The sequence below is a fragment of the Halalkalibacter oceani genome, assembly GCF_023715605.1.
Lineage (GTDB): Bacteria > Bacillota > Bacilli > Bacillales > Bacillaceae_D > Halalkalibacter > Halalkalibacter oceani.
This window is the reverse complement of sequence record NZ_JAMBOL010000019.1, coordinates 1-55,104: the sequence shown is the minus strand read 5'-3', so window position 1 is coordinate 55,104 and position 55,104 is coordinate 1. Positions and strand designations below refer to the sequence as shown.

The following is a 55,104-nucleotide window of genomic DNA, read 5'->3' as shown; positions in this document are numbered from 1 at the left end:
GAAGAGGTCACACCCGTTCCCATGCCGAACACGGTCGTTAAGCTCTTCAGCGCCGATGGTAGTTGGAGGCTTCCTCCTGCAAGAGTAGGACGTTGCCGGGCGATAAAGTACAATCCAAGCGGATTGTACTTTTTTATTTGCACAAAGGATAACGCACAAGGCGCGAAGAGCAATAGGGTTTAAAAAAGTGTCCATAGCTGTGACGCTTGCTATCGCTGCTTCAGGGGTGATTCAAAGTTCTTTTCGATTTATTGAGGGGGGGTTTTCTCCATGAAAAAGGTTTAGATAAAAGCTAGTTCGGTTAAAGTGATGATACGTGGAAACATCTTCAATTTTAAAGGAGGAGTAAAATGACATTGCAAAAGGAACTCCAACTGTTGAAAGAGCAAAGATGTGAAGAAGGTTGCTTGACGATTTATTTGAATACCGACCAATCAAACCAGGACCAGAAAAAAGGAGAATGGAAAATTCGTCTCAAAAATGGCTTGAAAAAACTTGAAGAATATATTCAAGTTAGTGACGACCGGTACCTGAATGACTATAGAAAAATAAAAAAACAGGTGACGAGCGCCGTGCATGATCTGCAAACAGAAATGCCAAGAAGTGTGGTTGTTATTGCTTCTGCTGATGGAAATTGGGTATTGAAAAAATTGAACGTCAATGTTGAAAATCAATTTCATTGGGAAAAGCACCCCGTCTTGGATCAGCTCTACCATATTCAAGAAACCTTCCCACGTTCAGGCGTAGTCCTGATTCAAAAGAAAGAGGTCACGATCATTGAGACAAGCCTAGCAGAAGTAGAAAGTGAAGTGAGCTATCAATGGGATGTCGAAGATGAAGATTGGAAACAATATGAGGGTCTTGCTTCCAGAGACAGAATGGCCTCTGGCGCGACGCATCGCGACCAAGTCGACCAACGCTTTGAAGCGAATCAGGCAAGGTGGTATAAGCAGCTGGCGGCGATCGTTCAAAAACAAGCAAAAAAACAGAGCTGGAGCAAATTATATTTAGTCGGGCCCCCGGAATTATTGCAGGAATTTGAACAGCATATTACTTATAAGCATATTGATAGAGTAAAGAAAAATTTCACCAATGTGAAGCCGCACGAAGTGGTCAGTGAAGTACTGGCTTCTTAACATAGGACAGCGTAGAGGATGACCCCCACTGTTTTTCAACGTGGCGTTATCCTCTATCGTCGTTAAAAAAGTCGATACATACACGAAACAACTGTTATCAATCGAAGAGGAATGGCTATACTAATAAAAAGCAGATAAGTTGCACTTTTTGGAAAGAACGATTATAATGTTTTTAAAGTCAAAGATAGTCAAAGTCAAAAATGGGAAGGGGGACACTCTATGAGGAATATATCCGATCTCATTGAAGAATATCTGAAAGCGACAATAAAAAAAAGTGGAGACGACTTGCTGGAAATTAAACGGAGCGAAATTGCCAAAAAGTTTCAATGTGTACCTTCACAAATCAATTATGTGATTCAAACACGATTTACTGTTGAAAAAGGATATTTAGTAGAAAGTAAACGAGGTGGTGGCGGATATATTCGGATCATTAAAATCAGTCCCCATGACCATGTTGATTTGTTTGATCAAATGATTGATATTATCGGTCAGAAGGTCGATCAAAATACGGCCGAGAATATTATTATCCGCTTATATGAGGAACAGGCTGTAACAAAGCGCGAAGCTACGTTGATGATCAGTGCCGTTGACCGGATGCATTATCAGGCGAATGTTTCTCATCGCGATGAGGTGCGTGCCAATATTTTAAAGGCGATGCTAAAAACGTTAAAGTATAAAGAAGCATAGCAGGGAGGGGGAAAAAATGCTTTGTCAGGAATGTAATCAACGAAAAGCGAGCCTTCATTTCACAAAAATTATCAATGGCGAGAAGACGGAGTTCCACATATGTGAGCAATGTGCGAAGGAAAAAGGAGAGCAGTTTCCTGGTACAAACAGCTTTTCCATCCATCAATTGTTATCAGGACTTTTGCATTTTGAGCAGCCGTTACAAACAGGGCAAGGCCAGGTCCAAAGTGTGCGGGAACTTGTATGCGACAAGTGTGAAATGACTTATGAGCAGTTCACCCGCGTTGGGCGTTTTGGCTGTGCCCATTGTTACAAGAGCTTTGAAGCGAAGCTTGATCCGATTTTAAAACGGGTCCACAGCGGAAATCAGGCTCATGCCGGCAAAATTCCGCAGCGAATTGGCGGCGGCATTCAATTACAGCGAAAAATTGACGCCCTGAAGCAGGAGCTTAAGCAATATATTGAAAAAGAAGAGTTTGAAAAAGCAGCTGAACTTCGTGATGAAATCCGTGCATTAGAACAACGAAATGATAAAAAGGAGGGATAGTAAGAGATGTCACTCCAAGATTTTATTTCCGAAGCGCTCAGCCCATGGACGAAGAAAGCCGGACCTGACTCAGATATCGTCTTAAGCAGCCGCATTAGACTTGCGAGAAATCTGGAGGAATATAAATTTCCTCTTCTTGCCTCGATGGAAGAATCCTATGCAGTTTCGAAGCATATCGGCGAGGCTCTGACTCAACAGGAGTTTCAGGAAGTCGGCCCGCTTGAACTCGTCCGGATGGATGAATTAAAGACGAATGAAAAACGTGTCCTCGTGGAGAAGCATTTAATCAGTCCGCATTTGGCCGACCAATCAAAGTATGGAGCCGTGTTGCTGGATAAAGAGGAAGCCGTCAGCATTATGGTCAATGAGGAAGATCACTTACGCATTCAATGCTTATGGCCGGGATTTCAGCTTGAGAAAGGGCTTCAGACGGCCAATGCGATTGATGATTGGATAGAAGGGTTATTGACATATGCTTTTGACGAGAAGCGCGGCTACTTGACAAGCTGCCCGACGAATGTCGGTACGGGATTACGGGCATCGGTGATGATGCATTTACCGGCGCTTGCGATGACGCAGCAATTAAACCGGATTTTGCCCGCTATTAATCAATTAGGGCTTGTTGTTAGAGGAATTTACGGTGAAGGTAGCGAAGCATTAGGTAATCTCTTTCAAATATCGAACCAGATTACGCTTGGAAAATCTGAAGAAGATATCGTCGAGGACTTGCGTGGAGTCGTGCTGCAATTAATTCAGCAGGAGCGAGCTGCGCGCAATATGCTGCTTGATCATTCCCGCCTGCAGCTGGAGGATCGGGTCAGCCGCTCGTACGGCATTCTGTGCCACAGCCGCTTAATCGAGTCAAAAGAGGCGACCCAGCGATTATCAGATGTTAGACTGGGAATTGACTTAGGGTTGATTCAAGGGCTGAGCGCGACGATTTTGAATGAGCTGATGATCTTAACCCAGCCGGGCTTTCTCCAGCAATATGCCGGGGATGTCCTATCTTCAAACCAGCGTGATGAAAGAAGAGCTACATTAATCAGAGAGAGAATGAAACTGGAACAGGAAAAACACGATTAATCCATGGAGGTGAACGTCAATGATGTTTGGACGTTTTACAGAACGAGCACAGAAGGTATTGGCATTAGCTCAAGAAGAGGCTGTTCGATTAGGCCATAATAATATTGGTACTGAGCATATTTTGTTAGGCTTGATCCGTGAAGGGGAAGGGATTGCCGCGAAGGCCCTTCAGGCGCTCAGTCTTGGTTCCGATAAGATTCAAAATGAAGTAGAATCGTTAATCGGCAAAGGCCAGGAAGGTTCAAAAACGATTCATTACACGCCACGGGCGAAAAAAGTGATTGAGCTTTCAATGGATGAAGCGAGAAAGCTTGGTCATTCGTATGTTGGAACAGAGCACATTCTTCTTGGATTAATTCGTGAAGGAGAAGGCGTTGCTGCCCGGGTGCTTAACAATCTCGGAGTCAGCCTTAATAAAGCTCGTCAGCAAGTCTTGCAGCTTTTAGGAAGCAATGAAGTTGGCAGCTCATCGCAACAGAGCGGGGGAAACAGCCATGCCAATACTCCTACATTGGATAGTCTGGCCCGTGATCTAACAGCGGTTGCTCGCGAAGAAGCGCTTGATCCCGTGATCGGACGAAGCAAGGAAATCGAACGTGTCATTCAAGTGTTAAGCCGACGGACGAAAAACAATCCGGTATTAATTGGTGAGCCGGGCGTCGGGAAAACGGCGATTGCCGAAGGGCTTGCATTGGCGATTATCGCCAACGAAGTACCGGAAACATTGCGCAACAAGCGCGTCATGACACTTGATATGGGAACGGTCGTTGCCGGTACTAAGTACCGCGGTGAATTCGAGGATCGGCTGAAAAAAGTCATGGATGAAATCCGTCAGGCCGGGAATGTCATCCTCTTTATTGACGAACTGCACACCTTAATTGGAGCAGGTGGAGCCGAGGGTGCGATTGATGCGTCAAATATTTTAAAGCCGTCGCTAGCCAGAGGTGAGCTGCAATGTATCGGGGCAACCACACTGGATGAATATCGTAAATATATTGAAAAAGATGCAGCACTTGAGCGCCGCTTCCAGCCGATTCAGGTAAATGAGCCGACGCTTGAGGAGTCGATTCAAATTTTAAAAGGGCTGCGTGACCGTTATGAAGCACATCACCGTGTCACGATTACCGATGATGCGATCGAAGAAGCGGTTAAACTGTCAGATCGCTATATCTCTGACCGCTTTCTCCCCGATAAAGCGATTGATTTAATTGATGAGGCGGGATCAAAAGTCCGGTTGCGGTCTTACACAGCGCCGCCGAATTTGAAAGAGCTTGAAGGACGCTTGGAAGAAACTCGCAAAGAAAAAGATGCGGCTGTCCAAAGTCAGGAATTTGAGAAGGCGGCATCGCTAAGGGATTCCGAACAGAGACTTCGCGAAGAACTGGAAGAAATGAAGAATGAATGGAAGAAGCAGCAGGGACAAGAGAATACAGAGGTTACGGTTGACGATATTGCCCAGGTTGTCGCCAGCTGGACTGGAATTCCGGTTTCAAAACTGGCTGAAGAAGAAACAGACCGTCTGTTGAAAATGGAAGAAATTCTTCATGAGCGCGTCGTCGGTCAGGAGGAAGCTGTTAAATCGATTTCCAAGGCGGTTCGTCGGGCTCGTGCTGGACTAAAGGATCCGAAACGTCCAATTGGCTCCTTTATTTTCCTCGGACCGACCGGGGTGGGGAAGACGGAATTGGCTCGTGCCGTTGCCGAGACGCTATTCGGTGATGAAGATTCCGTCATTCGGATTGATATGTCCGAGTATATGGAGAAGCATGCGACAAGCCGACTCGTCGGCTCCCCTCCTGGTTATGTCGGTCATGAGGAAGGCGGCCAGCTGACGGAAAAAGTCCGCCGTAAGCCGTACTCCGTCATTCTTTTAGATGAAATTGAAAAGGCGCACCCGGAAGTGTTTAATATTTTGCTACAGGTGCTTGAGGATGGCCGTTTGACTGATTCGAAAGGAAGAACCGTCGACTTCCGCAATACAGCGATTATTATGACGTCAAATGTCGGGGCCAGCACATTGCGTAAAAATAAATTCCTTGGCTTTACGACAGGAACGGATGGCCAGGAATACACCGATATGAAGGATAAAGTGATGGAAGAGTTAAAACGGAGCTTCCGTCCTGAGTTTCTAAACCGTATCGATGAAATTATCGTCTTCCATGCTTTAGAGAAGAAGCATGTCCGGGAAATTATTACGCTGATGGCCGAGCAGCTTAAAGTTCGCTTAGCTGAGCAGGGGATTGAGTTTGAGTTAACAGAAGCCGCCAAGGATAAAATTACCGACATTGGCTATGATCCGGAATATGGCGCGCGGCCATTACGCCGTGCCCTGCAGAAGCAGGTGGAGGACCGTCTTTCCGAAGAGCTCTTAAAAGGAACGATCGTTAAAGGGCAGAAAGCGTTAATTGACGTCAAAGACGGCGAGTTGACGGTTATCACCCGCGAGAATCTCCAAGTGTAAATATAGATTCGCTTATGACTCGAGATAAGGGCTAATAAGCAAGAAAAGCCGAGGGAGAGGCATAATCCCTTGGCTTTTCACCATACATATAGGAGAAACCCTCCCTTGGCTGATATTTCTGCTACAATGAAAGAAGGAAGCATCGTGTACTAGGAGGGCAAGAAGATGGCCAAACGAAAAACAAAATTTGTCTGCCAGGAATGCGGATATGAATCGGCTAAATGGATGGGCAAATGTCCCAGCTGTCAAAGCTGGAACACCATGGTGGAGGAATTTGAACAGTCGGCGCGCCAGGCAAGTCGAAGCTATGTGACTTCCACTGCAACAGGAAACACAAAGCCGCAATCGATCATCTCCATTAAGAGCGACATGGAGACGCGAATCGGGACGAAGATGAAGGAGCTTGACCGGGTACTCGGAGGCGGGGTCGTTCCAGGCTCACTCGTGCTCGTTGGCGGAGACCCGGGCATCGGGAAATCGACTTTGCTGCTTCAGCTTTCGGCAAAGCTGGCAGAAACGGGACAACGGGTGCTCTACATCTCGGGGGAAGAATCAGTGAAACAGACGAAGCTGCGCGCTGACCGGTTGAACTTATCATCGCAGGAGCTGTATGTGTTAGCAGAAACCGATATCGCGTTAATTGAGCGGGCGATTGACGAGGTACAGCCTGTTTTAGTCGTCATCGACTCCATTCAAACTGTCTATCAGGAGGAAATCACGTCAGCGCCGGGAAGTGTGGCCCAGGTGCGGGAATGTACGGCGGCTTTCATGAGAATGGCAAAGACGAGAGGGATCGCGATTTTTATCGTCGGCCATGTTACGAAGCAAGGCTCGATCGCCGGGCCGAAGCTGCTTGAGCATATGGTTGATTCCGTGCTTTACTTTGAAGGTGAACGCCATCACACGTATCGAATTTTGCGCGCTGTAAAAAATAGATTTGGGTCGACAAATGAAATGGGCATTTTTGAAATGAAGGAACTGGGACTGGCGGAAGTCGTCAATCCGTCGGAAATTTTCCTGGAGGAACGGTCCCAGGGGGCGGCCGGTTCGATCGTCGTTGCTTCGATGGAAGGCACGAGACCCGTTCTCGTCGAGCTGCAGGCACTAATTTCACCGACGAGCTTCGGAAATCCAAGAAGGATGGCGACAGGGATTGACCATAACCGGGTATCGCTGTTAATGGCTGTCCTTGAAAAGCGGGTCGGGCTTTTGTTGCAAAACCAGGATGCGTATTTAAACGTTGCCGGCGGGATTCGCCTCGATGAGCCGGCAATTGATTTAGCGATCGCGATCAGCATCGCCTCGAGCTTTCGAAATCAAATTACGAGTCCGACCGATGTCGTCATCGGCGAAATCGGGCTGACAGGGGAAATTAGACGGGTGTCGCGGATTGAACAGCGGGTGCATGAAGCAGCGAAGCTCGGTTTCCAGAGAGCGGTTATTCCAGCACGGAACCTTAGTGGCTGGACTTATCCTGAAGGGATGAAGGTCGTTGGTGTATCGACATTGGAAGAGGCACTACAGGTTGGAATAGGAGGATCATAAATGAGTGAGGAGCAGAGAAGAAATGAATTCATTCAAAGCGTATTAAAGCTGGTCGCGCCGGGAACGCCGCTGCGCGCCGGGATTGACAATGTCCTGAGGGCGAAGACGGGCGGCCTTATTGTCATTGGCTACCACAATGATATGCCGTCGATTGTCGACGGGGGCTTTTTTATCAATTGCGACTTTTCTCCGGCCTACCTTTATGAGCTGGCGAAAATGGATGGGGCGATTATTTTAAGCGATGACGGCAAGAAGATTTTATATGCGAATACGCAGTTAGTCCCGAATAATGGGATTCCATCAAATGAAACGGGCATCCGCCACCGTACCGCAGAGCGTGTCGCTAAGCAGACGGGGAATTTAGTCGTTTCGATTTCGCAGCGGCGTAATGTAATCACGTTGTATCAAGGTGATTACCGCTATTCTTTAAAGGATATCGGCGTGATTTTAACGAAGGCGAATCAGGCGATTCAAACATTGGAAAAATACCGTGCTGTGCTGGACCAGGGCATTACCAATTTAGGGGCGCTCGAATTTGAACAGCTCGTGACGTTTCATGAGGTTACCCAGGTCATCCACCGCGTACAGATGGTCCTGCGGATTAAGCGGGAGATTTTAAACTATGTGAATGAGCTCGGGGATGAAGGTCGGCTGATTACGATGCAATTAAGCGAGCTTGTCGCTGATACTGAAAAAGAAGCCGTTTGGCTCTTGAAGGATTATGTTAAGGACCGCAAGCAAGACGTCAACGAAATTCTGAAGGAACTGACGAAGCTGCAGGCGGAGGAACTGCTTGATGAACACGAGATCGTTAAGGCACTCGGTTACGGGAAAAACATTAATATTCAGGAACAGTCTGTTTCACCGCGTGGATACAGGATCCTTAATCGAATTCCGAGGCTCCCATCGGCCATCATTGAAAATCTGATCGAAAAGTATGACGACTTAACGAGCATTATGTTCGCCAGTACCGAAGAATTGGATGAAGTAGAAGGAATTGGAGAAGCGAGGGCGAAATTGATAAAGGACGGATTAACGCGGATTCAGGAGCAATTGTTCGTTGACCGCCATATTTAGCCGCACTCTTATTGGTTGACTTTTCATTTGAAAAAAAGTACAATAAAAAATTAAAAAAATCAAGAGAAAAAGCGGGTTAGGGCGTTTAAAAAGTATAGAATAATCTTGGAATTTTATGTGAAATCCAGTTTGATAGGTTTTGATATCGAGAACTTGTCTATAATAATAAAAGGAGGTGAATATGGATGTTAAAAGGGATTGTTCAACTTTTCTTCGTTCTTGTAGGAGGAACATTAGGTTTTCTATTCATCCCAGAACTTATCCATATCTTAAATATTGGTAATGTTCCTTCGTGGTTAGACAGTTCTTACGCAGGAGCAGTTATCGGAGCAGTTATCTTATTTATTTCCACTTTTTGGTTGGCTGATTATATTGTCAATGTGATGAAGCTGTTGGAGGAGACGATTGTCCGCGCACCGATTCCCGACGTTTTATTCGGCACAATGGGATTGATTATTGGACTTATTGTCGCCTATTTAATTGGGATCCCATTAAATGCGATTAACATCCCGGTTGTGAGCACGGTCCTCCCGATCTTCGTGACGATTTTTCTTGGCTATTTCGGCTTTCAAATCGGCTTTAAAAAGCGTGATGAGCTGATGAATTTGACGATGCTCACCCGCGGCCTCGGCAAAAAGAAGGAAGAAGAGGAAGCTGATCTGAAAAAGGGAAAACAGCTCAAAATCCTTGATACGAGCGTCATTATCGACGGTCGCATTGCCGATATTTGCAAAACAGGTTTCCTGGAGGGGACATTGGTTATTCCTGAATTTGTGCTGGAAGAACTTCAGCACATTGCAGACTCCTCTGATGTGCTGAAGCGTAACCGCGGTCGACGTGGATTGGATATTCTGAATAAAATTCAAAAAGAACTTCCGGTCAATGTTGAAATCTATGAAGGCGACTTTGAGGATATTTCCGAGGTTGACAGCAAGCTCGTGAAGCTTGCAAAAATCTCTTCGGGTATGGTTGTAACGAATGATTTTAACTTAAATAAAGTATGCGAGCTCCAAGGGGTAGCGGTTTTAAATATTAATGATTTGGCCAACGCGGTAAAGCCCGTTGTGCTTCCGGGCGAAGAACTTAATGTGCAAGTAATCAAGGACGGAAAAGAACAGCACCAGGGTGTTGCCTATTTAGACGACGGAACGATGATTGTTGTCGAAGGGGGACGTGATTATATCGGCAAGCATCTCGATGTAGTGGTAACGAGTGTTCTGCAAACGAGTGCGGGCCGGATGATCTTTGCAAAGCCAAAGCTGTTGGAAAAAGCATTATAATGACACCGTAGCGCTTGCCTTCTTTTTTATAAGAGGAGGGAGGCGCTTCTCTTTTGGCTTGTCAGGGATGTCCAAACCGGCTCTCCTTTTCTCGAAAGATCAGCAAGCATCCTAAATGTTCCGGTTGATTCGGGGGAGATACTTGCAGCGTTTTTCCTGCTTGATACGTTCCTTCTAAGAAAATATATGTAATCGGAAGAGGAACATGCTAAAATAAGAACGATTATGACAGGAGAGAAGAGCATGAAGTACAGTGTAATTATCCCGGCGGCTGGTCAGGGGAAACGAATGAAGGCCGGTAAGAACAAGCAATTTTTAAAGTTGCAGGGCGAGGAAATCATCGTTCATACCGTGCGCTTGTTTGAAAAGGACCCGAATTGCCGTCGCATTGTTGTCGTGGCCAATGCAGAGGAAGTGGCGTTGATGAGGACGATGATGGATAAGAGTCATTTTGAAAAAGTAACGGTCACAGCCGGCGGGGAGGAACGTCAGGATAGCGTCCGCAATGGATTGCAGAGCCTGCTGGAAGACGGGATTATTCTCGTCCATGACGGAGCCCGTCCGTTTGTTGAACAAAAGGTGATAGATGAACTTGTTGAGCAGGCCGGAGAGAGAGGGGCGGCTATCGCCGCCGTCCGGGTGAAGGATACAATAAAACGAGTCGAAGGCGACAGCGTCGTGGAAACGTTAAAGCGCGATGAGCTTTGGGCGGTGCAAACGCCACAGGCTTTCCAGGCAGCGCTGTTACGCGAAGCCCATGCAAAGGCCGAGCAGGCAGGGTTTACAGCTACCGATGATGCGAGTCTGATTGAATGGCTCGGCCAGACGGTCGTGATTGTAGAAGGGAGCTATCATAATCTCAAGCTGACAACGCCGGAGGATATGACAGTAGCTCAATTGATAAGCGAGGAAAGGGAGCGAAACAGATGACGGTAAGAGTTGGACAAGGGTTTGATGTGCACCGGTTAGTGGAGGGGCGCCCGCTCATTTTAGGCGGCGTGACGATCCCGTACGAGAAAGGATTGCTTGGCCATTCCGACGCTGATGTGCTATTACATACAATCTCCGATGCCGCCTTAGGGGCGATTGGCGAAGGGGATATTGGCAAGCATTTTCCTGATACGGATCCCCGCTTTAAGGATGCCGATTCAGCCAAACTGCTGGAGCACGTCTGGGTTCTTGTCAAGGAGCGCGGTTTTACACTGGGTAACCTTGACTGTACGATTATTGCCGAAAGACCAAAAATGGCGCCTCATATCGGAGTGATGCGGGAGCGGATCGCCGGTTTGCTGGAGGCGGAGATCAGCCAGATTAATGTCAAGGCGACGACGACGGAAAAGCTAGGCTTTACCGGCAGAGGTGAGGGAATTGCTGCCCAGGCGGTAATTTTGCTCGAGCGGCACGGAGAGAATTGAACGGCTATGACGATGATGCTAAAATAAAAAAACGAGCATGCAAATATGCTAGAAACGGAAGGTGTTACCAATGGAAAGGGAAGTTCGTGTCAGATTTGCACCAAGTCCAACAGGGCATTTACATATAGGAGGAGCCCGTTCAGCGCTTTTTAATTATTTGCTCGCTAAACGGGAGGGCGGGGCCTTCATTTTGCGAATTGAAGATACCGATCAGGCGCGTAATGTGGAGAGTGCCAAGGAAAAGCTGCTCGACAGCTTGAAGTGGCTTGGGCTTGAATGGGATGAAAGCATTGATGTCGGGGGAGAGTACGGTCCGTACAGCTGTATGGAGCGCATGGATATTTACGAGAGATACATTCAGCAATTGCTTGAAGAGGGAAAAGCATATTATTGCTATATGACGGAGGAAGAGCTTGAAGCGGAGCGCGAGGCGCAGAAGGCCCGTGGAGAAATGCCGAAATACAGCGGCCGCGACCGCGACCTTACGGAGGCCGAGCGTGCTGCTTATGAAGCGAAGGGGCTAAAGCCCGTTGTTCGCTTCCGTGTACCGGAAGGGCAGGTCATCCGGATCAATGATGCTGTGCGCGGTGAAGTATCATTTGAATCAGATGGAATTGGCGATTTTGTCATTGCCCGCAAGGACGGTATTCCGATGTATAATTTCGCCGTCGTGGTGGACGATCATTTGATGAGGATTTCACATGTCATTCGCGGTGAGGAGCATCTGTCAAATACGCCCCGTCAAGTGATGCTGTATCAGGCATTCGGCTGGGAGCCGCCGCAGTTTGCCCATGCGTCGCTCATTTTAAATCCAGATCGTCAGAAGATGAGCAAGCGCGATGAGTCGATCATTCAGTTTGTTGAGCAGTATAAGGAGCTCGGCTATTTGCCGGAAGCGCTCGTGAACTTCCTCGCATTGCTCGGTTGGTCACCGGTCGGAGAAGAGGAAATTTTCTCGATCGAAGAGCTTAGTGCCCAGTTTAGCTTGGAGCGTGTTTCGAAAGCGCCGGCTGTATTTGATACGGATAAGCTTGCCTGGATGAACAACCAGTATATGAAAAAGGCTGATCTTGATACCGTCGTTGCCTTAGCGTTGCCTCATTTGAAGAAAGCAGGCAGAGTTCCTGAGGATCTAAATGAAGAACGATATGAGTGGATCAAGCGCTTAATCGGCCTTTATCAGGAGCAGTTGCAGTACGGCGCTGAAATTGTTGATTTAACAGAGTTGTTCTTTAAGCCGGAAATTGAGTATAATGAGGAAGCAAAAGAAATTTTGGCTGAAGAGCAGGTTCCTGAGGTGCTGGAACATCTGGCCGGGGAACTGGATCAGCTTGACGACTTTGTCGCGGCGAACATCAAAGCGGCGATTAAAGCGACACAGAAGGCTACCGGTCATAAAGGGAAGAAGCTGTTTATGCCGATTCGCGTGGCTGTTACCGGCCAGACGCATGGTCCGGAGCTGCCGGATTCGATTGAAGTATTAGGGAAAGCGGTCGTAAGTGCGAGACTGAGACGTTTGCTAAATCAATAAATCAACGTGTTGAGAGGGAAAAGTAGAAGAGGCAGTGGTTATCCAGAGACAATCACCCTGGCTGAAAGTGATTGAAACCCGCTTCTTTGAAGATGCACCCTTGAGCCTTTTTCTGAAATTATGCGAGAGTAGGAAAAAGCGAGTGGCGTCGTTATCCGCTACAAAGAGCGCGGGGCAGGTATGCCTTGCGATAACAGAGTGGAACCGCGCGCTGCGCCTCTGTGCATGAAAATGCACAGAGGCTTTTTTGTATAAGGGCTCTCTCGTAATACAGCTTTTTTAGGAGAGAGGTCAGCTGAGGATCAGACGGACGGGGAGAGGCTTGTTAGTAGAGAGTAGCTATTGTAAAAGGGGGAAGGAGATCGTGAAAAAGGTTTTCCGCACATTGATGAATGATATTGATGTCGTGCTTGATCAAGACCCGGCGGCAAGAAATCGACTGGAGGTGATTTTCACCTATTCCGGTGTGCATGCCTTATGGGCGCACCGGCTTGCGCATTGGTTGTGGAAACGGTGCCGGATGTATTTTATCGCCCGGGTCATTTCGCAAGTGAGCCGTTTTTTTACAGGTATCGAGATTCATCCCGGAGCTGTCATCGGCCAGCGGCTGTTTATCGATCACGGCATGGGAGTTGTCATCGGGGAGACGTGTGAAATTGGCGACAATGTGACGATCTATCAAGGTGTGACTCTTGGCGGGACGGGAAAAGAAAAAGGCAAGCGCCATCCTACGGTAAAGGATAATGTCTTAATTGCTTCAGGCGCCAAAGTACTAGGATCGTTTACAATTGGAGAGAATGCTCGTATCGGAGCCGGCTCGGTCGTCTTAAAAGAGGTTCCTCCTAATTCCACGGTAGTCGGCATTCCAGGCAAAATTGTTATTCAAGACGGACAGCGGGTTGAACAGACGCTTGACCATCATAATCTTCCTGACCCGATTGCTGATAAATTAAAAGAGCTTGAGGAAGAAATTAAAGCATTGCGCTCGGAAAGAGAATTGCTGAACACTTCATCAAAGGAAAAGCCTTTCGCATAATGTATAGAAATTACAGTAAGAAGGAGTAGATGAGCAGGATGGCCATCCATATTTATAATAGTTTAACAAAGAAAAAAGAACCGTTCGTGCCGCTTGAAGAGGGAAAGGTAAAAATGTATGTATGCGGACCAACCGTCTACAATTACATCCACATCGGCAATGCGCGTCCGCCGATCGTTTACGATATGGTGCGCCGTTATTTGGAATACCGCGGCTATGAGGTAACCTTTATCTCTAATTTCACCGATGTTGATGATAAAATTATTCGCGCCGCCCATGAGCTTGGTGAAGATGTTTTTGCGGTCGCCAACCGCTTTATCGAGGCCTATCATCAGGACACCTGTGCGCTTGGCGTCCGGAAAGCGGATCTCCATCCGCGCGTCACGGAGACAATCCCGGAGATCATTACGTTTATCGCGACATTAATTGAAAAAGGCTACGCGTACGAAGCGGGGGGCGACGTATACTTCCGGACGAGAAAGTTTGACGGGTACGGCAAGCTTTCCTCGCAATCGATTGAGGATTTACGCTCGGGAGCGCGAATTGAAGTTGATGAGCGCAAAGAGGATCCGCTTGATTTTGTCCTCTGGAAGGCGGCAAAGGAAGGCGAAATTTCCTGGGAGAGCCCGTGGGGCGACGGACGTCCGGGCTGGCATATTGAATGCTCCGCCATGGTCAAAAAATATTTGGGAGATACGATCGACATTCATGCCGGCGGTCAGGATCTCGCTTTTCCTCATCACGAAAATGAAATTGCTCAATCGGAGGCGTTGACTGGAAAGCCGATGGCTCATTATTGGATGCATAACGGTTTTATTAATATTAACAACGAAAAAATGTCGAAATCGCTCGGAAATTTTGTCTTGGCTAATGAAATAATTCGACAGCATTCTGCAGAGGTTGTCCGCTTTTTCATGCTGACCGCTCATTACCGTAGTCCGATCAACTTCAGTGACGAGCTGCTCGAAGGGGCCAAGAGCGGTCTTGAGCGGTTGAAAACTGCCGTGACCAGCCTGGAGCACCGCCGCGAGGAGTCGGCTGATTTCGGAGAAATAGGCGATTGGCTTGAACGGATTGAGGCATTAAAGGAGCGCTTTATTATGGAGATGGACGATGATTTTAACAGCGCAAACGGAATTACCGTGTTGTTTGATTTAGCAAAAGAAGCCAACCGCTATCTCCGTGAGGATAAAACATCAATCAAGGTACTGACGGCCTTCCTTGATCAGTTCCAGGAGTTTGCCGATGTGCTCGGACTCACCTTGCATACCGATACGGAATTGCTTGATGACGAGATTGAAGCCTTGATCGAGCAACGCAATGAGGCGCGCAAGCAACGGAATTTCGCCTTGGCCGATCAAATCCGCGATCAGCTGAAGGAGCAGGGCATTGTATTGGAAGATACCGCTCAAGGTGTGCGCTGGAAGCGGGGGTAATGATGAAATTAATTGAAACAGCAACCGATTTTAAGCAACTGAACGCCCTGGCTCTCGCCTATATGGGGGATGCGGTTCTTGATATGTATATCCGCTATTATTTAATCGCGAAAGGGACCGTGCGCCCGCAGCGTCTTCACCTGGAGGCGACGCGCTTTGTCTCGGCGAAGGCGCAGGCCGTGGTCGTGCGCCGCCTGCTTGAGCAGGAGGAATTCTCGGAAGAGGAAGAAGCGGTCTTTAAGCGGGGCCGCAATGCAAAGTCAGGCTCGATTCCAAAGAATACCGACCTGAACACGTATCGCTATTCCACCGGGTTTGAGGCGCTGCTCGGCTATTTATATGTATGTGACAGACAGAGCCGGCTTGATGAACTGGTGAAAAAAGCAGTGGCGATCATTGAACAAGAATCAGAAGATGAGAAAGGAGCACCTCGATGACGCAAGAATTTATCATTGGAAAAAACCCCGTGATTGAGGCACTCAAGTCGGGCCATGCGATTAATAAAATTTGGCTGGCGGAAGGTTCGCAGAAGGGGCAGATGACAAAGGTGCTGCAGCTCGCTAAGGAGCGCGGCGTCCTCGTGCAGCATGCGCCAAAGAAAAAGCTGCAGCAGCTTGTGGACAGCGACAATCACCAGGGCGTTGTCGCCTCGGTTGCCGCCTATGAATACGCCGAAATTGATGACTTGTTTGCCGCGGCGGAGAAGAAAGGAGAAGAGCCGTTTTTTCTCTTATTGGATGAAGTCGAGGACCCTCACAATTTAGGGTCGATTCTCCGGACGGCGGATGCAGCCGGGGCTCATGGGGTAATCATCCCGAAGCGGCGGGCTGTGGGGTTGACGCAGGTTGTCGCCAAAGCTTCAACAGGAGCAATTGAATATGTGCCGGTTGCGCGCGTAACGAATTTGGCGCGGACGATGGAGGAGTTAAAGAAGCGGGGGTTATGGTTTGCAGGCACGGATGCCAAGGGAACCGAAGATTATCGCCAGGCGGCTTTCGATATGCCGATTGGACTTGTGATTGGAAGTGAGGGCAAAGGCATCAGCCGGCTGATCAAGGAAAAATGTGATTTTTTGATCAGGATTCCAATGGTCGGTCATGTAACATCTTTAAATGCTTCTGTGGCAGCAAGCCTGCTGATGTATGAAGTGTACCGGAGACGCAACCAAGTGGGTCGATCCTAGCATGAAAGACATTCTGCTCGTGGACGGCTACAACATGATCGGGGCATGGCCGGAGCTGCGCGCTTTGAAGGATAAGGATCTCGGTCTGGCGCGGGACCGCCTTGTGGAAATGCTGGCTGAATATCAGGCTTACACCGGCCACCAGGTGAAAGTCGTGTTTGATGCGCACATGGTGCAAGGGAGCGGGAAAAAGGAATATCATCACCGTATTGATGTGATCTACACAAGGAAAAATGAAACGGCAGATGAACGGATCGAAAAGCTCGTCCATGACTTGAAAAGAATTGATACACGAATTCATGTCGCCACCTCAGACTTCATGGAGCAGTCGTTGACATTTGGAAGCGGGGCTTTGCGGAAGTCGGCGAGAGAGCTGCTGATTGAGATGGAAGTCATTGAAAAAGGGATTGACAAGGAAGTCGAAAAAACGCGAAAAAAGCAGCGTTCGACAAAAATTCCGCTTTCGGATGAAATGGCTGAAATTTTTGAAAGATGGCGTCGAGAGCGCTGATGTGTGGTTGACCTGCTGGAAAACTGTGCTATATAATGTTCGTATAATGGAGACAACAGCAAAGGTCGGAGGGATTGTCGTGAGCATAGACCTTCAAGAAACCGTATTTAAGCCGAGTTATGACAAAGTGAATGACGACGATTTGGTCATGTTTGTAAGAAATGGGGACAGCGCCGCGCTTGAATTTTTAATTAACAAATACAAGAATTTCGTTCGTGCCAAAGCTAGGTCTTATTTTTTAATAGGGGCTGACCATGAAGATATTGTTCAAGAAGGAATGATCGGCCTGTATAAAGCTGTCCGTGATTTTAACGGGGATAAACTGTCTTCTTTTAAAGCATTTGCTGAATTGTGTATTACGCGGCAAATCATTACGGCCATTAAGACGGCGACGCGACAGAAGCATATTCCGTTAAACTCATATGTCTCATTGGACAAGCCATTGTATGATGAAGAGTCGGATCGGACCCTGCTAGATGTCATTTGCGGAACACGCGTCACCAATCCAGAAGAGCTGTTGATCAATCAGGAAGAATTTGAAGATATTGAATTGAAAATGGGTGAACTTCTTAGCGATCTGGAGCGACAAGTACTCACCTTATACCTCGATGGCCGGTCGTATCAGGAGATTTCGGTGGACTTGAATCGCCACGTCAAATCGATTGATAATGCCTTGCAGCGGGTAAAGCGGAAACTCGAGCGTTATGTAGAGCTTAAAGGGGTTTCCTTAACGTAACAAAAGCGGCGTCTAAAGATGATGATAGATGCCGCTTTTTCCTGTTTGCTGATTTTGGGACAATTGACACCCTTCTTCCCCTGTGATAGAGTGAAAGAGTGTGTGTATTTGATGAATCGTTGGAGGTGTATGATGCGGAGTAAGGTGGTACTGGCTTGTGAGATTTGTCATTCACGTAATTATTCAACCGAAAAGAATAAGCAATCCAACCCCGCCCGTATCGAAGTGAAAAAGTTCTGCAAGAGCTGTCAAGAACACACCCTTCATCGTGAAACAAAGTGATCGGGCGGGAATGTCCGGTTCGCAAGCATATAACCGGTAATGGTCTTTCGGAAAATGATCGGACCGTTCAATGAGCTGCTTTCTCATTGAACGGTTTTAAACCTTGGACATGTTGCGTGTGAAGCTGCTTTTTGTCAAAAACTAAAAAACAAATGCTGATTTCGAATAGATAAGAGCTTGTTTGTCTATATTGATTGGTGCTGGAGGTGTCAAGCCGTGGCTGGCGGAGTGAAAGGTATTGGAAAGTTTTTTCGTGATGTCGTTCAGGAAATGAAACGAGTGTCTTGGCCTACGCGCAAGGAACTGACTCGTTATACTTTGGTTGTTATCGGTACGGTAGCGTTTATTTCGGTTTTCTTCGCAATTGTTGATTATGGGATTTCTGAACTTGTTCGTGTCCTGCTCGGATAATGTCTAAGCGTAAGCTTGGTTGAGTAACTTTGAAAAGCCGCTTTGCGGTTTTCTTATAGCACAGAGGAGGGAAGGACAACACCGTCCTAGATAACATGGAAAAAAATTGGTATGTGGTTCACACGTATTCAGGCTATGAAAATAAGGTGAAGACAAACTTGGAAAAGCGTCTGGAATCAATGGAAATGACCGATAAGATCTTCCGTGTCCTCGTCCCGGTGGAAGAAGAGACGGAAGTGAAGAACGGGAAATCAAAAACGGTTTCAAAGAAAGTTTTTCCAGGGTATGTCATTGTCGAAATGGTGATGACGGATGACTCTTGGTATGTGGTTCGGAACACGCCGGGGGTAACTGGATTTGTCGGTTCTGCCGGCGCCGGTTCCAAACCGACACCACTGCTGGAAGAGGAAGTGGAAGCGATTCTGAAGCAGATGGGCGTTGAACAGCCAAAAGCTGATGTTGACTTTGAGCTGAAAGAATCGGTCAAAGTGAAGGAAGGGCCGTTCGCTAATTTTGTCGGCTCAATTGAGGAAATTCAAATGGACAAGCAGAAGCTGAAAGTGCACGTCAACATGTTTGGCCGTGAGACTCCAGTGGAGCTTGATTTTAACCAAGTTGAAAAGATTTAGCGAAATAACTTGATATCTGACAGCGAAGGTGATAAAATCTTCATGTTTGATATGGTTTCATTACATGAGCCATCGGGTGCATGAGTGCATCCGTTTTTTGAGTGGGAGGGCGACGAACGTCCGATAACCACATCACGGACTAAGGAGGTGTGTCACGTGGCTAAAAAGGTAATTAAAATGGTTAAGTTGCAAATTCCTGCTGGGAAAGCAAACCCGGCGCCACCGGTAGGTCCTGCATTAGGTCAAGCAGGTGTGAATATCATGGGTTTCTGTAAGGAATTTAACGCTCGTACTTCAGACCAAGCGGGTCTTATCATCCCGGTAGAAATTACGGTATTTGAAGACCGTTCGTTTACATTCATCACGAAAACTCCGCCGGCTGCTGTTCTTCTTAAGAAGGCTGCTGGAATCGAGTCAGGTTCTGGTGAACCGAACCGCAATAAAGTTGCGACAGTAAAGCGTGATAAGGTGCGCGAGATTGCTGAAACGAAGATGCCTGATCTAAACGCAGCGAATGTTGAATCTGCTATGCGTATGGTGGAAGGTACTGCTCGCAGCATGGGTATCGTGATTGAAGACTAATTGTAAGTTTCTTGGAGGTTGCAACCTGATCTAAGGTCGCAACCTTTCATAAGTGGGAGGTACTACCGCTAAAACCACAATCGAGGAGGAAATAGCATGGCTAAAAAAGGTAAAAAGTATCAAGAAGCTCTTAAGCTTGTTGACCGCGATACGGTTTATCAAGTTGAAGAAGCAATTGAGTTAGTGAAGAAAACAGCTACAGCTAAATTTGACGAAACAGTCGAAGTGGCTGTTCGCCTTGGGGTTGACCCTAAGAAAGCCGATCAACAAATTCGTGGCGCTGTTGTTCTGCCTAACGGAACTGGTAAAACACAACGTGTGCTTGTATTTGCGAAAGGCGATAAAGCGAAGGAAGCTGAAGCGGCTGGCGCTGATTATGTAGGAGAAGAAGATCTTATTAACAAAATCAACCAAGGTTGGTTCGAGTTTGATGTGATCGTTGCGACTCCTGATATGATGGCTCAAGTTGGTAAGCTCGGCCGGGTACTCGGACCGAAAGGCTTAATGCCAAACCCGAAAACAGGAACAGTTACCTTCGACGTAGAGAAGGCTGTCAATGAAATCAAGGCTGGTAAAGTAGAGTACCGTGTTGATAAAGCCGGTAACATCCACGTGCCGATTGGTAAAGTTTCATTTGAATCAGCGAAGCTTGCTGAAAACTTGAAAACGATCATTGAGACGCTTGTGAAGGTGAAGCCTGCTGCAGCAAAAGGAACGTACATGAAAAACGTTGCGATTGCTTCAACAATGGGGCCTGGTATTCGCGTCAATGCATCTGCATTTGCCAAATAAAACAAACGATTGACTTTTTCCTGTACCCTGTATATACTCTTAAGAGTGCCTGATACGGGTACATCAAAATAAAATGTCATACCGTAGACAGTAGGGGCGTACACCGCTTAAACTTCCTACCGAGGTAAGCAATAGATACAGAAGAACAACTCTGTGTTTGTCTGCCCTCATGTCTGCATGAGGGCTTTTTACATGCTTTTCGGACGGTATGGATAAAACTATGGGAGGTGTAAGGATGAGCGTATTAGAACAGAAAAAACAGGTTGTAGCTGATATCGCTGCAAAGCTTAATGCAAGCAAAGCGACGATTGTTGTCGATTACCGCGGACTGAATGTTGCAGAAGTAACTGAGCTTCGTAAGCAGCTTCGTGAGGCTGGAGTCGAGTTCAAGGTATACAAGAACACACTTGCGCGCCGCGCAACAGCTGAGGCAAACCTTTCTGAGCTGGATGCACAGCTTGTTGGTCCAACTGCAATCGCATTTAGCGATGAAGATGTTGTTGCTCCTGCGAAGGTTCTTAACAGCTTTGCAAAAGAACACGAAGCTCTTGAAATCAAAGCTGGTGTCATCGAAGGCCGCATCACAAGCGTGGAAGAAATCAAGGCTCTTGCTGAGCTACCATCACGCGAAGGACTTCTATCTATGCTTCTCAGCGTGCTTCAAGCTCCAATGCGCAACTTTGCATTGGCGACAAAAGCCGTTGCGGATCAGAAGGAAGAGCAAGGCGCTTAATGTATGTTGACCCGCCCGGCACTACGCTGGGTTTCAGATACGTGAGCTAGTAAGATACTTTAAAAAAACGAAATAGGGAGGATTTATCATGAGTAAAGATCAAATCATTGAAGCGATTAAAGAAATGACAGTTTTAGAACTAAATGACCTTGTTAAGGCAATCGAAGAAGAATTCGGAGTAACAGCTGCTGCTCCAGTTGCTGTAGCTGCAGGCGGCGGAGACGCTGGCGGTGCTGAGCAATCTGAATTCGACGTTATTTTAGAATCTGCTGGCGGATCTAAAATCAACGTTATCAAGGCTGTACGTGAAATCACTGGCCTTGGTCTTAAGGAAGCAAAAGCACTTGTTGACGGTGCTCCAGCTCCAATTAAAGAAGGCGTAGCGAAAGAAGAAGCTGAAGAAATGAAAGCTAAGCTTGAAGAAGCAGGCGCTTCTGTTGAACTTAAGTAATTGATAGTGGGAAAAGGGCTCGCAGCAGGCGGGTCCTTTTTTTCACAGAAAAGACGCCTGTGGCGTTTTTCTTATTTAGAAAGGAGTAAGGAAGGATGTCGGAACATTATTACGCAAAAAACCCTTCTGTCGAAAGCGCGGAACGAAAGTGGAGCTTTGAGCTTCGCGGCCATAAGCTGCATTTCGCCTCGGACAGTGGAGTGTTCTCGAAACGAGAAGTTGACTTTGGCAGTAAGCTGTTAATAGAGACATTTTCCTTTCCGGAGCAGGCTGGAGATCTTCTCGATGTCGGCTGCGGGTATGGGCCGATCGGTTTGACGCTTGCCAAAGAAGATGAAAGCCGAATGGTTCATATGATTGATGTGAATGAGAGAGCACTTGCGTTGGCGAAAAAAAACGGTGAGGAAAACCGGATTGCCAACTGCCTCGTTTACGAAAGCGATGGCTTTAGCCGGGTGGAAAAGCGGGACTTTGCTGCGATCGTTACGAATCCGCCAATCCGGGCTGGCAAGAAAATCGTTCATCTTATTTTCGAGCAGGCGCTTCAGCATCTGCAACCGGGCGGTGAATTATGGGTGGTTATTCAAAAAAAGCAGGGGGCTCCATCGGCGCTAGAAAAATTAGAGACTCTCTTTGCCCAAGTAGACGTCGTTGAGAAGAAAAAAGGTTACTTTATTATAAAAGCAAAAAAAAGTTTGACCGAGCCTTGCTTTTGTGGTATTGTTATTTAATGCGTATAACTACCTATTTTTAGAACGCCATTTTGGCAAATGTCAAGTGGGAATTGTTGAATAATGGTGTGGAAAAGTGGTTATACTGAAATAATCGAATGGTCGAATAAGAAAATTGGTTACCGAAAACCCGTTTTCTTTTTGGTGGTTAGATAGAAAGTTACGACATTCTTCTGCTGCCTTGCACGGTTTTAAAGGTTTTGCTCAATCTATAAAGGTGCGTCATCTAGTCTTGTGCCTCGTGACGAGGGGCGGGGGTGATGCATTTTTAGATACTATAACGCGAGATTTGAGGGGTGAATCAGTTGACAGGTCAACTAGTTCAGTATGGACGCCACCGCCAGCGGAGAAGCTATGCAAGAATTAATGAAGTGTTGGAGCTGCCGAATTTAATTGAAATTCAAACAGCCTCCTACCAATGGTTTCTTGATGAGGGCCTGAGAGAAATGTTCCAGGATATTTCTCCAATCCAAGATTTCACGGGGAACTTGGTTTTAGAGTTTATAGACTATAGTCTAGGAGAGCCAAAGTACCCGGTTGATGAATCAAAGGAACGCGATGTGACCTATGCAGCGCCACTTCGGGTTAAGGTTCGTCTCATTAACAAGGAAACTGGGGAAGTAAAAGAGCAAGAGGTCTTCATGGGAGATTTCCCATTGATGACAGAGACAGGAACGTTTGTGATCAATGGAGCCGAGCGTGTAATTGTTTCTCAGCTTGTTCGTTCACCTAGTGTCTATTACAGTGAAAAAACGGATAAAAACGGTAAAAAAGGCTTTACGGCTACGGTCATCCCGAATCGCGGGGCATGGCTGGAGCTTGAGACAGATGCCAAAGATATCGTTTATGTTCGTATAGACCGCACCAGAAAAATCCCTGTGACGGTTCTTTTGCGTGCGTTAGGTTTTGGATCTGATCAAGAGATCATTGATTTACTCGGAGAAGATGAGTACCTTCGTAATTCGCTTGAAAAGGATAATACGGACGGTACGGAAAAAGCGCTTTTGGAAATTTACGAGCGTCTTCGTCCCGGGGAGCCGCCTACCGTTGACAATGCGAAAAGCCTGTTGGAATCACGCTTTTTTGATCCGAAGCGCTATGATTTAGCCAATGTGGGTCGCTATAAGATTAATAAGAAACTTCATATAAAAAACCGTTTGTTTAACCAGCGCTTAGCTGAAACATTAGTAGATCCGGAAACGGGAGAAGTGATTGCCGAAGAGGGAACTCTTCTTGACCGCCGGACATTGGATCGCATTTTGCCTTATCTTGAAAACAATGTCGGCTTCAGACATGTCCGTGCTTCAGGCGGCGTTGTCGAGGATGCCGAAATTGAATTGCAATCGATCCTTATTTATTCGCCGGAGGACCACGACGGGGAAAAAACGATCCGCGTTATTGGAAACGCAATGGTCGAGCGCGATGTAAAGCATATTACACCGGCTGATATCATTGCTTCTATTAACTATTTCTTCAATTTGCTGCACGGTGTTGGTGATACAGATGATATTGATCACCTCGGCAATCGCCGTCTTCGTTCTGTCGGTGAGCTTTTACAAAATCAGTTCCGTATCGGCTTATCGCGGATGGAGCGCGTCGTGCGTGAACGGATGTCAATTCAGGACCCTAATATGATTACGCCGCAAGCGTTGATTAATATTCGTCCAGTGATTGCCTCCATTAAAGAGTTTTTTGGCAGCTCACAGCTCTCGCAATTTATGGACCAGACGAACCCATTAGCTGAATTGACGCATAAACGCCGTCTTTCGGCGCTTGGACCGGGTGGTTTAACGAGAGAGCGTGCCGGATTTGAAGTTCGTGACGTTCATTACTCCCACTACGGGCGGATGTGTCCGATTGAAACGCCGGAAGGTCCGAACATCGGGCTGATTAACTCGCTTTCTTCCTATGCGAAGGTCAATGAATTCGGCTTTATGGAAACACCGTATCGCCGTGTTGACCCTGATACAGGGAAGGTGACTTCACAAATCGATTATTTAACAGCGGATGAAGAGGACAACTATGTTGTCGCTCAGGCGAATGCCCGTCTTGCTGAAGATGGATCGTTTGTCGATGAGAATATTATTGCCCGTTTCCGGGGAGAAAACACGGTCGTGCCACGTGAGCGTCTTGATTACATGGATGTATCACCGAAGCAGGTCGTATCAGCTGCGACATCATGTATTCCTTTCTTGGAAAACGATGACTCGAACCGTGCACTGATGGGGGCGAACATGCAGCGTCAGGCAGTTCCATTGCTTGTGCCGGAAGCGCCGATCGTCGGGACGGGGATGGAGCACGTGTCAGCGAAGGATTCGGGTGCGGCGATTGTCTCAAAGACGAAAGGTATCGTTGAACGTGTAACAGCGAAGGAAATTTGGGTCCGTCGTCTTGAAGAAGTCGATGGCAAGGAAGTCAAGGGTGATCTTGACAAGTACCGCCTGCAAAAGTTCGTCCGCTCAAACCAGGGAACAAGCTACAACCAGCGTCCGATCGTCTCTGAAGGTGACGTAGTCGAGAAGCGTGAAATTCTCGCTGACGGCCCTTCGATGGAAAAAGGCGAAATGGCGCTTGGACGGAATGTCCTTGTCGGCTTCATGACTTGGGATGGATATAACTATGAGGATGCGATTATTTTAAGCGAGCGTCTTGTGAAAGACGATGTGTATACATCGGTTCATATTGAAGAATATGAATCAGAAGCCCGTGATACAAAGCTTGGGCCTGAAGAGATTACGCGTGACATCCCGAACGTTGGGGAAGATGCGCTGAAAAACCTTGATGAACGCGGCATTATCCGCGTCGGGGCCGAAGTGAAGGATGGTGACATCCTCGTCGGTAAAGTAACGCCTAAAGGAGTGACGGAGCTTACGGCTGAAGAGCGGTTGCTCCATGCGATTTTCGGTGAGAAAGCGCGCGAGGTTCGTGATACGTCATTGCGTGCCCCTCACGGCGGGGACGGAATTGTTCTTGATGTTAAGATCTTCAACCGGGAGGATGGCGACGAGCTTCCTCCGGGTGTCAATCAGCTAGTCCGTGTCTATATTGTTCAGAAGCGTAAAATTCATGAAGGCGATAAAATGGCCGGTCGTCACGGAAACAAAGGGGTTATCTCCCGTATTCTTCCGGAAGAGGATATGCCTTATCTCCCAGACGGAACACCGATCGATATCATGTTGAACCCGCTTGGGGTACCTTCGCGGATGAACATCGGTCAGGTGCTTGAGCTTCACCTCGGAATGGCGGCGCGTAAGCTGGGCATTCACGTTGCTTCTCCAGTTTTTGACGGAGCGACTGAGGATGATGTGTGGGATACGCTTGAAGAAGCCGGTCTTGCCCGTGACGGGAAAACGGTGCTTTACGACGGACGGACAGGTGAGCCGTTTGATAATCGTGTATCGGTCGGGATCATGTATATGATCAAGCTTGCCCACATGGTCGATGATAAGCTCCATGCCCGTTCGACGGGACCTTACTCTCTTGTTACGCAGCAGCCGCTGGGCGGAAAGGCTCAGTTTGGCGGACAGCGTTTTGGAGAAATGGAAGTATGGGCGCTCGAAGCATACGGCGCGGCTTATACGTTGCAGGAAATTCTTACCGTTAAATCCGATGATGTCGTCGGACGTGTGAAAACATACGAAGCGATCGTCAAAGGGGAAAATGTGCCTGAGCCTGGAGTGCCGGAATCGTTTAAGGTTCTGATTAAGGAGCTTCAATCGCTTGGCATGGACGTGAAGATGCTATCGAGCAATGAAGAAGAAATTGAAATGAGGGAGCTTGATGACGAAGAGGATCAGACGAGCGAAAAGCTGAATCTTAACTTCGAATCAAAAGTATAGCTCGAAATGAAGCGGTTGGGAGCTGGTGTAAGCTGGTTCCCTCCAGCTTTCTGTCCTCTTGGATCGTTACAGACATTACTTGGTTGAATAAGTCATGGAAAACAAAAGGGAGGTAAGCCCCTTGTTAGATGTAAATAACTTTGAATATATGAAAATCGGCCTCGCTTCACCGAACAAAATTCGTTCTTGGTCAAGAGGGGAAGTTAAAAAGCCTGAAACCATTAACTACCGTACATTAAAGCCGGAAAAGGATGGTCTTTTCTGCGAGCGTATTTTTGGACCGCAAAAGGACTGGGAGTGCCATTGCGGTAAATACAAGCGCGTCCGCTATAAAGGGGTCGTCTGTGACCGCTGTGGCGTTGAAGTGACACGTGCCAAGGTTCGTCGTGAACGTATGGGTCATATCGAGCTTGCCGCACCTGTCTCGCATATTTGGTACTTCAAAGGCATCCCTAGCCGGATGGGTCTAGTGCTTGATATGTCGCCTCGTTCGTTAGAAGAAATTATTTACTTTGCTTCTTACGTCGTCACAGATCCCGGCGATACGCCATTAGAGAAGAAACAGCTGCTTTCCGAGAAGGAATTCCGGACGTATCGTGATAAGTACGGTCGCTCTTTCACAGCCCAAATGGGGGCGGAGGCGATTCGCAAGCTGCTCGCTGATATCGATCTTGAAAAGGAAGTCGGCCTGCTGAAGGAAGAGCTTATTACCGCTCAAGGACAGCGTCGGACACGGGCGATCAAGCGTCTTGAAGTGTTGGAAGCTTTCCGGAACTCCGGCAATGAACCATCCTGGATGGTCTTAGATGTTCTTCCTGTCATTCCACCTGAGCTTCGCCCGATGGTTCAGCTTGACGGGGGACGTTTTGCTACATCTGACTTAAATGATTTATACCGTCGTGTGATTAACCGGAACAACCGTCTGAAGCGTCTGCTTGATTTAGGAGCGCCTAACATTATCGTTCAAAATGAGAAGCGTATGCTTCAGGAGGCTGTCGATGCGTTGATTGATAACGGTCGCCGCGGCCGTCCTGTAACGGGGCCGGGGAACCGTCCGTTAAAATCACTTTCCCATATGCTGAAAGGGAAGCAAGGTCGCTTCCGTCAAAACCTGCTAGGGAAGCGTGTTGACTATTCAGGTCGTTCCGTTATCGTTGTAGGGCCGAACTTGAAGATGTATCAGTGCGGCCTGCCGAAAGAAATGGCGTTAGAGCTGTTCAAGCCATTTGTGATGAAGGAGCTTGTCAGCAAAGGGCTTGCGCATAACATCAAGAGCGCAAAACGCAAGGTCGAACGGATTCAGCCGGAAGTGTGGGATGTGCTTGAGGAAGTCATCCGCGAGCATCCGGTGCTGTTAAACCGTGCCCCTACGCTGCACAGACTCGGTATTCAGGCGTTTGAACCAATCCTTGTCGAAGGGCGCGCGATCAAGCTGCATCCACTCGTATGTACAGCATACAATGCGGACTTTGACGGTGACCAAATGGCCGTCCACGTTCCGCTTTCAGCTGAAGCGCAAGCCGAAGCACGGATTTTAATGCTTGCCGCGCAGAACATTTTGAATCCGAAGGACGGAAAGCCGGTTGTTACCCCGTCTCAGGATATGGTTCTTGGTAACTACTACTTAACGCTTGAGCGTAAAGGCGCGCTTGGTGAAGGATCGATCTTTAAAGATACAAATGAAGCATTGATTGCATATCAGAACGGATATGTGCATTTGCACAGCCGTGTTGCGATTCCGGTAGCCTCCCTTGGAAAGACAACGTTCCGTGAGGATCAGACAGATAAGCTGCTGCTTACAACTGTCGGGAAGCTAATTTTTAATGAGATCTTGCCGGAGTCATTCCCTTATATGAATGAGCCGACAATGTCGAACCTGGAAATTGCAACGCCGGATAAATATCTTATTTCAAGCTCAGCTAATGTGAAGGAGCACTTTGCAAATAGTGAGCTCGTTCCGCCATTTAAGAAGGGCTTCCTCGGTAATATTATTGCGGAAGTATTTAAGAAATTCGCGATTGCAGAAACATCAAAAATGCTTGACCGAATGAAGGACCTTGGCTTTAAATACTCGACGAAAGCGGGTATTACCGTTGGGGTAGCCGACATTGTCGTTCTTGCCGAGAAAAAGGAAATTTTAGAAGAGGCAGAACAGAAGGTCGAAAAGATTCTCAAGCAATTCAGACGTGGTTTGATCACGGAAGAAGAGCGTTATGATCGCGTCATTTCTGTCTGGAGTGAAGCGAAGGATGTCATTCAGAATAAGCTGATGGGTACGCTTGATACAAGCAACCCGATCTTTATGATGAGTGATTCCGGAGCTCGTGGTAACGCCTCGAACTTCACTCAGCTTGCCGGAATGCGCGGCTTGATGGCCAACCCGTCAGGCCGGATTATCGAGCTTCCGATCAAATCAAGCTTCCGTGAAGGGCTAACTGTATTGGAGTACTTTATTTCGACGCATGGTGCGCGGAAAGGTCTTGCTGATACAGCCCTGAAGACAGCCGATTCAGGTTATCTGACTCGCCGTCTTGTCGATGTGGCCCAGGATGTCATCGTTCGTGAAGATGACTGTGGCACAGACCGCGGATTAGAAGTGAAAGCGATCAAGGAAGGTAATGAAGTGATTGAAGGCTTGTACGACCGTCTTGTCGGGCGTGTTGCCTTTAAGACGCTCAAGCATCCGGAAACAGGAGAAGTCTTAATTCGAAAGAATGAGCTGATCGTTGAGGATATCGCGAAGCAGATTGTGGATGCGGGTATTGAAGAAGTGATGATTCGTTCCGTCTTTACATGCGACACGCGTCACGGCGTTTGTAAGAAGTGCTACGGTCGTAACCTGGCGACAGGAAGCGACGTCGAAGTTGGGGAAGCAGTTGGTATTATCGCTGCCCAATCGATCGGGGAGCCGGGTACACAGCTTACAATGCGTACGTTCCATACCGGTGGGGTAGCCGGGGATGATATTACCCAAGGTTTACCGCGTATTCAGGAGATTTTTGAAGCGCGTAATCCGAAAGGGCAGGCAGTCATCTCGGAAATTGACGGTGAAGTTATCGACTTTAAAGATGGCGATAAGCGCGAAGTCACGATTAAAAGTGAAATGGAGACGAAGAACTATACGATTCCATATGGGGCGCGGCTCAAAGTTGCTGTCGGTGACATCATCGAGTCCGGGCAGCCGCTTACAGAAGGTTCAATTGATCCGAAAGAATTGTTGAAGGTTAAAGGAATGAACGATGTTCAGGAGTACTTGCTGCGTGAAGTGCAGAAAGTATACCGGATGCAAGGGGTAGAAATTGGCGATAAGCACGTTGAAGTTATGGTTAGACAGATGCTTCGTAAAGTTCGTGTTGTCGATGCCGGTGAAACAACCGTGCTTCCAGGTTCCCTTATCGAAATTCAACAGTTTAATGATGAAAACAAGAAAGTGCTGTTAGAGAAGAAGCGTCCGGCGACAGGCAAGCCGGTTTTACTCGGGATCACAAAAGCATCACTCGAAACCGATTCATTCCTATCAGCCGCTTCCTTCCAGGAGACGACGCGCGTGTTGACAGATGCCGCGATCAAAGGGAAGCGCGATGAGCTTCTCGGCCTGAAGGAAAATGTCATCATCGGTAAGCTTGTCCCGGCAGGAACGGGAATGGCGCGCTATCGTGATTTGAACATTTATTCGAAGTATGATGAACAGGCGGCGGAAGAGGTAGAAGCTCCGCTTGCTGATGAGGTTCTCACTCACGAATAAATTTATTTCAAGAGATGTTGACAGTGGCATATGAGGATGATAAGATATCAAAGTGTGCCTAAGATACTACCTGTTGCTTTGGAGGATGATTTATGTCTTATGAAAAAGTTTTACAGGCTGATGACCTAATTATAGGTACGAAACAAACGCTTAAGGCGCTTGATGAGGGTATTGTTTCTGAGGTCATAATCGCGATTGATGCGGAGTACCGAGTAATTTACAAAGTTGAAGCATTAGCGAAAACCAAGAATATACCACTTGTATATGTTGACTCGATGAAGAAGCTTGGAAAAGCTTGCGGCATTGAAGTCAGCGCAGCTGCTGTCGCTTTAAAAAAGTGATCGATTTTTGCCATTCGGCGCAAGCCGTCTGGCAAAAATTTTCCTTTTGCCTAGCGATGAACCACCAGGATCGGTGGTCTTAATAATTGAGAGAGAGGAGGAAAATAACATGCCTACAATTAATCAGTTAATTCGTAAAGGACGCGTCGCTAAAGTGAAGAAGTCTGACTCTCCAGCACTTAACAAAGGCTTTAACAGCTTCAAGAAGGTGCAGACAGATCTTTCATCTCCACAAAAGCGCGGTGTTTGTACGCGTGTTGGTACGATGACACCGAAGAAGCCGAACTCAGCTCTTCGTAAATATGCGCGTGTTCGTTTAACGAACCAAATTGAGGTAACAGCTTACATTCCGGGTATCGGACACAACTTGCAAGAGCACAGTGTCGTTCTTATCCGTGGTGGACGTGTAAAAGATTTACCGGGGGTACGTTACCATATCGTTCGTGGCGCTCTTGATACTGCGGGTGTTCAAAACCGCATGCAAGGCCGTTCTAAATACGGTACGAAGCGTCCAAAGGAAAAAAAGTAATCTAAAAAAATTCGGTTTAAATGTTGAAAGGAGGGGAAACAATGCCTCGTAAAGGACCAGTCGCCCGTCGCGATGTATTACCAGATCCTATTTATAATTCTAAGCTTGTCACTCGTTTAATTAACCGTATTATGGTTGATGGAAAGCGTGGTATCGCGCAAACGATTCTATATAATGCGTTTGAACTAGTGAAAGAGCGCAGTGGAAACGATCCAATGGAAGTGTTTGATCAAGCGCTTAAGAACATTATGCCTGTTCTTGAAGTTAAAGCTCGTCGTGTCGGTGGTGCAAACTACCAAGTGCCGATCGAAGTAAAGCCTGAGCGTCGTACGACATTAGGACTTCGCTGGTTAGTAAACTACTCTCGCCTTCGTGGAGAAAAAACGATGGAAGAGCGTTTAGCTAACGAAATTCTTGATGCTGCGAACAACACAGGTGCAGCTGTTAAGAAGCGTGAAGATACGCATAAGATGGCGGAAGCGAACAAAGCGTTTGCTCACTATCGTTGGTAAGATTCTATTAAATAAAATGTTCGAAAGAGGAAGGAGAAATACCCTATGGCAAGAGAGTTCTCCTTAAAAGATACACGTAATATCGGCATCATGGCTCACATTGATGCCGGTAAAACAACAACGACTGAACGTGTACTTTTTTATACTGGACGTATCCATAAGATTGGTGAAACGCATGAAGGTGCTTCCCAAATGGACTGGATGGAGCAGGAGCAAGAACGTGGGATCACGATCACATCTGCTGCGACAACAGCTGCTTGGAAAGGTCATCGGATCAACATCATCGATACGCCTGGACACGTAGACTTTACAGTTGAAGTAGAACGTTCTTTACGTGTATTGGATGGAGCTGTCGCAGTACTTGATGCTCAATCTGGGGTTGAGCCGCAAACTGAAACAGTTTGGCGTCAAGCCACAACATATGGTGTACCGCGTATTGTTTTCATTAACAAAATGGACAAAACAGGTGCAGACTTTCTTTACTCAGTAGGAACGCTTCGTGACCGTCTTCAAGCAAACGCCCATCCGATTCAATTGCCGATTGGCGCTGAAGATCAGTTCGATGGAATTATTGATCTTGTTGACATGGTTGCATACTTCTATGAAGATGACCTTGGTACACGTACTGATGCAAGAGAAATTCCTGATGAGTACAAGGACAAAGCTCAAGAGCTTCACGAATCATTAGTTGAAGCTGTTGCTGAGCTTGATGAAGAATTAATGATGAAATACTTAGAAGGTGAAGAGCTTACTAAGGATGAAATCAAAGCCGCTATTCGTAAAGGTACGGTTAACGTTGAATTTTATCCGGTGCTTTGTGGATCGGCATTTAAGAACAAAGGTGTTCAGCTAATGCTGGATGCGGTTCTTGATTACCTTCCATCACCTGTAGATGTTCCTGCGATTAAAGGAGTTGTGCCTGATTCTGACGAAGAAGTAACTCGTGAATCCAGCGACGAAGCGCCTTTCTCTGCGCTTGCGTTTAAGGTTATGACTGACCCTTACGTTGGTAAGCTGACATTCTTCCGCGTCTACTCAGGTACTCTTAATTCCGGTTCTTATGTAAAGAACTCGACGAAAGACAAGCGTGAGCGCGTCGGTCGTATTCTGCAAATGCATGCGAACTCTCGTGAGGAAATCTCAACAGTATACGCCGGGGATATTGCGGCTGCTGTTGGTTTGAAAGATACAACAACTGGTGATACGCTATGTGATGAAAAGAATCTTGTTATTCTTGAATCCATGCAATTCCCTGAGCCTGTTATCTCCTTGTCTGTTGAGCCTAAGTCAAAGGCTGACCAAGATAAGATGGGTATGGCATTAGCGAAGCTAGCTGAAGAGGATCCAACGTTCCGTACGGAAACAAACGAAGAAACAGGTCAAACGATTATTTCTGGTATGGGTGAGCTTCACCTTGATATTATCGTTGACCGGATGAAGCGTGAGTTTAAAGTTGAAGCGAATGTAGGTGCTCCTCAAGTATCTTACCGTGAAACAATTCGCCAATCTGCACAGGTTGAAGGTAAGTTTGTCCGTCAATCTGGTGGACGCGGCCAATTCGGTCACGTTTGGATTGAATTCAGCCCGAATGAAGAAGGCGCTGGCTTCGAATTCGAAAATGCAGTCGTCGGTGGATCGGTTCCTCGTGAATACATTAGTTCTGTTGAGCAGGGTGTAGAGGAAGCATTGCAAAACGGAATGCTTGCCGGTTATCCGGTAATTGATGTAAAAGCGAAGCTTTATGATGGTTCTTACCATGATGTCGACTCAAGTGAGATGGCGTTTAAGATCGCTGCATCAATGGCTGTGAAAAACGCAAAATCAAAATGTAATCCAGTTCTTCTTGAGCCGCTTATGAAGGTTGAAGTTGTTGTACCTGAAGAGTACATGGGTGATGTAATGGGTGACGTTACAGCTCGCCGTGGACGTGTTGACGGTATGGAAGCTCGCGGAAACGCTCAAATCGTTAAAGCGTTTGTTCCATTAGCTGAAATGTTCGGTTATGCAACTTCATTACGTTCTCGTACACAAGGCCGCGGAACATACACAATGTTCTTCGATCACTACGAGGAAGTGCCTAAGAGTGTTGCCGAAGAAATTATTAAGAAACAAACAGGAGAATAATTTTTCTTTCTAATTGTTTCGTGTAATATTTTGTTGTAAGCTAAGAAAGGTGATATTTATCGATGGGTAAAGCACCTTTCAACCCATAAAAATTCAATTAACTTTGTTCAATTAAGGGAGGAAATGAATCATGGCTAAGGAAAAATTTGACCGCTCCAAAACACATGCCAATATTGGTACAATTGGACACGTTGACCATGGTAAAACAACGTTAACAGCTGCAATTACAACTGTACTTGCTAAGCGTTCTGGTAAAGGTACTGCAATGGCATATGACGCAATTGATGGTGCTCCAGAAGAGCGCGAGCGTGGAATTACAATCTCAACTGCACACGTTGAGTACGAAACTGATTCTCGTCACTATGCACACGTAGACTGCCCAGGACACGCTGACTACGTTAAGAACATGATCACTGGTGCTGCGCAAATGGACGGCGGAATTCTAGTAGTATCTGCTGCTGATGGTCCAATGCCACAAACTCGTGAGCACATTCTATTATCTCGTCAAGTAGGTGTACCTTATCTTGTTGTTTTCTTAAACAAGTGTGACATGGTAGATGACGAAGAGCTTCTTGAGCTAGTAGAAATGGAAGTTCGTGATCTTCTATCTGAATATGACTTCCCTGGTGATGATGTACCAGTTATCCGCGGGTCTGCTCTTAAAGCTCTTGAGGGAGACGCTGCTTGGGAAGAAAAAATTATCGAGCTAATGGATGCGGTTGATAGCTATATCCCAACTCCTGAGCGTGATAAAGAAAAGCCATTCATGATGCCAGTTGAGGATGTATTCTCAATCACTGGTCGTGGTACAGTTGCAACTGGCCGTGTTGAGCGTGGTCAATTAAACGTTGGTGACACAATTGAAATCATCGGTATCACTGAAGAGCCTAAATCTACTACTTGTACTGGAGTAGAAATGTTCCGTAAGCTTCTTGACTATGCAGAAGCTGGCGACAACATTGGTGCATTACTTCGTGGTGTAGCCCGTGATGAAGTTCAACGCGGACAAGTACTTGCTAAGCCAGGTACAATCACTCCACACACGAACTTCAAAGCTGAAGTTTATGTTCTTTCTAAAGAAGAAGGTGGACGTCACACTCCATTCTTCTCAAACTACCGTCCTCAGTTCTACTTCCGTACAACTGACGTAACTGGAATTGTTCAACTTCCAGAAGGCGTTGAGATGGTAATGCCTGGTGACAACATCGAAATGACGGTTGAGCTTATCGCGCCAATCGCGATCGAAGAAGGTACGAAGTTCTCTATCCGTGAGGGTGGACGTACTGTTGGTGCCGGCGTTGTTGCTTCAATCCAAAAGTAATTCGTTTTATCAGTAAGAGGCTGTCCCGGTGACAGCCTCTTATTTTTTTCGCTGGTATTTTATTGAATTTCAGTACTGGGGCAAAAAAGGCTTGAAATCCGTTATGGTTATCTATATAATAGTATGAGTGTGGCTAAGATAGGCATTAGGCTTGCATTGTTCGCAATGTATCAGTATAATGTTGAATGTTAGTCATTGACAGCGATGATGCGAAAGGTTGCTGACACACCAGGCCCCTTTGCCATGGCAGGGTGTAGGAAATTTTCGCGGAGTATGTCTGTTTCTAAAAATGGACGATAAAGGAGGGGCTATAATGGCAAAGCAAAAGATTCGCATTCGTTTGAAAGCTTATGATCACAGAGTCCTTGATCAATCTGCAGAGAAAATTGTTGACACGGCAAAACGTTCAGGTGCAAGTGTTTCGGGTCCAATCCCGCTTCCAACTGAAAAATCTGTCTACACAATTTTACGTGCGGTTCACAAGTATAAAGATTCTCGTGAGCAGTTTGAAATGCGTACACATAAGCGCTTGATTGATATTGTCAATCCAACACCACAAACTGTGGATGCGTTAATGCGTTTGGATTTACCATCAGGCGTCGATATCGAAATCAAACTTTAAACCGTAATGAAGAAAAGATTCTTCATTTATATGATATGAAAATGGCAAACAAAATATGAAATTATACTAGGAGGTGTAACGGATGTCCAAAGGAATCTTAGGTAGAAAAATTGGTATGACTCAAGTCTTCGCTGAAAATGGTGAAGTCATCCCTGTAACAGTAATCGAGGCGGAACCAAACGTCGTTCTTCAAAAGAAAACTGTTGACTCGGATGGTTATGAAGCAATCCAAATCGGGTTTGCTGACCAAAAGAAGGCAAATGCAAACAAACCAGCTCAAGGCCATGCTGCTAAAGCAAACACGGCCCCTAAGCGCTTCATCAAGGAAATCCGTAACGTAAATCTTGACGAATTTGAAGTTGGTCAAGAAGTTAAGGTAGATACTTTCGCTGCTGGCGATGTAGTAGATGTAACAGGAACATCAAAAGGGAAAGGTTTCCAAGGTGCGATTAAGCGTCACAACCAGTCCCGTGGTCCGATGTCACATGGTTCTCGTTACCACCGTCGCCCAGGTTCAATGGGACCTGTAGCTCCAAACCGCGTATTCAAAGGGAAAATGCTTCCAGGACGTATGGGTGGAGAAACAGTTACAGTTCAAAATCTTGAGATCGTAAAAGTCGATGCAGAACGTAATCTTCTATTAGTAAAAGGAAATGTTCCTGGAGCTAAAAAGAGCTATGTGTCTGTACAAAGCGCGATCAAAGTAAAATAAAGATTGAAAGAAAGGAGGACACATCATGCCGAAAGTAGCATTATTTAACCAATCAGGTTCACAAGTAGGAGATATCGAGTTAGCAGAATCGGTTTTTGGAATTGAACCAAACGAAAGTGTGCTTCACGAAGCTGTCGTGATGCAGCAGGCATCATTACGCCAAGGAACGCATAAAACAAAAGGACGCTCTGAAGTTCGTGGTGGTGGTCGTAAGCCATGGCGCCAAAAGGGAACTGGCCGTGCGCGTCAAGGCTCAATCCGTTCACCGCAATGGGTAGGTGGTGGAGTCGTATTCGGACCAACACCTCGCAGCTACAGCTACAAGCTGCCTAAAAAAGTTCGCCGCCTGGCAATTAAATCGGCTCTATCATCAAAGGTACAGTCGGAGGAAATTGTTGTGCTTGAGAACTTAGCATTTGATGCACCAAAGACAAAGGAAATGGCTGCTGTTCTTGCCGGTCTTTCTGTAGATAGCAAAGCGCTGGTTGTAACAGCTGACTATAATGAAGCGGTTGCTCTTTCTGCGCGTAATCTGCCTGGTGTGACATTTGTTACAGCAGACGGCGTTAGCGTACTCGATGTACTTAAGCATGATAAGCTAGTCATCACGAAAGAGGCCGTTGAAAAGGTAGAGGAGGTGCTTGCATAATGTCAAACGCTCGTGATATCATTAAGCGCCCCGTGATTACTGAACGTTCAACTGACCTAATGGGTGATAAGAAGTATACGTTTGAAGTAGACGTTCGTGCAAACAAAACACAGATCAAAGATGCGATTGAAGAGATCTTTGAAGTGAAAGTTGAAAAAGTAAACACAATGAATTATAAAGGTAAGTCAAAGCGTTTTGGCCGTTACACAGGCTTTACAGCTCGTCGCAAGAAGGCGATTGTTACCTTAACACCTGACAGCAAAGAACTTGAATTCTTTGAAGGTGTTTAAACCTATTAGAGAAGGAGGGAACTAAAAGATGGCGATTAAGAAGTATAAACCAACCAGTGCCGGTCGTCGTGGTATGTCTGTATTAGATTTTGCAGAAATCACAACGGATAAACCGGAAAAGTCGTTGCTTGCCCCTTTACACAAAAAAGGCGGACGCAACAACCAAGGTAAACTAACTGTACGTCACCAAGGTGGCGGACATAAGCGTCAATACCGCGTTATTGACTTTAAACGCACAAAAGATGGAATTCCAGGACGCGTTGCTACGATCGAATATGATCCAAACCGTTCAGCAAATATCGCACTAATTAACTATGCAGATGGTGAAAAGCGCTATATTCTTGCACCAAAAGGTCTTACAGTCGGTACAACAATTGAGTCTGGACCGAATGCAGACATTAAAGTAGGGAATGCATTACCGCTTCAGAACATCCCTGTCGGTACTGTGATTCATAACATTGAGCTAAAGCCTGGTAAGGGTGGACAGATTGCCCGTTCTGCCGGCGCGCAAGCCCAGTTGCTTGGTAAGGAAGGCGACTATGTATTAGTACGTCTGAAGTCTGGCGAAACTCGCTACATTCTTTCAACATGCCGCGCAACAATCGGTCAAGTTGGAAACCTTGAGCATGAGCTTGTTAACATTGGTAAAGCAGGTCGTTCACGTTGGTTAGGCAAGCGTCCTACTGTTCGTGGATCTGTTATGAACCCGAACGATCACCCACACGGTGGTGGGGAAGGTAGAGCTCCTATCGGACGTAAGTCACCAATGTCTCCTTGGGGTAAACCAACTCTTGGTTACAAAACTCGTAAGAAGAACAAGGCGTCTGATAAGTATATTGTACGTCGTCGTAAAAAATAAACGGGATTAACCTGCGGTTCTAAGCAGTTAGAACCGTAGCGCTAATCGCGAAGGGAGGTTTTCTCATGGGTCGTAGTTTGAAAAAGGGACCTTTTGTCGATGATCATTTAATGAAGAAAGTCGAAGCAATGAATGAAAAGGATGACAAGAGAGTCATTAAGACATGGTCTCGTCGTTCAACGATTTTCCCTGAGTTTATCGGTCATACAATCGCTGTTTATGATGGCCGCAAGCACGTGCCTGTTTACGTATCTGAGGACATGGTTGGTCATAAGCTTGGTGAGTTTGCGCCAACTCGTACGTACAAAGGTCACGCAGCTGATGATAAGAAAACAAGACGTTAATGTAAGGTAGAGAGGAGGTCAATCCCATGCAAGCTAAAGCCGTAGCAAAACAAGTACGTATTGCTCCTCGCAAAGTACGTCTAGTTGTTGACTTGATTCGTGGTAAGCAGGTTGGTGAGGCGATTGCGATTCTTCGCCACACTCCGAAAGCTGCTTCTCCTGTTGTAGAAAAGCTTTTAAATTCTGCAATTGCGAATGCGGAACACAACTATGAAATGGAGCCAAACAATCTTGTAATTAGTGAAGCGTACGTAAATGAAGGTATTACACTTAAACGTTTCCGTCCACGTGCGATGGGACGTGCGAGTCGTATTAACAAGCGTACTAGCCACATTACACTAGTGGTAACTGAAAAGAAGGAGGGATAACGCGTGGGTCAAAAAATCAACCCTGTCGGACTTCGAGTTGGTGTCATTCGTGACTGGGAGTCAAAATGGTTCGCTGATAAAGATTATGCAGACTTACTGCACGAAGACATCAAAATTCGTGAGTACATTGAAAAACGTTTAAAAGACGCATCTGTGTCTAAAGTAGAAATCGAACGTGCGGCTAACCGCGTAAACATTACAATTTCTACTGCTAAGCCAGGTATGGTGATCGGAAAAGGCGGTTCGGAAGTTGAAGCGTTACGTAAAGCCCTTAATGATTTAACTGGCAAGCGGGTACACATTAATATTTTTGAAATTAAGCAAGCTGATCTTGATGCTAAGCTTGTTGCAGAAAATATTGCACGTCAATTAGAAAATCGTATCTCATTCCGTCGTGCAATGAAGCAGGCAATTCAACGCACAATGCGTGCTGGTGCTAAGGGTATTAAAACTCAAGTATCCGGTCGTCTTGGTGGCGCTGATATCGCTCGTGCTGAACACTACAATGAAGGAACTGTTCCACTTCACACGCTTCGTGCTGATATTGACTACGGTACAGCTGAAGCTGATACAACATACGGTAAGTTAGGTGTTAAGATCTGGATTTATCGTGGTGAAGTCCTTCCAACGAAAGGAACGAACAAAGAGGAAGGAGGCAACTAATCATGTTAATGCCAAAACGTGTTAAATATCGTCGTGAGCACCGTGGAAACATGCGCGGACGTGCAAAAGGCGGTACTGAAGTTCATTTCGGTGAGTATGGCTTACAAGCTCTTGAGGCATCTTGGATTACGAACCGTCAAATCGAAGCGGCTCGTATTGCAATGACTCGTTATATGAAGCGTGGTGGTAAGGTTTGGATCAAGATTTTCCCTTCTAAGCCATACACGGCAAAGCCTCTAGAGGTTCGGATGGGTTCTGGTAAAGGTGCTCCTGAAGGATGGGTAGCTGTTGTCAAGCCTGGTAAAATTATGTTTGAAATCGCTGGTGTTTCTGAAGAGGTTGCTCGTGAAGCGTTACGTCTTGCTTCTCATAAATTACCGGTTAAATGTAAGTTCGTAAAACGCGATGAAGTGGGTGGTGACGCAAATGAAAGCTAATGATATTCGTAACTTAACCACTGCTGAAATTGAGCAAAAGACAAAGTCATTGAAAGAAGAGTTGTTCAACCTTCGCTTTCAATTAGCGACTGGTCAATTGGATAATCCGGCCCGCATTCGTGAAGTTCGTAAAGCAATTGCTCGTGCAAAGACAGTTTTGCGTGAACGTGAGCTTGGAATTAACAACGGCTAAAAAAGGAGGTTTGCTTAAATGGAACGCAACCATCGTAAGGTCTACAGAGGACGCGTTGTTTCTGATAAGATGGATAAGACAATCACTGTTCTTGTCGAAACTTATAAGAAAGATCGTCTCTACGGTAAGCGCGTAAAGTACTCGAAGAAGTTCAAAGCGCATGATGAAGAGAACAAAGCGAAAATTGGCGATATCGTAGAAATTATGGAAACTCGTCCACTTTCAAAAGATAAACGTTTCCGCTTGATCGAAATTGTAGAAGAAGCGGTAATCATCTAATAGAATCCTTGTGTTGAAGGGAGGTAAGTTCGAATGATTCAACAAGAATCCCGTTTAAAAGTTGCTGATAACTCTGGAGCGCGTGAAGTGCTTTGTATTAAAGTTTTAGGTGGTTCTGGTCGTAAAACTGCTAATATTGGTGATGTAATTGTTTGCTCGGTGAAACAAGCAACACCAGGAGGCGTTGTCAAGAAGGGTGACGTTGTTAAAGCAGTTATCGTCCGTACAAAGAGCGGTGCTCGTCGCAATGACGGCTCATACATCAAGTTTGATGAAAATGCAGCGGTTATTATCCGTGACGACAAGAGCCCTCGTGGTACCCGTATTTTTGGACCAGTAGCGCGTGAGCTTCGTGATAATCAATTCATGAAGATTGTATCACTTGCTCCGGAAGTTCTTTAATAGAAGATTATTGAAAGGCCCTGTCAAGGAGGTGCGAACATGGCGAAGATGCATGTCAAAAAAGGTGACACTGTAAAGGTCATCTCTGGAAAAGACAAAGGTAAACAAGGCGTGATCCTTGAAGCGTTCCCTAAGAAGAACCGTGTCCTTGTTGAAGGTGTGAATATCGTGAAAAAACACGCCAAGCCTTCTCAAGATAACCCGCAAGGCGGAATTTTAAATCAAGAAGCGCCAATTCATTCTTCAAACGTTATGCCTATCGACCCTAAGTCTGGTGAACCTACTCGTGTAGGTTATAAAGTGGAGAACGGAAAAAAGGTACGTATTGCTAAGAAGTCTGGCGAAGCGTTAGATAAGTAGTCAGAGTGTGAAAGGAGGTCAATCGTATGAATCGTTTAAAAGAGAAGTATACAAGTGAAATCGTTCCTTCTTTGGTTGAGAAGTTCAACTATTCATCTGTCATGGCGGTTCCTAAACTCGAAAAGATTGTTGTGAACATGGGTGTAGGTGACGCTGTTTCAAATGCAAAGGCTTTGGATAAAGCTGTTGAAGAATTAACTGAGATTACGGGACAAAAGCCAGTTATTACAAAGGCGAAAAAATCAATTGCAGGTTTCAAACTACGTGAGGGTATGCCAATCGGTGCGAAGGTAACACTTCGTGGTGAGCGTATGTATGATTTCCTAGATAAATTAATTTCTATTTCATTACCTCGTGTACGTGACTTCCGCGGTGTTTCGAAGAAAGCTTTTGACGGTCGCGGTAACTACACACTAGGTGTGAAGGAGCAATTAATTTTCCCTGAAATTGATTACGATAAAGTCGATAAAGTTCGTGGTATGGACGTTGTATTAGTAACGACAGCGAAAACAGACGAAGAGGCTCGTGAACTTTTAACACAAATGGGAATGCCATTCCAAAAATAATCGAATCGAAGAGGAGGGAACACGTTGGCAAAGAAATCAATGATTGCAAAGCAAAAGCGCACACAAAAGTATAAAGTTCAAGAATATACACGTTGTGAACGTTGCGGTCGTCCTCATTCAGTATTACGTAAGTTTAAACTTTGCAGAATTTGCTTCAGAGAACTTGCTCATAAAGGGCAGATTCCTGGCGTGAAAAAAGCTAGTTGGTAATCCCAAGAACGGGAAGGAGGTAAATATAAATGGTCATGACAGATCCTATTGCAGATATGCTTACTCGTATTCGTAATGCGAACACTGTTCGCCACGAGAAGCTTGAGCTACCTGCTTCAAAGGTAAAGAAAGAAATTGCAGATATTCTAAAGCGCGAGGGCTTTATCCGTGACTACGAATATATTGAAGATAATAAGCAAGGTGTGATCCGTATTTTCTTGAAATATGGTTCAACAAATGAGCGTGTAATCACTGGTCTTAAGCGTATTAGTAAGCCTGGACTTCGTGTTTATGCAAAAGCAAACGAGCTTCCACGTGTACTTGGAGGTCTTGGAATTGCGTTAGTTTCTACATCAAAAGGTATAATGACAGACAAGGATGCGCGTAACCAGCAAGTTGGTGGCGAAGTATTAGCTTACGTTTGGTAATAGAATCCTTGAAATGAACGGAGGTGTATGAGAATGTCTCGAATTGGTAAAAAGCCAGTTGAAATTCCAGGTGGAGTGACTGTAACGCTTGATGGCCAGCTAATGACGGTAAAAGGTCCTAAAGGTGAGCTTAAGCGTGAGCTTCATCCTGAAATGAAGATCAACATTGAAGAAAATCAGGTTACAGTTGAGCGTCCATCTGATCAGAAGGAGCACCGTGCTCTTCACGGTACAACTCGTAGCTTAATTAATAACATGGTTGAAGGTGTAACAAAGGGATATGAGCGTGCACTTGAACTTATCGGTGTCGGTTACCGTGCTTCTAAGTCAGGTCAAAAACTCGTACTTAATGTTGGATACTCTCATCCAGTGGAAATCGTTCCTGAAGCGGGACTGGAAATTGAAGTTCCTTCTAACACGAAAGTAATCGTTAAAGGAATTGATAAAGAACGCGTTGGGGCACTAGCATCTAACATTCGTTCTGTACGTTTACCTGAACCGTATAAAGGCAAGGGTATTCGCTATGAAGGCGAATATGTTCGTCGTAAAGAAGGTAAAACTGGTAAATAATCACTAACCTACGGAAAGGAATGACGTTCAATGATTACGAAGGCTAATAAGAACGTGGCACGTAAGAAGCGACATGCCCATGTGCGTCGCACGATCACAGGAACGCCTGAACGTCCTCGTCTTAATGTATTCCGTTCGTCAAAGCACATTTATGCTCAGTTGATTGATGATGTAAATGGCGTAACGCTTGCATCTGCTTCAACTCTTGATAAAGAAATTGATGCGGAAAATGTAGCAAAGACGGAAGCAGCGAAGCTAGTTGGCGAGCTCGTCGCAAAACGTGCGATTGAAAATGGACATAAAGTTGTGGTCTTTGACCGTGGCGGATATTTATACCACGGCCGTGTAGCCACTCTCGCAGATGCAGCACGTGAAGCTGGTCTGCAATTCTAAAGAATAAAGGAGGGAAAATGAATGCGTCGTATTGACCCTAATACATTGGAACTTGAAGAAAAAGTAGTAGCAGTCAACCGTGTAGCAAAGGTCGTTAAAGGTGGACGTCGTTTCCGCTTTGCTGCCTTGGTTGTTGTTGGCGATAAAAATGGTCATGTCGGATTCGGTATGGGTAAAGCGCAAGAAGTACCGGAAGCGATCCGCAAGGCTATTGAAGATGCAAAGAAGAATTTAATTGAAGTGCCGGTCGTTGGCACAACAATTCCACATGAAACGATTGGCCACTTTGGTGCTGGACGTGTTTTCTTAAAGAATGCATCGGAAGGTACAGGAGTTATTGCCGGAGGTCCAGTGCGTGCGGTGCTTGAATTGGCTGGTATCGGCGATATTCTTTCTAAATCATTGGGTTCAAACAACCCAATCAATATGGTCCGTGCAACAATGGAAGGACTTAAAGGCTTAAAGCGTGCTGAAGAAGTTGCGAAACTTCGCGGCAAATCCGTAGAAGAGCTTTTAGGATAAGGAGGGAAAGCAAATGGCTAAGAAATTAGAAATTACCCTCACTCGTAGTCTTATCGGACGCCCTGAGAACCAACGCGTTACTGTGAAGACACTTGGCTTGCGCAAAATGCACCAAACTGTTGTTCAGGAAGATAACGCTGCGATTCGCGGTATGGTAAATAAGGTATCTCACCTTTTAACAGTAAAAGAAATTGAAGCATAATTGATTATTTCATAAATGAGGAGGTGTCGACATGAAACTTCATGAGTTGAAACCTGCAGAGGGATCTCGTAAAGTACGTAACCGTGTAGGTCGCGGTATTGGTTCTGGTAACGGAAAAACGGCGGGAAAAGGACATAAAGGTCAAAACGCTCGTTCTGGTGGCGGTGTTCGTCCTGGTTTCGAGGGTGGTCAAAATCCGCTATACCGTCGTCTGCCGAAGCGCGGGTTCACTAATCCAACTCGGAAAGAGTACACCGTAGTTAACCTTGAAACATTAAACCGTTTCGATGCGAATACTGAGGTAACTCCGGAACTTCTGATTGAATCTGGAACAGTGAAAAACGTAAAGCACGGTATTAAGATCCTTGGAAATGGTAAGGTTGAAAAGAGCTTGACTGTAAAAGCACATAAGTTCTCTGCTTCTGCAGTAGAAGCTATCGAAGCTGCTGGCGGAAAAACTGAGGTGATTTAATGTTCCGGACGATCTCCAACATTATGCGAGTGGGTGATTTGCGCCGTAAGGTTATCTTCACCCTCCTTATGCTCATTGTGTTTCGAATCGGGAGCTTTATTCCAATTCCAGGTTCGAACCGCGACGCTCTTGATTTTATGGACCAAGCAAATGCATTTGGGTTTCTAAATACGTTTGGTGGTGGAGCGTTGGGGAACTTCTCTATTTTCGCAATGGGTATCATGCCATACATCACTGCTTCGATTGTTGTGCAGTTGTTACAAATGGATGTCGTACCTAAGTTTGCTGAGTGGGCAAAGCAGGGGGAAGCTGGACGACGTAAATTAGCTCAGTTTACCCGTTATGGAACGATCGTTTTAGGTTTCTTTCAAGCTTTAGCAATGTCAGTTGGTTTTAACACAATCTTTACTGGGTTAATTCCAAATCCAAGTATTCCTACGTACCTGTTTATCGCCTTAGTGTTGACAGCCGGTACCGCTTTTCTTATGTGGCTTGGTGAGCAAATTACAGCAAAAGGTGTCGGAAATGGGATCTCGATCATTATCTTTGCCGGTATTGCCGCAGGGATTCCGAACGGGATTAACCAGATCTACGCTACGCAACTTGAAAGTGCAGGAGAACAGCTGTTTTTAAGCATTGTCACTGTCCTTTTACTGGCGCTTGCTGTATTGGCGATCATCGTTGGTGTTATCTTTATCCAACAGGCCTTGAGAAAGGTTCCGGTTCAATATGCGAAGCGTCTGGTAGGTCGTAGTCCAGTTGGTGGACAATCAACGCATTTACCTTTGAAAGTTAATGCTGCAGGGGTTATTCCTGTCATCTTTGCTCTTTCTCTGTTTATCTTCCCGCCAACTGTAGCTGGTTTTTTTGGAACGGATAATGAGATTGCCGCTTGGATTATAAGGGTGTTTGATTATACTCATCCAGTGGGAATGGTTGTATACGCACTTTTAATTATTGGGTTTACGTACTTTTATACGTTTATTCAAGTTAATCCAGAGCAAATGGCAGAGAACCTTAAAAAGCAAGGTGGCTATATTCCAGGTATTCGTCCGGGTAAGACAACGCAGATTTACCTAACACGAATCCTCTATCGGTTAACGTTTGTTGGGGCGCTCTTCTTAACATCTGTTTCCATAATTCCAGTTTTCTTTACTCGTTTCATGGATTTACCTCCAGCCATCCAAATTGGGGGTACTGGATTATTAATCGTGGTTGGTGTAGCATTAGACACGATGAAACAAATCGAGAGTCAGCTCATTAAACGTTCGTATAAAGGATTTATTAAGTAGTAAGGGGAGCAGGGAAGGTATGTGATCTTCCCGTTCGCCTTCTGTGTGTTAATTCGGAACGATGGAGGGGATTAGGGAATGAACCTTATTTTGATGGGATTGCCTGGTGCCGGGAAAGGCACGCAAGCTGAGCGGATTGTTTCGAAATATGAGATCCCTCATATTTCGACTGGGGATATGTTTCGCGCAGCGATTAAAGGTGAAACAGAGCTTGGGGTCAAAGCAAAGTCATTTATGGATGCAGGAGAGCTTGTTCCTGATGAAGTGACGATTGGTATTGTACGGGAACGTCTTTCTATGGATGATTGCCAAAAAGGATTTCTCCTTGATGGGTTTCCACGTACGGTCGCCCAGGCGGAAGCACTGGAAGAACTGCTTGACTCAATGGGGCGTAAGCTGGATTATGTGCTCAATATTGATGTTCCGGAGCAGCTTCTCATGGATCGGTTGACAGGGCGTCGCGTGTCACCGAGTTCGGGCCGGACTTATCATGTTATTTTCAATCCGCCTAAAGTGGAAGGGAAATGTGACATCGACGGCAGTGACTTAATCCAACGGGATGACGACAAGCCTGAAACAGTTAAGAAACGTCTTGAAGTAAACCAGAAGCAAGCAAAGCCGCTTTTTGACTTCTATAGCGAAAAAGGCTATTTGCGCAATATAAATGGGGATCAAGACATTGATAAAGTATTTGCTGATATTGATGGCCTCTTGAAAGGACTTCGTGCATGATCATTTGTAAGACGGAACGAGAAATCGAGATCATGCGGGAAGCTGGAAAGATTGTTGCCTTAACGCATCAAGCTTTAAAGGAACATATTCAACCTGGCATATCAACAAAGGAACTGGATGAGATTGCAGAAAAGTTGATTCGTACGCATGGTGCAACTCCCTCATTCAAAGGCTATAATGGATTTACAGGCAGTATCTGTGCTTCAGTAAATGAGGAATTGGTGCACGGCATTCCTGGTAAGCGAGTGCTTAAAGAAGGAGATGTCATCAGCGTTGACATTGGCGCATATTATAATGGCTATCACGGTGATTCTGCTTGGACCTATGCAGTTGGCGAAATCAGCGCAAAGGATCAGGAGTTACTGGATGTGACGGAGACGGCCCTCTATAAAGGGCTTGAGGAAGCAAAGCCTGGCGGCAGGCTCTCAGATATTTCTCACGCGATCCAAACATATGCCGAGCCATTAGGATATTCGATCGTTCGCGAGTATGTCGGCCATGGAGTTGGGCAAGACTTGCATGAGGACCCGCAAATTCCTCATTATGGTCCACCCGGCAAAGGCCCGCGGCTGAAACCAGGCATGGTTTTGGCGATAGAACCAATGATCAATGCCGGGTCACGCTATGTACGCACGCTTTCTGATGACTGGACGGTTGTGACAGTCGACGGAAAGAATTGTGCCCACTTTGAGCATACCATTGCAATAACGGAATCAGGTTTTGAAATCTTGACAAAAGCTTAGATGTAGGTGATGGGAATCATGAAAGACTCAGGTCCGAGTCCCGAGCTCGGTCAAATTGTACAGATCCTCAAAGGACGTGACCAGGGACAGTTCGGTGTCATCATTGAACTGGTCGATGACCGTTTTATAGGGATTGCCGATGGCGACAAGCGCAAAGTTGACCGCTCAAAAAGAAAGAACATCAATCATGTTGAGCTTATTGATTACATTGCTGAGGAAGTTCGCAATAGCTTTATAGAAACAGGACGTGTTACTAATGGAAAGCTACGTTATGCCCTTGCTAGTTTTCTCGAAAAACACACTGATTTGCTGAAGGAAGGAGAGTAAACCTATGGCGAAAGAGGATGTTATTGAAGTGGAAGGAACGGTCATTGAACCCCTTCCCAATGCAATGTTTCGTGTTGAACTCGAAAATGGTCATAAGATTCTCGCTCACGTATCCGGTAAAATCCGCATGCACTTCATTCGGATTCTGCCAGGCGACAAGGTGACGGTTGAATTATCACCTTATGATCTGACTCGTGGACGAATCACATATCGATACAAATAAAAAAACGTTGCGAGAGCGACTAGCAAGATAATCGTTGATTGTTTTGCTTTGACCTGATTACATGTTTAATCAGTGCACTCCGTACTATAAGGAGGTAAACGAAAATGAAGGTTAGACCATCAGTCAAGCCTATTTGTGAAAAGTGTAAAGTCATCCGTCGTAAAGGGACGGTTATGGTCATTTGTGAAAACCCAAAACATAAGCAAAAGCAAGGATAATTTATAAGGAGGTGCTCTGCACATGGCTCGTATTGCAGGTGTCGATATTCCACGTGATAAGCGTATAGTGATTGCACTAACGTATGTCTATGGAATCGGGAAATCAAAAGCTGCTGAAGTTCTGGCAAACGCAGGTGTGTCTGAAGATACACGAGTGCGTGATCTTACGGAAGAGGAATTAGGACGTATCCGTGAAGCAATTGAAGAGTTTAAGGTTGAAGGTGACCTTCGTCGTGAAGTTTCCCTTAACATTAAGCGCCTAATTGAGATTGGTTCATATCGTGGCATCCGCCACCGTCGTGGTTTACCTGTTCGTGGTCAAAATTCTAAGAACAATGCTCGTACGCGTAAAGGTCCTCGTCGTACAGTAGCAAACAAGAAAAAGTAGTAAAGGAGGTCGCATAAAAAATGGCTAAGAAAACGAATACTCGTCCAAAACGTCGTCAACGTAAAAATGTAGAGGCCGGAATTGCTCACATCCGTTCTACCTTTAACAATACGATTGTGACAATTACGGATGTCCACGGTAATGCTATTTCATGGGCAAGCGCTGGTGCATTAGGATTTAAAGGTTCTCGTAAATCAACTCCATTCGCAGCACAAATGGCTGCTGAATCTGCTGCAAAAACAGCAATGGAGCATGGTATGAAAACAGTTGAAGTATCAGTTAAAGGACCAGGTGCCGGCCGTGAAGCTGCTATCCGTTCCCTACAAGCGATTGGACTTGAAGTAAACATGATCAAAGATGTTACTCCTGTTCCGCATAACGGATGCCGTCCACCAAAACGTCGTAGAGTGTAATGGAATCAATCATTGTATAGATTTCCCTAAACTGTCAATAATGGACTAAGAGATGTGTCTTGTTGACAAAAAGGTGATAAGCTCAGGATTTGCCTGCTGGGTCGATCAGTCGGCAATCCTTGCAGTCTACCGGAGTTCGACGTTTTGAAGGAGGGTTTGTTTAATGATTGAAATCGAAAAGCCAAATATTGAAGCGGTTGAGATAAGTGAAGACGCAAAGTATGGTAAATTTGTTGTGGAACCACTAGAGCGTGGATATGGAACCACGTTAGGAAACTCCTTACGTCGCATTCTTCTCTCTTCTTTGCCAGGTGCTGCTGTGACATCTGTTCAAATCGATTCTGTTCTTCATGAATTTTCTACAATTGAAGGTGTTGTAGAGGACGTGACAACAATCATTTTGAATTTGAAGAAGCTTGCCCTTAAGATCTATTCAGATGAAGAGAAGACCCTTGAAATTGATGTTCAGGGGGAAGGTGTAGTAACAGCGAATGACTTGACTCATGATAGTGATGTCGAGGTCTTGAATCCGGATCTTCATATTGCTACGCTCGCAAAGGGAGCCCGTTTGCACATGCGCCTGACTGCGAAGCGCGGTCGCGGATATGTCTTAGCTGAAGGAAATAAGAATGACGATCAGCCGATTGGCGTTCTTCCTATTGATTCCATTTATACGCCGGTGTCACGTGTAAACTATCAAGTTGAGAATACCCGCGTCGGTCAAGTGACCAACTACGACAAACTAACCCTTGATGTCTGGACTGACGGAAGCATTCGCCCTGAAGAAGCTGTTTCATTAGGGGCCAAAATCTTAACAGAGCATTTAAATATATTCGTAGGATTAACAGACCAAGCGCAGAATGCGGAAATCATGGTTGAAAAAGAAGAAGATCAGAAGGAAAAGGTTCTGGAAATGACGATCGAAGAACTCGATCTTTCTGTGCGTTCTTACAATTGTCTGAAGCGTGCCGGTATTAATACGGTACAGGAATTGACGCAAAAGACAGAAGAAGACATGATGAAGGTTCGTAACCTTGGTCGGAAGTCATTAGAGGAAGTACAAGAGAAGCTTGGTGAGCTTGGGCTAGGCCTCCGTAAAGAAGACTAGTCTAAATTGATCAAGTTTGTTTCTGGAAATCGCTAATGATGTAAAGAACTGTTATAAAGGAGGGAATGAACATGGCATACGCAAAATTAGGTCGCACAAGTGCACACCGTAAAGCTTTATTCCGTGATTTGGCGACTGATCTTATTATCAATGAGCGTATCGAAACGACAGAAGCTAAGGCGAAGGAGCTTCGTTCAATCGTTGAGAAAATGATCACACTTGGAAAGCGCGGTGACTTGCACGCACGTCGTCAGGCTGCGGCTTTCATTCGTCGGGAAGTAGCGGATGAAGAGTCTGGACAAGACGCAATCCAAAAGCTGTTCTCTGATATCGCAGCTCGTTATGAGGAGCGTCAAGGTGGTTACACTCGCATCCTTAAAGTTGGACCTCGTCGTGGAGACGGTGCACCAATGGTGATTATTGAACTCGTATAATCAGATATGAGTGAATAGATGAGACGACAAAGGGCAATTCAGATCTGGGCACGCCTGCTCCGACTCTGAGCCCTTTTTTGTTTGTCGCAATGGTTACTGTTTTTAGAAAAGGAGGGGCTTATGTCTGAACTGATCGCCTTAGCAGATGTCTCCTATCAATACCCGAAGACCGAACATGTTGCCCTGAAAAAATTGACGATGAAGATTGAACGTGGCGAGTGGCTGACGGTCCTCGGACGCAATGGCTCAGGCAAGTCGACTTTTGGACGTCTGCTCAATGGACTGCTGCGGCCGACGAGCGGGGAAGTGTTTGTCGAAGGGCTATCAACCGGGGAAGAAGACGCGATCTGGACGATCCGCCAGAAAGTCGGAATGGTCTTTCAAAATCCCGACCATCAATTTGTCGCGACGACGGTCCGGGACGACCTCGCCTTTGGTCTCGAAAACATCGGACTCGATCGAACGGAAATGGAGAGACGGATCGAGAAATATGCTGCCCTGATTGGAATTGAGCGCTTTTTAGAGATGGAGCCGCACCGTCTGTCCGGCGGACAAAAGCAGCGGGCGGCCATTGCCGGAATTATGGCAATGGAGCCGGAGATCATCGTCTTTGATGAGGCGACCTCGATGCTTGACCCGCTCGGCAGAAAAGAAGTGCTGGCAACGATGAGCATGCTTCATCAGCGCGGTTCAACGATTATTTCCATTACTCATGATATGGAGGAAGCGTTGTTGGCGAGCAGGCTCCTGCTGCTTGCCGGAGGGGAGAAGCTGGCGGAAGGCACACCTGAACAGGTATTTGCCAACGCTGAGCTTGTTCGCCAGGCCGGTCTGCGGGTTCCGTTTGCGGTGGAGATGCAGCAGCAGCTTGAAAAGCGTGGTCTATCCTTTCATACGGCATGCTTGCGGGAAGAGGAGTTGATTACTGAATTATGGAGATTGTCTTCAACGAAGTAGAGCATCGTTATATGGAAGGAACCCCCTTTGAAAAGGTCGCGCTTCAGGATTGTACGATCAGAATCCCTTCAGGCTCTTTTACAGCTGTCATCGGCCATACCGGTTCAGGAAAGTCAACGCTTATTCAGCATATTAACGGGCTGCTTCGGCCGACGAAGGGGACGGTTCAGATCGGGCCTTACGAGCTGAAGGCGGAAAAGAAAAAGATCGATATCAGAGCTTTGCGTCAGCAGGTCGGACTTGTTTTTCAATATCCTGAGCATCAGCTGTTTGAAGAAACAGTTGCCAAAGATATTTGCTTCGGTCCGATGAACTTCGGCGTACCGTTTGAACGGGCGCTGAAGCGGGCAAAAGAGCTGCTGCCTCAGGTCGGTTTACCCGAGGAGATTTTAACGGCCTCCCCATTTGAACTGAGCGGGGGGCAAATGCGGCGGGTGGCGATTGCCGGCGTGCTCGCTTCACAGCCGAAGGTGCTCGTACTGGACGAGCCGGCGGCCAGCCTTGATCCTGAGGGGCATGAACAGATCATGCGACTCTTTGTCGACTATCATCACCAGCAGCAGACGACGACGGTGCTGGTGACGCATCATATGGAGGATGCGGCCCGGTATGCCGATCAGATTATTGTGCTGCATGAGGGCAAGGTCGAAATGGCCGGGGGACGCGAGATTATTTTTGAACAGGCGGAGAGATTGCGTGAGATTGGACTCGATCTTCCGGCCCCGGTCCGGTTTCTTGAACAAATCAAGCAACGTTTTGCCCTCGCTGACATCCCAAAATATTATGAGCTGGAGCGAGCGGCTGATTACGTGGCGAGACTTGTGGAGGGCGACTAATGCTGCAAAATATCATTATCGGTCAATACGTTGGTGTAGCCTCCCTTCTTCACCGGCTTGATCCCCGCTCGAAGCTGGTGAGTGTCGCGATTCTCGTCATTATAATTTTTCTGGTTGATAACTGGGTGGCCGGGGGATTGATGATTGCTTTTGCCCTCATCCTTATCTTCTTATCAAATGTCCCCCTGTCCTTTATTTATCGGGGGATGAAGCCGATCTTTCTGCTCGTCCTGTTTACTGTGTTCTTTCACCTCCTGTTAACGCGGGAGGGCGAGGTGCTATGGACGGCCGGCCCCTTTTCAATTTATGAGCACGGCGTACGCCAGGCCGCTTTTATGGCATTGCGGCTGTTAACATTGATTGTCTTTACGTCTCTGATTACGCTGACGACGAAGCCGATTGATATAACAGACGGGCTGGAGTATTTGCTCAGTCCGTTAAAAAAAGTCAGGCTGCCTGCCCATGAGCTTGCTCTAATGATGTCGATTGCGCTGCGCTTTATTCCGACTTTTATGCAGGAGACGGAAAAGATTATGAAGGCGCAAATGGCGCGTGGCGTTGACTTTACGAGCGGGCCATGGCGCCAGCGGCTAATGGCATTTGTTCCGCTGCTCGTACCGTTGTTTATAAGCGCGTTTAAACGGGCGGAGGACCTGGCGTTGGCGATGGAGGCCAGAGGCTATCGTGGCGGGGAAGGACGGACGAAATACCGCCTGCTTGCCTGGAGCTGGCGGGATTCCTTGGCGGTCGCTCTATGCCTTGGGCTGAGCGCTGCGGTGCTCGCGCTACGACTTCTATAATACCGAGGAGAGGAGGTGACCGTCATGCTGAATAGAGTCGCTCTTTTAGTGGAATACGATGGCAGTGCTTTTTACGGCTTTCAGGTTCAGGAAAACCAGCGGACGATTCAAGGGGAAATCGAACGGGCGCTTTCGATTATTCATAAAGGAGAGTTTATTCGCATCCACCCATCGGGGCGAACTGACACCGGCGTGCACGCCCGGGGGCAGGTGATTCATTTTGACACGCCGCTTTCCATTGATCCGGCGCGCTGGCCGCAGGCGCTGAACGGCTGCCTGCCTAACGATATCCGGATCGTCGAAGCAGCCTGTGTGGCGGATGACTTCCATACCCGCTATGATTCAGTTAGGAAGCATTATCGCTACCGGGTGCTGAATCGGAAGGAGCGGGACGTCTTTCGCCGCAATCTTGCGTTTTTTGTCCCCTATGAGATGGATCTTGATTTGATTCGCGCCGGTGCCGCGCATTTGCTTGGCACCCATGACTTCTCATCTTTTTGCGTGACAAACGCTGACGTGAAAAGCAAGGTGAGGACATTACATACCTTGCAGGTCAACCGGCAAGGTGATGAAATTATTTTCGACTTAATCGGAGACGGCTTCCTCCATAATATGGTGCGGATCATTGTTGGAACGTTGCTTGAAGTTGGCGGGGGAAGAAGGGCGCCTGAAGACATCGCCCGCATCCGCGATGCGCGCAACAGGGCGGCAGCTGGAAAAACAGCGCCGGGCCACGGCTTGTTTCTGTGGCAGGTCTTCTATGAGCAGCCGATTTTTCAAAATAACGGAGCAGCGTCAAATGACAACGACGCCTAGTGTAACAAGTTGTTGACAATGGGTTTTTAATGTTATATGATGTTAGATGGTAATTTCAAAAACCCACTAGCCCCGGGTTTCGGAATGTTACATGAGACTATGGTTAACTTGATTTGATAAAACATGAAAGCAATGGTTCTTTTTAGGAGGGAAATTCATGCGTACAACATATATGGCAAAGCCAAACGAAGTTGAGCGTAAGTGGTATGTAGTAGACGCTGAAGGTCAAACGCTTGGTCGTCTTGCTTCAGAAGTAGCTTCTATCCTTCGCGGAAAGCATAAGCCTACGTTCACACCACACGTTGATACTGGTGACCACGTGATCATCATTAACGCTGAGAAAATCGAATTAACAGGTAACAAATTAAATGACAAGATCTACTATCGTCATTCAAACCACCCTGGTGGTCTGAAAAAGACAACAGCAGGCGATATGCGTGCGAACAAGCCAGAGCGTATGCTTGAGCTTGCTATCAAAGGGATGCTTCCAAAGAACACTCTTGGTCGCGCGCAAGGGATGAAGCTGCACGTATACGCAGGCAGCGAACACAAACATCAAGCTCAGAAACCAGAAGTTTACGAACTTCGCGGTTAATTGATAGGAGGGTATTAATTTTGGCACAAGTACAATATTACGGTACAGGTCGCCGCAAGCACTCTGTTGCTCGTGTACGCCTACTGCCAGGTGACGGTCGTATCGTTATTAATGGTCGTGAAATGGACGAATATTTCAATCTTGAAACATTAAAGCTTATCGTAAAGCAGCCACTTGTTGAAACTGGCGTTGAAGGTCAATATGACGTTCACGTAAACGTTGAAGGTGGAGGCTACACAGGACAAGCGGGCGCTATCCGTCATGGCGTGGCACGCGCACTACTTGAAGTAGATCCTGACAACCGCCCGGTGCTTAAAAGCGCTGGCTTCCTAACTCGTGATGCACGTATGAAAGAACGTAAGAAATACGGTCTTAAAGCAGCACGTCGTGCACCTCAGTTCTCGAAGCGTTAAGTTTTTACGTCTTGCAAAACCCCCAACTGCTTATGGTTGGGGGTTTGTTTTTAGTGCGCCACGCATGGCGCGTAGCTAGGCGGTGAAAGTCCGCTATGGGGGCTGGCAGTTGCCAACCATTAGCCAAGAGCAAGGGTGTCCATCGCGAGGTGGAATCTGAAGGAAGCTGGAGGCAAAGTTCCGACCCGAGGAACACGAATCGCATCAGGCATCCGAAGTGGGATGAGTCTGCTAAACAAGACGAAATCCAATAAACTGCACAGACACGAGGATGTAAATGTGGCGGGTACATGGGATGAAAGTTACGCGTCTTACCGTGGGAGGTCTCACGGACACATAGAGCGTCTTTGCAATATGTGGTTGAAATAAGATTTATCGTGAGAAGTCAGCAGATACCATAGTAGTAACGCAGTCGACAGCGTTATGAAGGGTTGAACCTAAGGAGGTGTTTAGTCAATGAATGTTACCAAAGTCGGGACAAAAGAAAGCAGAATACCTTGCTGTAGCAAGGGCTGCCCGCAAAGAGATAGTGCGGAACACGAAGGGTATGCGGGAGTGCTTACCGACAAGCGGATAACTGAA

At 46.4% G+C, this 55,104-nt stretch carries 69 protein-coding genes, 1 rRNA gene and 2 other annotated features; all 70 genes read left to right on the top strand.

Features of this window, described 5'->3' with window-relative positions:
• Nucleotides 1-101, top strand: a 5S ribosomal RNA gene (rrf, locus tag M3202_RS16765); the annotation flags it as partial.
• Between the two features lie 249 nt (nt 102-350).
• Entirely contained in the window at nt 351-1,136 is a 786-nt protein-coding gene (locus M3202_RS16760; RefSeq protein WP_251224423.1) for a VLRF1 family aeRF1-type release factor, read from the top strand.
• Between the two features lie 219 nt (nt 1,137-1,355).
• Nucleotides 1,356-1,823 carry a CtsR family transcriptional regulator gene (locus M3202_RS16755; RefSeq protein WP_251224422.1) on the top strand — a complete coding sequence of 156 codons (468 nt, stop codon included), beginning with the start codon at nt 1,356-1,358 and terminating at the stop codon, nt 1,821-1,823.
• Between the two features lie 16 nt (nt 1,824-1,839).
• Complete coding sequence (gene mcsA / locus M3202_RS16750; RefSeq protein WP_251224421.1) at nt 1,840-2,370, top strand: protein-arginine kinase activator protein McsA; 531 nt, start codon at nt 1,840-1,842, stop codon at nt 2,368-2,370.
• A 6-nt stretch (nt 2,371-2,376) separates the two neighbouring features.
• Nucleotides 2,377-3,453, top strand: coding sequence for a protein-arginine kinase McsB (gene mcsB, locus M3202_RS16745; RefSeq protein ID WP_251224420.1), 1,077 nt, complete (start codon nt 2,377-2,379; stop codon nt 3,451-3,453).
• A gap of 19 nt (nt 3,454-3,472) precedes the next feature.
• Complete coding sequence (clpC, locus tag M3202_RS16740) at nt 3,473-5,914, top strand: ATP-dependent protease ATP-binding subunit ClpC (RefSeq protein WP_251224419.1); 2,442 nt, start codon at nt 3,473-3,475, stop codon at nt 5,912-5,914.
• Nucleotides 5,915-6,079: 165 nt separating this feature from the next.
• On the top strand, nt 6,080-7,459 hold the full coding sequence (gene radA, locus M3202_RS16735) for a DNA repair protein RadA (protein ID WP_251224418.1): 1,380 nt from the start codon (nt 6,080-6,082) through the stop codon (nt 7,457-7,459).
• A complete protein-coding gene (gene disA / locus M3202_RS16730) occupies nt 7,460-8,536 on the top strand; it encodes a DNA integrity scanning diadenylate cyclase DisA (RefSeq protein WP_251224417.1) in 1,077 nt (358 codons plus the stop codon).
• A 185-nt stretch (nt 8,537-8,721) separates the two neighbouring features.
• A complete protein-coding gene (locus M3202_RS16725) occupies nt 8,722-9,816 on the top strand; it encodes a PIN/TRAM domain-containing protein (RefSeq protein WP_251224416.1) in 1,095 nt (364 codons plus the stop codon).
• 243 nt (nt 9,817-10,059) lie between these two features.
• Nucleotides 10,060-10,746, top strand: a complete 687-nt coding sequence (gene ispD / locus M3202_RS16720) for a 2-C-methyl-D-erythritol 4-phosphate cytidylyltransferase (protein WP_251224415.1) — start codon at nt 10,060-10,062, stop codon at nt 10,744-10,746.
• Nucleotides 10,743-11,231 carry a 2-C-methyl-D-erythritol 2,4-cyclodiphosphate synthase gene (gene ispF / locus M3202_RS16715; RefSeq protein ID WP_251224414.1) on the top strand — a complete coding sequence of 163 codons (489 nt, stop codon included), beginning with the start codon at nt 10,743-10,745 and terminating at the stop codon, nt 11,229-11,231. The genes ispD and ispF overlap by 4 nt, the downstream gene beginning before the upstream one ends.
• A 70-nt stretch (nt 11,232-11,301) precedes the next feature.
• Entirely contained in the window at nt 11,302-12,762 is a 1,461-nt protein-coding gene (gene gltX / locus M3202_RS16710; RefSeq protein WP_251224413.1) for a glutamate--tRNA ligase, read from the top strand.
• Nucleotides 12,763-12,986, top strand: a binding site (T-box leader).
• A gap of 164 nt (nt 12,987-13,150) precedes the next feature.
• On the top strand, nt 13,151-13,798 hold the full coding sequence (gene cysE, locus M3202_RS16705; RefSeq protein WP_251224425.1) for a serine O-acetyltransferase: 648 nt from the start codon (nt 13,151-13,153) through the stop codon (nt 13,796-13,798).
• Nucleotides 13,799-13,836: 38 nt separating this feature from the next.
• The gene (gene cysS, locus M3202_RS16700) at nt 13,837-15,234 is read left to right on the top strand and encodes a cysteine--tRNA ligase (RefSeq protein WP_251224412.1); all 1,398 of its coding nucleotides are present in this window, start codon (nt 13,837-13,839) and stop codon (nt 15,232-15,234) included.
• Between the two features lie 2 nt (nt 15,235-15,236).
• On the top strand, nt 15,237-15,671 hold the full coding sequence (locus tag M3202_RS16695; RefSeq protein WP_251224424.1) for a Mini-ribonuclease 3: 435 nt from the start codon (nt 15,237-15,239) through the stop codon (nt 15,669-15,671).
• The gene (rlmB, locus tag M3202_RS16690) at nt 15,668-16,417 is read left to right on the top strand and encodes a 23S rRNA (guanosine(2251)-2'-O)-methyltransferase RlmB (RefSeq protein WP_251224411.1); all 750 of its coding nucleotides are present in this window, start codon (nt 15,668-15,670) and stop codon (nt 16,415-16,417) included. Before M3202_RS16695 ends, rlmB begins: the two co-directional genes overlap by 4 nt.
• A 1-nt stretch (nt 16,418) precedes the next feature.
• Nucleotides 16,419-16,928, top strand: coding sequence for an NYN domain-containing protein (locus M3202_RS16685; protein ID WP_251224410.1), 510 nt, complete (start codon nt 16,419-16,421; stop codon nt 16,926-16,928).
• A gap of 79 nt (nt 16,929-17,007) precedes the next feature.
• Nucleotides 17,008-17,664 carry an RNA polymerase sporulation sigma factor SigH gene (sigH, locus tag M3202_RS16680; RefSeq protein ID WP_251195100.1) on the top strand — a complete coding sequence of 219 codons (657 nt, stop codon included), beginning with the start codon at nt 17,008-17,010 and terminating at the stop codon, nt 17,662-17,664.
• 18 nt (nt 17,665-17,682) lie between these two features.
• Nucleotides 17,683-17,946, top strand: coding sequence for a 50S ribosomal protein L33 (rpmG, locus tag M3202_RS22725; protein ID WP_390188860.1), 264 nt, complete (start codon nt 17,683-17,685; stop codon nt 17,944-17,946).
• A gap of 216 nt (nt 17,947-18,162) precedes the next feature.
• Complete coding sequence (secE, locus tag M3202_RS16670) at nt 18,163-18,357, top strand: preprotein translocase subunit SecE (RefSeq protein ID WP_251224408.1); 195 nt, start codon at nt 18,163-18,165, stop codon at nt 18,355-18,357.
• 95 nt (nt 18,358-18,452) lie between these two features.
• Nucleotides 18,453-18,986 (top strand): transcription termination/antitermination protein NusG, encoded by a 534-nt coding sequence (gene nusG, locus M3202_RS16665; protein WP_251224407.1) that lies wholly within the window; start codon nt 18,453-18,455, stop codon nt 18,984-18,986.
• A gap of 156 nt (nt 18,987-19,142) precedes the next feature.
• The gene (gene rplK, locus M3202_RS16660) at nt 19,143-19,568 is read left to right on the top strand and encodes a 50S ribosomal protein L11 (protein ID WP_026673483.1); all 426 of its coding nucleotides are present in this window, start codon (nt 19,143-19,145) and stop codon (nt 19,566-19,568) included.
• A 96-nt stretch (nt 19,569-19,664) separates the two neighbouring features.
• Nucleotides 19,665-20,360: a 50S ribosomal protein L1 gene (gene rplA, locus M3202_RS16655; RefSeq protein WP_251195096.1), complete on the top strand. Its 696-nt coding sequence runs from the start codon at nt 19,665-19,667 to the stop codon at nt 20,358-20,360.
• Nucleotides 20,361-20,423: 63 nt separating this feature from the next.
• Nucleotides 20,424-20,560, top strand: a sequence feature (ribosomal protein L10 leader region).
• A 35-nt stretch (nt 20,561-20,595) separates the two neighbouring features.
• The gene (rplJ, locus tag M3202_RS16650) at nt 20,596-21,093 is read left to right on the top strand and encodes a 50S ribosomal protein L10 (RefSeq protein WP_251195095.1); all 498 of its coding nucleotides are present in this window, start codon (nt 20,596-20,598) and stop codon (nt 21,091-21,093) included.
• An 88-nt stretch (nt 21,094-21,181) separates the two neighbouring features.
• On the top strand, nt 21,182-21,544 hold the full coding sequence (gene rplL, locus M3202_RS16645) for a 50S ribosomal protein L7/L12 (protein WP_251195094.1): 363 nt from the start codon (nt 21,182-21,184) through the stop codon (nt 21,542-21,544).
• Between the two features lie 95 nt (nt 21,545-21,639).
• Nucleotides 21,640-22,275, top strand: a complete 636-nt coding sequence (locus tag M3202_RS16640; RefSeq protein WP_251224406.1) for a class I SAM-dependent methyltransferase — start codon at nt 21,640-21,642, stop codon at nt 22,273-22,275.
• Nucleotides 22,276-22,580: 305 nt separating this feature from the next.
• Entirely contained in the window at nt 22,581-26,114 is a 3,534-nt protein-coding gene (gene rpoB / locus M3202_RS16635) for a DNA-directed RNA polymerase subunit beta (RefSeq protein WP_251195092.1), read from the top strand.
• Between the two features lie 121 nt (nt 26,115-26,235).
• A complete protein-coding gene (gene rpoC, locus M3202_RS16630) occupies nt 26,236-29,859 on the top strand; it encodes a DNA-directed RNA polymerase subunit beta' (protein WP_251224405.1) in 3,624 nt (1,207 codons plus the stop codon).
• Between the two features lie 92 nt (nt 29,860-29,951).
• Nucleotides 29,952-30,200, top strand: a complete 249-nt coding sequence (locus tag M3202_RS16625; protein ID WP_251195090.1) for a 50S ribosomal protein L7ae-like protein — start codon at nt 29,952-29,954, stop codon at nt 30,198-30,200.
• Nucleotides 30,201-30,309: 109 nt separating this feature from the next.
• On the top strand, nt 30,310-30,729 hold the full coding sequence (gene rpsL / locus M3202_RS16620) for a 30S ribosomal protein S12 (RefSeq protein WP_251195089.1): 420 nt from the start codon (nt 30,310-30,312) through the stop codon (nt 30,727-30,729).
• 41 nt (nt 30,730-30,770) lie between these two features.
• Complete coding sequence (rpsG, locus tag M3202_RS16615; RefSeq protein WP_251224404.1) at nt 30,771-31,241, top strand: 30S ribosomal protein S7; 471 nt, start codon at nt 30,771-30,773, stop codon at nt 31,239-31,241.
• Between the two features lie 45 nt (nt 31,242-31,286).
• On the top strand, nt 31,287-33,365 hold the full coding sequence (gene fusA, locus M3202_RS16610) for an elongation factor G (protein WP_251224403.1): 2,079 nt from the start codon (nt 31,287-31,289) through the stop codon (nt 33,363-33,365).
• 130 nt (nt 33,366-33,495) lie between these two features.
• Complete coding sequence (gene tuf / locus M3202_RS16605) at nt 33,496-34,686, top strand: elongation factor Tu (protein ID WP_251224402.1); 1,191 nt, start codon at nt 33,496-33,498, stop codon at nt 34,684-34,686.
• 313 nt (nt 34,687-34,999) lie between these two features.
• Nucleotides 35,000-35,308 (top strand): 30S ribosomal protein S10, encoded by a 309-nt coding sequence (gene rpsJ, locus M3202_RS16600; protein WP_144451543.1) that lies wholly within the window; start codon nt 35,000-35,002, stop codon nt 35,306-35,308.
• 82 nt (nt 35,309-35,390) lie between these two features.
• Nucleotides 35,391-36,020 (top strand): 50S ribosomal protein L3, encoded by a 630-nt coding sequence (gene rplC, locus M3202_RS16595; RefSeq protein WP_251224401.1) that lies wholly within the window; start codon nt 35,391-35,393, stop codon nt 36,018-36,020.
• 25 nt (nt 36,021-36,045) lie between these two features.
• Nucleotides 36,046-36,669 (top strand): 50S ribosomal protein L4, encoded by a 624-nt coding sequence (rplD, locus tag M3202_RS16590; RefSeq protein WP_251224400.1) that lies wholly within the window; start codon nt 36,046-36,048, stop codon nt 36,667-36,669.
• Nucleotides 36,669-36,959: a 50S ribosomal protein L23 gene (rplW, locus tag M3202_RS16585; RefSeq protein ID WP_251195083.1), complete on the top strand. Its 291-nt coding sequence runs from the start codon at nt 36,669-36,671 to the stop codon at nt 36,957-36,959. The genes rplD and rplW overlap by 1 nt, the downstream gene beginning before the upstream one ends.
• A 28-nt stretch (nt 36,960-36,987) precedes the next feature.
• Complete coding sequence (gene rplB, locus M3202_RS16580) at nt 36,988-37,818, top strand: 50S ribosomal protein L2 (RefSeq protein WP_251224399.1); 831 nt, start codon at nt 36,988-36,990, stop codon at nt 37,816-37,818.
• A gap of 65 nt (nt 37,819-37,883) precedes the next feature.
• Entirely contained in the window at nt 37,884-38,162 is a 279-nt protein-coding gene (gene rpsS, locus M3202_RS16575) for a 30S ribosomal protein S19 (RefSeq protein ID WP_251224398.1), read from the top strand.
• A gap of 26 nt (nt 38,163-38,188) precedes the next feature.
• A complete protein-coding gene (gene rplV / locus M3202_RS16570; protein WP_251224397.1) occupies nt 38,189-38,530 on the top strand; it encodes a 50S ribosomal protein L22 in 342 nt (113 codons plus the stop codon).
• A 3-nt stretch (nt 38,531-38,533) separates the two neighbouring features.
• A complete protein-coding gene (gene rpsC / locus M3202_RS16565) occupies nt 38,534-39,193 on the top strand; it encodes a 30S ribosomal protein S3 (protein WP_251195079.1) in 660 nt (219 codons plus the stop codon).
• Between the two features lie 2 nt (nt 39,194-39,195).
• Complete coding sequence (rplP, locus tag M3202_RS16560; RefSeq protein ID WP_251224396.1) at nt 39,196-39,630, top strand: 50S ribosomal protein L16; 435 nt, start codon at nt 39,196-39,198, stop codon at nt 39,628-39,630.
• On the top strand, nt 39,620-39,823 hold the full coding sequence (gene rpmC, locus M3202_RS16555; protein WP_003322618.1) for a 50S ribosomal protein L29: 204 nt from the start codon (nt 39,620-39,622) through the stop codon (nt 39,821-39,823). The genes rplP and rpmC overlap by 11 nt, the downstream gene beginning before the upstream one ends.
• A gap of 18 nt (nt 39,824-39,841) precedes the next feature.
• Nucleotides 39,842-40,102, top strand: coding sequence for a 30S ribosomal protein S17 (gene rpsQ, locus M3202_RS16550; RefSeq protein WP_251195077.1), 261 nt, complete (start codon nt 39,842-39,844; stop codon nt 40,100-40,102).
• Nucleotides 40,103-40,135: 33 nt separating this feature from the next.
• Nucleotides 40,136-40,504 (top strand): 50S ribosomal protein L14, encoded by a 369-nt coding sequence (gene rplN / locus M3202_RS16545; RefSeq protein ID WP_251195076.1) that lies wholly within the window; start codon nt 40,136-40,138, stop codon nt 40,502-40,504.
• Between the two features lie 48 nt (nt 40,505-40,552).
• Nucleotides 40,553-40,864 (top strand): 50S ribosomal protein L24, encoded by a 312-nt coding sequence (gene rplX / locus M3202_RS16540; RefSeq protein WP_251195118.1) that lies wholly within the window; start codon nt 40,553-40,555, stop codon nt 40,862-40,864.
• A gap of 26 nt (nt 40,865-40,890) precedes the next feature.
• On the top strand, nt 40,891-41,430 hold the full coding sequence (gene rplE, locus M3202_RS16535) for a 50S ribosomal protein L5 (RefSeq protein WP_251224395.1): 540 nt from the start codon (nt 40,891-40,893) through the stop codon (nt 41,428-41,430).
• A gap of 24 nt (nt 41,431-41,454) precedes the next feature.
• Nucleotides 41,455-41,640, top strand: coding sequence for a type Z 30S ribosomal protein S14 (locus tag M3202_RS16530; RefSeq protein ID WP_012957149.1), 186 nt, complete (start codon nt 41,455-41,457; stop codon nt 41,638-41,640).
• 29 nt (nt 41,641-41,669) lie between these two features.
• Complete coding sequence (gene rpsH / locus M3202_RS16525; protein WP_251224394.1) at nt 41,670-42,068, top strand: 30S ribosomal protein S8; 399 nt, start codon at nt 41,670-41,672, stop codon at nt 42,066-42,068.
• Nucleotides 42,069-42,101: 33 nt separating this feature from the next.
• Nucleotides 42,102-42,638: a 50S ribosomal protein L6 gene (gene rplF / locus M3202_RS16520; protein ID WP_251224393.1), complete on the top strand. Its 537-nt coding sequence runs from the start codon at nt 42,102-42,104 to the stop codon at nt 42,636-42,638.
• 30 nt (nt 42,639-42,668) lie between these two features.
• A complete protein-coding gene (gene rplR, locus M3202_RS16515) occupies nt 42,669-43,031 on the top strand; it encodes a 50S ribosomal protein L18 (protein WP_251195072.1) in 363 nt (120 codons plus the stop codon).
• A 21-nt stretch (nt 43,032-43,052) separates the two neighbouring features.
• Complete coding sequence (rpsE, locus tag M3202_RS16510; RefSeq protein WP_251224392.1) at nt 43,053-43,553, top strand: 30S ribosomal protein S5; 501 nt, start codon at nt 43,053-43,055, stop codon at nt 43,551-43,553.
• A gap of 13 nt (nt 43,554-43,566) precedes the next feature.
• A complete protein-coding gene (gene rpmD, locus M3202_RS16505; protein ID WP_251195070.1) occupies nt 43,567-43,755 on the top strand; it encodes a 50S ribosomal protein L30 in 189 nt (62 codons plus the stop codon).
• Nucleotides 43,756-43,786: 31 nt separating this feature from the next.
• Entirely contained in the window at nt 43,787-44,227 is a 441-nt protein-coding gene (gene rplO, locus M3202_RS16500; protein WP_251224391.1) for a 50S ribosomal protein L15, read from the top strand.
• Complete coding sequence (gene secY, locus M3202_RS16495) at nt 44,227-45,519, top strand: preprotein translocase subunit SecY (RefSeq protein ID WP_251224390.1); 1,293 nt, start codon at nt 44,227-44,229, stop codon at nt 45,517-45,519. Before rplO ends, secY begins: the two co-directional genes overlap by 1 nt.
• Nucleotides 45,520-45,597: 78 nt before the next feature.
• Nucleotides 45,598-46,251, top strand: a complete 654-nt coding sequence (locus M3202_RS16490; RefSeq protein ID WP_251224389.1) for an adenylate kinase — start codon at nt 45,598-45,600, stop codon at nt 46,249-46,251.
• The gene (gene map / locus M3202_RS16485) at nt 46,248-46,994 is read left to right on the top strand and encodes a type I methionyl aminopeptidase (protein ID WP_251224388.1); all 747 of its coding nucleotides are present in this window, start codon (nt 46,248-46,250) and stop codon (nt 46,992-46,994) included. The genes M3202_RS16490 and map overlap by 4 nt, the downstream gene beginning before the upstream one ends.
• An 18-nt stretch (nt 46,995-47,012) precedes the next feature.
• Complete coding sequence (locus M3202_RS16480; RefSeq protein WP_251195065.1) at nt 47,013-47,321, top strand: KOW domain-containing RNA-binding protein; 309 nt, start codon at nt 47,013-47,015, stop codon at nt 47,319-47,321.
• 4 nt (nt 47,322-47,325) lie between these two features.
• Nucleotides 47,326-47,544: a translation initiation factor IF-1 gene (infA, locus tag M3202_RS16475; protein ID WP_010896341.1), complete on the top strand. Its 219-nt coding sequence runs from the start codon at nt 47,326-47,328 to the stop codon at nt 47,542-47,544.
• 104 nt (nt 47,545-47,648) lie between these two features.
• Nucleotides 47,649-47,762: a 50S ribosomal protein L36 gene (rpmJ, locus tag M3202_RS16470; protein WP_003322638.1), complete on the top strand. Its 114-nt coding sequence runs from the start codon at nt 47,649-47,651 to the stop codon at nt 47,760-47,762.
• A gap of 22 nt (nt 47,763-47,784) precedes the next feature.
• Nucleotides 47,785-48,150 (top strand): 30S ribosomal protein S13, encoded by a 366-nt coding sequence (gene rpsM / locus M3202_RS16465; RefSeq protein WP_251195064.1) that lies wholly within the window; start codon nt 47,785-47,787, stop codon nt 48,148-48,150.
• A 20-nt stretch (nt 48,151-48,170) separates the two neighbouring features.
• Nucleotides 48,171-48,563: a 30S ribosomal protein S11 gene (gene rpsK, locus M3202_RS16460; protein ID WP_251195063.1), complete on the top strand. Its 393-nt coding sequence runs from the start codon at nt 48,171-48,173 to the stop codon at nt 48,561-48,563.
• A gap of 163 nt (nt 48,564-48,726) precedes the next feature.
• Nucleotides 48,727-49,671 carry a DNA-directed RNA polymerase subunit alpha gene (locus M3202_RS16455; RefSeq protein ID WP_251195062.1) on the top strand — a complete coding sequence of 315 codons (945 nt, stop codon included), beginning with the start codon at nt 48,727-48,729 and terminating at the stop codon, nt 49,669-49,671.
• Nucleotides 49,672-49,742: 71 nt separating this feature from the next.
• On the top strand, nt 49,743-50,105 hold the full coding sequence (gene rplQ, locus M3202_RS16450; protein ID WP_251195061.1) for a 50S ribosomal protein L17: 363 nt from the start codon (nt 49,743-49,745) through the stop codon (nt 50,103-50,105).
• Nucleotides 50,106-50,225: 120 nt separating this feature from the next.
• On the top strand, nt 50,226-51,062 hold the full coding sequence (locus tag M3202_RS16445; protein ID WP_251224387.1) for an energy-coupling factor transporter ATPase: 837 nt from the start codon (nt 50,226-50,228) through the stop codon (nt 51,060-51,062).
• Nucleotides 51,038-51,898 (top strand): energy-coupling factor transporter ATPase, encoded by an 861-nt coding sequence (locus M3202_RS16440; protein WP_251224386.1) that lies wholly within the window; start codon nt 51,038-51,040, stop codon nt 51,896-51,898. The genes M3202_RS16445 and M3202_RS16440 overlap by 25 nt, the downstream gene beginning before the upstream one ends.
• Nucleotides 51,898-52,698, top strand: a complete 801-nt coding sequence (locus M3202_RS16435) for an energy-coupling factor transporter transmembrane component T family protein (RefSeq protein WP_251224385.1) — start codon at nt 51,898-51,900, stop codon at nt 52,696-52,698. The genes M3202_RS16440 and M3202_RS16435 overlap by 1 nt, the downstream gene beginning before the upstream one ends.
• 24 nt (nt 52,699-52,722) lie before the next feature.
• Complete coding sequence (gene truA, locus M3202_RS16430; protein ID WP_251224384.1) at nt 52,723-53,514, top strand: tRNA pseudouridine(38-40) synthase TruA; 792 nt, start codon at nt 52,723-52,725, stop codon at nt 53,512-53,514.
• Nucleotides 53,515-53,671: 157 nt separating this feature from the next.
• On the top strand, nt 53,672-54,109 hold the full coding sequence (gene rplM, locus M3202_RS16425; RefSeq protein WP_251195056.1) for a 50S ribosomal protein L13: 438 nt from the start codon (nt 53,672-53,674) through the stop codon (nt 54,107-54,109).
• 20 nt (nt 54,110-54,129) lie between these two features.
• A complete protein-coding gene (gene rpsI / locus M3202_RS16420) occupies nt 54,130-54,522 on the top strand; it encodes a 30S ribosomal protein S9 (protein WP_251195055.1) in 393 nt (130 codons plus the stop codon).
• Nucleotides 54,523-55,104 lie beyond the last annotated feature (582 nt).

Bases quoted from the DNA above. Each gene is read 5' to 3' on its own strand.
- M3202_RS16445 (WP_251224387.1), top strand. From the start codon at position 50,226: ATGTCTGAACTGATCGCCTTAGCAGATGTCTCCTATCAATACCCGAAG.
- disA (WP_251224417.1), top strand. From the start codon at position 7,460: ATGAGTGAGGAGCAGAGAAGAAATGAATTCATTCAAAGCGTATTAAAG.
- radA (WP_251224418.1), top strand. From the start codon at position 6,080: ATGGCCAAACGAAAAACAAAATTTGTCTGCCAGGAATGCGGATATGAA.
- ispF (WP_251224414.1), top strand. From the start codon at position 10,743: ATGACGGTAAGAGTTGGACAAGGGTTTGATGTGCACCGGTTAGTGGAG.
- M3202_RS16640 (WP_251224406.1), top strand. From the start codon at position 21,640: ATGTCGGAACATTATTACGCAAAAAACCCTTCTGTCGAAAGCGCGGAA.
- fusA (WP_251224403.1), top strand. From the start codon at position 31,287: ATGGCAAGAGAGTTCTCCTTAAAAGATACACGTAATATCGGCATCATG.
- rpmD (WP_251195070.1), top strand. From the start codon at position 43,567: ATGGCTAAGAAATTAGAAATTACCCTCACTCGTAGTCTTATCGGACGC.
- gltX (WP_251224413.1), top strand. From the start codon at position 11,302: ATGGAAAGGGAAGTTCGTGTCAGATTTGCACCAAGTCCAACAGGGCAT.
- rlmB (WP_251224411.1), top strand. From the start codon at position 15,668: ATGACGCAAGAATTTATCATTGGAAAAAACCCCGTGATTGAGGCACTC.
- rplQ (WP_251195061.1), top strand. From the start codon at position 49,743: ATGGCATACGCAAAATTAGGTCGCACAAGTGCACACCGTAAAGCTTTA.
- secY (WP_251224390.1), top strand. From the start codon at position 44,227: ATGTTCCGGACGATCTCCAACATTATGCGAGTGGGTGATTTGCGCCGT.
- rpsS (WP_251224398.1), top strand. From the start codon at position 37,884: ATGGGTCGTAGTTTGAAAAAGGGACCTTTTGTCGATGATCATTTAATG.
- rplO (WP_251224391.1), top strand. From the start codon at position 43,787: ATGAAACTTCATGAGTTGAAACCTGCAGAGGGATCTCGTAAAGTACGT.
- rpsE (WP_251224392.1), top strand. From the start codon at position 43,053: ATGCGTCGTATTGACCCTAATACATTGGAACTTGAAGAAAAAGTAGTA.
- rplD (WP_251224400.1), top strand. From the start codon at position 36,046: ATGCCGAAAGTAGCATTATTTAACCAATCAGGTTCACAAGTAGGAGAT.
- cysE (WP_251224425.1), top strand. From the start codon at position 13,151: ATGAATGATATTGATGTCGTGCTTGATCAAGACCCGGCGGCAAGAAAT.
- nusG (WP_251224407.1), top strand. From the start codon at position 18,453: ATGGAAAAAAATTGGTATGTGGTTCACACGTATTCAGGCTATGAAAAT.
- clpC (WP_251224419.1), top strand. From the start codon at position 3,473: ATGATGTTTGGACGTTTTACAGAACGAGCACAGAAGGTATTGGCATTA.
- M3202_RS16435 (WP_251224385.1), top strand. From the start codon at position 51,898: ATGCTGCAAAATATCATTATCGGTCAATACGTTGGTGTAGCCTCCCTT.
- rpmC (WP_003322618.1), top strand. From the start codon at position 39,620: ATGAAAGCTAATGATATTCGTAACTTAACCACTGCTGAAATTGAGCAA.
- M3202_RS16695 (WP_251224424.1), top strand. From the start codon at position 15,237: ATGAAATTAATTGAAACAGCAACCGATTTTAAGCAACTGAACGCCCTG.
- rplW (WP_251195083.1), top strand. From the start codon at position 36,669: ATGTCAAACGCTCGTGATATCATTAAGCGCCCCGTGATTACTGAACGT.
- rplX (WP_251195118.1), top strand. From the start codon at position 40,553: ATGCATGTCAAAAAAGGTGACACTGTAAAGGTCATCTCTGGAAAAGAC.
- rplA (WP_251195096.1), top strand. From the start codon at position 19,665: ATGGCTAAAAAAGGTAAAAAGTATCAAGAAGCTCTTAAGCTTGTTGAC.
- infA (WP_010896341.1), top strand. From the start codon at position 47,326: ATGGCGAAAGAGGATGTTATTGAAGTGGAAGGAACGGTCATTGAACCC.
- rpsH (WP_251224394.1), top strand. From the start codon at position 41,670: ATGGTCATGACAGATCCTATTGCAGATATGCTTACTCGTATTCGTAAT.
- rplP (WP_251224396.1), top strand. From the start codon at position 39,196: ATGTTAATGCCAAAACGTGTTAAATATCGTCGTGAGCACCGTGGAAAC.
- rplN (WP_251195076.1), top strand. From the start codon at position 40,136: ATGATTCAACAAGAATCCCGTTTAAAAGTTGCTGATAACTCTGGAGCG.
- M3202_RS16625 (WP_251195090.1), top strand. From the start codon at position 29,952: ATGTCTTATGAAAAAGTTTTACAGGCTGATGACCTAATTATAGGTACG.
- rpsQ (WP_251195077.1), top strand. From the start codon at position 39,842: ATGGAACGCAACCATCGTAAGGTCTACAGAGGACGCGTTGTTTCTGAT.
- rpsK (WP_251195063.1), top strand. From the start codon at position 48,171: ATGGCTAAGAAAACGAATACTCGTCCAAAACGTCGTCAACGTAAAAAT.
- M3202_RS16760 (WP_251224423.1), top strand. From the start codon at position 351: ATGACATTGCAAAAGGAACTCCAACTGTTGAAAGAGCAAAGATGTGAA.
- rplL (WP_251195094.1), top strand. From the start codon at position 21,182: ATGAGTAAAGATCAAATCATTGAAGCGATTAAAGAAATGACAGTTTTA.
- tuf (WP_251224402.1), top strand. From the start codon at position 33,496: ATGGCTAAGGAAAAATTTGACCGCTCCAAAACACATGCCAATATTGGT.
- M3202_RS16685 (WP_251224410.1), top strand. From the start codon at position 16,419: ATGAAAGACATTCTGCTCGTGGACGGCTACAACATGATCGGGGCATGG.
- M3202_RS16755 (WP_251224422.1), top strand. From the start codon at position 1,356: ATGAGGAATATATCCGATCTCATTGAAGAATATCTGAAAGCGACAATA.
- rpsL (WP_251195089.1), top strand. From the start codon at position 30,310: ATGCCTACAATTAATCAGTTAATTCGTAAAGGACGCGTCGCTAAAGTG.
- rpmJ (WP_003322638.1), top strand. From the start codon at position 47,649: ATGAAGGTTAGACCATCAGTCAAGCCTATTTGTGAAAAGTGTAAAGTC.
- cysS (WP_251224412.1), top strand. From the start codon at position 13,837: ATGGCCATCCATATTTATAATAGTTTAACAAAGAAAAAAGAACCGTTC.
- rplR (WP_251195072.1), top strand. From the start codon at position 42,669: ATGATTACGAAGGCTAATAAGAACGTGGCACGTAAGAAGCGACATGCC.
- rpsJ (WP_144451543.1), top strand. From the start codon at position 35,000: ATGGCAAAGCAAAAGATTCGCATTCGTTTGAAAGCTTATGATCACAGA.
- rplV (WP_251224397.1), top strand. From the start codon at position 38,189: ATGCAAGCTAAAGCCGTAGCAAAACAAGTACGTATTGCTCCTCGCAAA.
- truA (WP_251224384.1), top strand. From the start codon at position 52,723: ATGCTGAATAGAGTCGCTCTTTTAGTGGAATACGATGGCAGTGCTTTT.
- rpsM (WP_251195064.1), top strand. From the start codon at position 47,785: ATGGCTCGTATTGCAGGTGTCGATATTCCACGTGATAAGCGTATAGTG.
- M3202_RS16455 (WP_251195062.1), top strand. From the start codon at position 48,727: ATGATTGAAATCGAAAAGCCAAATATTGAAGCGGTTGAGATAAGTGAA.
- rplF (WP_251224393.1), top strand. From the start codon at position 42,102: ATGTCTCGAATTGGTAAAAAGCCAGTTGAAATTCCAGGTGGAGTGACT.
- rplE (WP_251224395.1), top strand. From the start codon at position 40,891: ATGAATCGTTTAAAAGAGAAGTATACAAGTGAAATCGTTCCTTCTTTG.
- ispD (WP_251224415.1), top strand. From the start codon at position 10,060: ATGAAGTACAGTGTAATTATCCCGGCGGCTGGTCAGGGGAAACGAATG.
- M3202_RS16480 (WP_251195065.1), top strand. From the start codon at position 47,013: ATGAAAGACTCAGGTCCGAGTCCCGAGCTCGGTCAAATTGTACAGATC.
- rplC (WP_251224401.1), top strand. From the start codon at position 35,391: ATGTCCAAAGGAATCTTAGGTAGAAAAATTGGTATGACTCAAGTCTTC.
- rplM (WP_251195056.1), top strand. From the start codon at position 53,672: ATGCGTACAACATATATGGCAAAGCCAAACGAAGTTGAGCGTAAGTGG.
- M3202_RS16725 (WP_251224416.1), top strand. From the start codon at position 8,722: ATGTTAAAAGGGATTGTTCAACTTTTCTTCGTTCTTGTAGGAGGAACA.
- rpsG (WP_251224404.1), top strand. From the start codon at position 30,771: ATGCCTCGTAAAGGACCAGTCGCCCGTCGCGATGTATTACCAGATCCT.
- M3202_RS16440 (WP_251224386.1), top strand. From the start codon at position 51,038: ATGGAGATTGTCTTCAACGAAGTAGAGCATCGTTATATGGAAGGAACC.
- rplJ (WP_251195095.1), top strand. From the start codon at position 20,596: ATGAGCGTATTAGAACAGAAAAAACAGGTTGTAGCTGATATCGCTGCA.
- rplB (WP_251224399.1), top strand. From the start codon at position 36,988: ATGGCGATTAAGAAGTATAAACCAACCAGTGCCGGTCGTCGTGGTATG.
- mcsB (WP_251224420.1), top strand. From the start codon at position 2,377: ATGTCACTCCAAGATTTTATTTCCGAAGCGCTCAGCCCATGGACGAAG.
- rpmG (WP_390188860.1), top strand. From the start codon at position 17,683: ATGATGATAGATGCCGCTTTTTCCTGTTTGCTGATTTTGGGACAATTG.
- mcsA (WP_251224421.1), top strand. From the start codon at position 1,840: ATGCTTTGTCAGGAATGTAATCAACGAAAAGCGAGCCTTCATTTCACA.
- M3202_RS16490 (WP_251224389.1), top strand. From the start codon at position 45,598: ATGAACCTTATTTTGATGGGATTGCCTGGTGCCGGGAAAGGCACGCAA.
- map (WP_251224388.1), top strand. From the start codon at position 46,248: ATGATCATTTGTAAGACGGAACGAGAAATCGAGATCATGCGGGAAGCT.